The organism is Rhizobium sp. LARHSG275, from assembly GCF_052871115.1.
Window position 1 is genome coordinate 57,326 of record NZ_JBIXJN010000024.1, and the last position, 45,074, is coordinate 102,399.

The 45,074-nt window shown below is 57.8% G+C and carries 44 protein-coding genes and 2 pseudogenes (1 of these 46 cut by a window edge); 25 read left to right on the top strand and 21 right to left on the bottom strand.

Annotated features, from left to right (window positions below; all coding sequences use genetic code 11):
- The 7 genes in view from ACIPSK_RS27400 to ACIPSK_RS27430 are tightly spaced (at most 59 nt apart) and all read left to right on the top strand, a layout consistent with a single transcriptional unit that may run on beyond the window.
- Positions 1-933, top strand: the 3' portion of a protein-coding gene (locus ACIPSK_RS27400) for a type IV secretion system protein (protein ID WP_017969106.1). 141 nt of this gene lie to the left of the window's left edge; 933 of the gene's 1,074 nt are visible here — the last part of the coding sequence; its start codon lies beyond the left edge, outside the window; its stop codon occupies positions 931-933.
- A 28-nt stretch (positions 934-961) separates the two neighbouring features.
- Positions 962-1,696 carry a virB8 family protein gene (locus ACIPSK_RS27405; protein ID WP_026154668.1) on the top strand — a complete coding sequence of 245 codons (735 nt, stop codon included), beginning with the start codon at positions 962-964 and terminating at the stop codon, positions 1,694-1,696.
- A gap of 8 nt (positions 1,697-1,704) precedes the next feature.
- Positions 1,705-2,523: a TrbG/VirB9 family P-type conjugative transfer protein gene (locus ACIPSK_RS27410; protein WP_085991655.1), complete on the top strand. Its 819-nt coding sequence runs from the start codon at positions 1,705-1,707 to the stop codon at positions 2,521-2,523.
- An 11-nt stretch (positions 2,524-2,534) separates the two neighbouring features.
- The gene (gene virB10, locus ACIPSK_RS27415) at positions 2,535-3,872 is read left to right on the top strand and encodes a type IV secretion system protein VirB10 (protein ID WP_017969109.1); all 1,338 of its coding nucleotides are present in this window, start codon (positions 2,535-2,537) and stop codon (positions 3,870-3,872) included.
- Positions 3,869-4,918 carry a P-type DNA transfer ATPase VirB11 gene (gene virB11, locus ACIPSK_RS27420; RefSeq protein WP_029875121.1) on the top strand — a complete coding sequence of 350 codons (1,050 nt, stop codon included), beginning with the start codon at positions 3,869-3,871 and terminating at the stop codon, positions 4,916-4,918. The genes virB10 and virB11 overlap by 4 nt, the downstream gene beginning before the upstream one ends.
- The gene (locus ACIPSK_RS27425) at positions 4,887-7,610 is read left to right on the top strand and encodes a type IV secretory system conjugative DNA transfer family protein (protein WP_446533078.1); all 2,724 of its coding nucleotides are present in this window, start codon (positions 4,887-4,889) and stop codon (positions 7,608-7,610) included. The genes virB11 and ACIPSK_RS27425 overlap by 32 nt, the downstream gene beginning before the upstream one ends.
- A 59-nt stretch (positions 7,611-7,669) precedes the next feature.
- On the top strand, positions 7,670-8,002 hold the full coding sequence (locus ACIPSK_RS27430) for a hypothetical protein (protein ID WP_017969112.1): 333 nt from the start codon (positions 7,670-7,672) through the stop codon (positions 8,000-8,002).
- A 44-nt stretch (positions 8,003-8,046) separates the two neighbouring features.
- Here ACIPSK_RS27430 and ACIPSK_RS27435 read toward each other — a convergent pair whose 3' ends face one another.
- Both ACIPSK_RS27435 and ACIPSK_RS27440 read right to left on the bottom strand, forming a co-directional pair.
- The gene (locus ACIPSK_RS27435) at positions 8,047-9,435 is read right to left on the bottom strand and encodes a hypothetical protein (RefSeq protein WP_017969113.1); all 1,389 of its coding nucleotides are present in this window, start codon (positions 9,433-9,435) and stop codon (positions 8,047-8,049) included.
- A gap of 9 nt (positions 9,436-9,444) precedes the next feature.
- Entirely contained in the window at positions 9,445-9,738 is a 294-nt protein-coding gene (locus tag ACIPSK_RS27440) for a hypothetical protein (protein WP_017969114.1), read from the bottom strand.
- A 414-nt stretch (positions 9,739-10,152) separates the two neighbouring features.
- Between ACIPSK_RS27440 and ACIPSK_RS27445 the strand changes: the two genes are divergently transcribed.
- Positions 10,153-10,494, top strand: a complete 342-nt coding sequence (locus ACIPSK_RS27445) for a helix-turn-helix domain-containing protein (RefSeq protein ID WP_017969115.1) — start codon at positions 10,153-10,155, stop codon at positions 10,492-10,494.
- 32 nt (positions 10,495-10,526) lie between these two features.
- Here ACIPSK_RS27445 and ACIPSK_RS27450 read toward each other — a convergent pair whose 3' ends face one another.
- From ACIPSK_RS27450 to ACIPSK_RS27475, 6 genes are all read right to left on the bottom strand, one after another.
- On the bottom strand, positions 10,527-11,072 hold the full coding sequence (locus ACIPSK_RS27450) for a hypothetical protein (protein WP_017969116.1): 546 nt from the start codon (positions 11,070-11,072) through the stop codon (positions 10,527-10,529).
- A gap of 19 nt (positions 11,073-11,091) precedes the next feature.
- Positions 11,092-11,463 carry a hypothetical protein gene (locus ACIPSK_RS27455; RefSeq protein WP_017969117.1) on the bottom strand — a complete coding sequence of 124 codons (372 nt, stop codon included), beginning with the start codon at positions 11,461-11,463 and terminating at the stop codon, positions 11,092-11,094.
- 7 nt (positions 11,464-11,470) lie between these two features.
- Positions 11,471-11,785: a hypothetical protein gene (locus ACIPSK_RS27460; protein ID WP_017969118.1), complete on the bottom strand. Its 315-nt coding sequence runs from the start codon at positions 11,783-11,785 to the stop codon at positions 11,471-11,473.
- Positions 11,786-11,808: 23 nt separating this feature from the next.
- Positions 11,809-12,405: a thermonuclease family protein gene (locus ACIPSK_RS27465; protein WP_017969119.1), complete on the bottom strand. Its 597-nt coding sequence runs from the start codon at positions 12,403-12,405 to the stop codon at positions 11,809-11,811.
- Positions 12,402-12,983, bottom strand: a complete 582-nt coding sequence (locus ACIPSK_RS27470) for a thermonuclease family protein (protein WP_246733282.1) — start codon at positions 12,981-12,983, stop codon at positions 12,402-12,404. Before ACIPSK_RS27470 ends, ACIPSK_RS27465 begins: the two co-directional genes overlap by 4 nt.
- 68 nt (positions 12,984-13,051) lie before the next feature.
- Positions 13,052-13,723, bottom strand: coding sequence for a hypothetical protein (locus ACIPSK_RS27475; protein WP_017969121.1), 672 nt, complete (start codon positions 13,721-13,723; stop codon positions 13,052-13,054).
- A 128-nt stretch (positions 13,724-13,851) separates the two neighbouring features.
- Here ACIPSK_RS27475 and ACIPSK_RS27480 point away from each other — a divergent pair, with 128 nt between their 5' ends.
- The 5 genes from ACIPSK_RS27480 (at position 13,852) to ACIPSK_RS27500 (ending at position 17,928) form a co-directional block, all read left to right on the top strand.
- On the top strand, positions 13,852-14,250 hold the full coding sequence (locus tag ACIPSK_RS27480) for a hypothetical protein (RefSeq protein ID WP_017969122.1): 399 nt from the start codon (positions 13,852-13,854) through the stop codon (positions 14,248-14,250).
- A 139-nt stretch (positions 14,251-14,389) separates the two neighbouring features.
- Positions 14,390-15,139: a ParA family protein gene (locus tag ACIPSK_RS27485; protein ID WP_017969123.1), complete on the top strand. Its 750-nt coding sequence runs from the start codon at positions 14,390-14,392 to the stop codon at positions 15,137-15,139.
- Positions 15,140-15,143: 4 nt separating this feature from the next.
- Positions 15,144-15,545, top strand: a complete 402-nt coding sequence (locus tag ACIPSK_RS27490) for a hypothetical protein (protein ID WP_017969124.1) — start codon at positions 15,144-15,146, stop codon at positions 15,543-15,545.
- Between the two features lie 3 nt (positions 15,546-15,548).
- Positions 15,549-15,941, top strand: a complete 393-nt coding sequence (locus ACIPSK_RS27495) for a hypothetical protein (RefSeq protein ID WP_017969125.1) — start codon at positions 15,549-15,551, stop codon at positions 15,939-15,941.
- A complete protein-coding gene (locus ACIPSK_RS27500) occupies positions 15,907-17,928 on the top strand; it encodes a relaxase/mobilization nuclease domain-containing protein (RefSeq protein ID WP_446533079.1) in 2,022 nt (673 codons plus the stop codon). Before ACIPSK_RS27495 ends, ACIPSK_RS27500 begins: the two co-directional genes overlap by 35 nt.
- Here the strand turns inward: ACIPSK_RS27500 and ACIPSK_RS27505 are convergent.
- Positions 17,925-18,602, bottom strand: coding sequence for a hypothetical protein (locus tag ACIPSK_RS27505; protein ID WP_017969127.1), 678 nt, complete (start codon positions 18,600-18,602; stop codon positions 17,925-17,927). The two genes, ACIPSK_RS27500 and ACIPSK_RS27505, sit on opposite strands and share 4 nt — an antisense overlap.
- Before the next feature lie 346 nt (positions 18,603-18,948).
- Between ACIPSK_RS27505 and ACIPSK_RS27510 the strand changes: the two genes are divergently transcribed.
- From ACIPSK_RS27510 to ACIPSK_RS27530, 5 genes and pseudogenes are all read left to right on the top strand, one after another.
- The gene (locus ACIPSK_RS27510) at positions 18,949-20,559 is read left to right on the top strand and encodes an RcgA family putative transporter (protein WP_017969128.1); all 1,611 of its coding nucleotides are present in this window, start codon (positions 18,949-18,951) and stop codon (positions 20,557-20,559) included.
- Positions 20,549-21,586: an RcgR family putative quorum lactone hydrolase gene (locus tag ACIPSK_RS27515; RefSeq protein ID WP_017969129.1), complete on the top strand. Its 1,038-nt coding sequence runs from the start codon at positions 20,549-20,551 to the stop codon at positions 21,584-21,586. The genes ACIPSK_RS27510 and ACIPSK_RS27515 overlap by 11 nt, the downstream gene beginning before the upstream one ends.
- A gap of 368 nt (positions 21,587-21,954) precedes the next feature.
- Entirely contained in the window at positions 21,955-22,674 is a 720-nt protein-coding gene (locus tag ACIPSK_RS27520) for a Crp/Fnr family transcriptional regulator (protein ID WP_017969130.1), read from the top strand.
- 84 nt (positions 22,675-22,758) lie between these two features.
- Positions 22,759-23,036 (top strand): annotated as a pseudogene (locus ACIPSK_RS27525) (hypothetical protein); the annotation flags it as partial.
- A pseudogene (locus tag ACIPSK_RS27530) lies at positions 23,027-23,656 on the top strand (IS66 family transposase); the annotation flags it as partial. The pseudogenes ACIPSK_RS27525 and ACIPSK_RS27530, both read left to right, overlap by 10 nt.
- A gap of 146 nt (positions 23,657-23,802) precedes the next feature.
- Here ACIPSK_RS27530 and ACIPSK_RS27535 read toward each other — a convergent pair.
- The 12 genes from ACIPSK_RS27535 to ACIPSK_RS27590 all read right to left on the bottom strand — a co-directional run bounded on the left by ACIPSK_RS27535 (position 23,803) and on the right by ACIPSK_RS27590 (position 36,171).
- Entirely contained in the window at positions 23,803-24,477 is a 675-nt protein-coding gene (locus ACIPSK_RS27535; protein WP_017969133.1) for a Crp/Fnr family transcriptional regulator, read from the bottom strand.
- Between the two features lie 34 nt (positions 24,478-24,511).
- Positions 24,512-24,670 (bottom strand): cbb3-type cytochrome oxidase assembly protein CcoS, encoded by a 159-nt coding sequence (gene ccoS / locus ACIPSK_RS27540; RefSeq protein ID WP_003549679.1) that lies wholly within the window; start codon positions 24,668-24,670, stop codon positions 24,512-24,514.
- A complete protein-coding gene (locus ACIPSK_RS27545) occupies positions 24,667-26,952 on the bottom strand; it encodes a cation-translocating P-type ATPase (RefSeq protein ID WP_446533080.1) in 2,286 nt (761 codons plus the stop codon). Before ACIPSK_RS27545 ends, ccoS begins: the two co-directional genes overlap by 4 nt.
- Complete coding sequence (locus ACIPSK_RS27550) at positions 26,949-27,434, bottom strand: FixH family protein (RefSeq protein WP_024323142.1); 486 nt, start codon at positions 27,432-27,434, stop codon at positions 26,949-26,951. Before ACIPSK_RS27550 ends, ACIPSK_RS27545 begins: the two co-directional genes overlap by 4 nt.
- Entirely contained in the window at positions 27,431-28,999 is a 1,569-nt protein-coding gene (gene ccoG / locus ACIPSK_RS27555; RefSeq protein WP_446533081.1) for a cytochrome c oxidase accessory protein CcoG, read from the bottom strand. The genes ACIPSK_RS27550 and ccoG overlap by 4 nt, the downstream gene beginning before the upstream one ends.
- Positions 29,000-29,198: 199 nt before the next feature.
- Entirely contained in the window at positions 29,199-29,384 is a 186-nt protein-coding gene (locus ACIPSK_RS27560; protein ID WP_017969137.1) for a hypothetical protein, read from the bottom strand.
- Between the two features lie 11 nt (positions 29,385-29,395).
- On the bottom strand, positions 29,396-30,259 hold the full coding sequence (gene ccoP / locus ACIPSK_RS27565; protein ID WP_065277073.1) for a cytochrome-c oxidase, cbb3-type subunit III: 864 nt from the start codon (positions 30,257-30,259) through the stop codon (positions 29,396-29,398).
- Position 30,260: 1 nt separating this feature from the next.
- Positions 30,261-30,413, bottom strand: a complete 153-nt coding sequence (locus tag ACIPSK_RS27570; RefSeq protein WP_017969139.1) for a CcoQ/FixQ family Cbb3-type cytochrome c oxidase assembly chaperone — start codon at positions 30,411-30,413, stop codon at positions 30,261-30,263.
- A gap of 8 nt (positions 30,414-30,421) precedes the next feature.
- Positions 30,422-31,156, bottom strand: coding sequence for a cytochrome-c oxidase, cbb3-type subunit II (gene ccoO / locus ACIPSK_RS27575; RefSeq protein ID WP_003549661.1), 735 nt, complete (start codon positions 31,154-31,156; stop codon positions 30,422-30,424).
- An 8-nt stretch (positions 31,157-31,164) separates the two neighbouring features.
- Positions 31,165-32,787, bottom strand: a complete 1,623-nt coding sequence (ccoN, locus tag ACIPSK_RS27580; RefSeq protein WP_020486316.1) for a cytochrome-c oxidase, cbb3-type subunit I — start codon at positions 32,785-32,787, stop codon at positions 31,165-31,167.
- Positions 32,788-33,562: 775 nt separating this feature from the next.
- Positions 33,563-34,267 (bottom strand): GntR family transcriptional regulator, encoded by a 705-nt coding sequence (locus ACIPSK_RS27585; protein WP_017969142.1) that lies wholly within the window; start codon positions 34,265-34,267, stop codon positions 33,563-33,565.
- Positions 34,268-35,598: 1,331 nt separating this feature from the next.
- Positions 35,599-36,171: a hypothetical protein gene (locus ACIPSK_RS27590; protein WP_080635755.1), complete on the bottom strand. Its 573-nt coding sequence runs from the start codon at positions 36,169-36,171 to the stop codon at positions 35,599-35,601.
- A gap of 1,455 nt (positions 36,172-37,626) precedes the next feature.
- On the opposite strand from ACIPSK_RS27590, the gene ACIPSK_RS27595 reads away from it, so the two are divergent.
- The 7 genes from ACIPSK_RS27595 to ACIPSK_RS27625 all read left to right on the top strand — a co-directional run.
- Positions 37,627-38,043 (top strand): hypothetical protein, encoded by a 417-nt coding sequence (locus ACIPSK_RS27595; RefSeq protein WP_017968905.1) that lies wholly within the window; start codon positions 37,627-37,629, stop codon positions 38,041-38,043.
- Between the two features lie 21 nt (positions 38,044-38,064).
- Positions 38,065-39,180, top strand: a complete 1,116-nt coding sequence (locus ACIPSK_RS27600) for a nucleotidyltransferase family protein (RefSeq protein ID WP_017968906.1) — start codon at positions 38,065-38,067, stop codon at positions 39,178-39,180.
- Positions 39,181-39,296: 116 nt separating this feature from the next.
- A complete protein-coding gene (locus ACIPSK_RS27605; RefSeq protein WP_130806886.1) occupies positions 39,297-40,658 on the top strand; it encodes an NAD(P)-binding protein in 1,362 nt (453 codons plus the stop codon).
- A 92-nt stretch (positions 40,659-40,750) separates the two neighbouring features.
- Positions 40,751-41,455, top strand: a complete 705-nt coding sequence (locus ACIPSK_RS27610; protein ID WP_017968908.1) for a hypothetical protein — start codon at positions 40,751-40,753, stop codon at positions 41,453-41,455.
- A 1,108-nt stretch (positions 41,456-42,563) separates the two neighbouring features.
- Positions 42,564-43,277, top strand: coding sequence for an acyl-homoserine-lactone synthase (locus ACIPSK_RS27615; protein ID WP_168724885.1), 714 nt, complete (start codon positions 42,564-42,566; stop codon positions 43,275-43,277).
- A 152-nt stretch (positions 43,278-43,429) separates the two neighbouring features.
- A complete protein-coding gene (locus ACIPSK_RS27620; protein ID WP_017968911.1) occupies positions 43,430-44,173 on the top strand; it encodes a helix-turn-helix transcriptional regulator in 744 nt (247 codons plus the stop codon).
- Between the two features lie 260 nt (positions 44,174-44,433).
- Positions 44,434-45,074: acyl-homoserine-lactone synthase (locus ACIPSK_RS27625; protein WP_446533082.1), on the top strand; the 641-nt coding region annotated here is incomplete at its 3' end.

Here is a 45,074-nt window from a genome sequence, read left to right on the forward strand (position 1 = left end):
CTGATCCTCTACTTCCTTTGGGGCGCCCTCGGACTGTCGAGCGTATCCCTGCAGGACATGGCGGTTACGGCCTTTAAGATTGCGCTCGCCTATGCACTGATCATGTCCTGGGCCACTTTCTACGACAATATCGGCCAGTTCGTATTGTCGTCGCCACAGGATCTTGGCTCGGCTATTTCCTCGGCAATGGGCGGCCAGTCGGCCGGTTCCGATCTTGCCCAGCAAGTCGCCAGCATGGCACGCAAGGTCTACGATTTCGCCATGCAGCTCTTCAATTCCTACGAGTCGGGATGGCTGCCGAATGTCACTGGCGCCGTGGTCGTGTTCATCGTGCTGGTGTTCGGTCTACTGCCGATGCTGCTCATCCTCACCGGCGTGACCCTGTTTGCCAAGATGATCACCGCCGTCATGCTGGCGATCGGGCCGATCGCTATCCTCTGCTATTTCTTCGGCGTCACGCGGTTTGTCTTCGACGCCTGGGTGAGGGGCGTCGCCTATGGCATGTTCATGCTGCTCTTCACCTACATCATGGCCGGACTGTCTTTCGGTTTCCTGATCGGCATGATGGACACGATCAACGGCGACATGGCAACCAGGGAGAACGCGCTGGCGATCGTGCTCGCCATGGTGCTCTACCTGGCGCTGATCTCCTATTTCATTTTCCAGGTGCCGGATTTCGCCAGAACCTTTTCCTACGGCACCGCGATATCGGGTGTGCCGGGTGGGGGCGGTGTCGACACGGGTTACAGCGCCGCCCGCAGAGCACTTGCATCCAGCAATTCGAGGGCCGGGCAGGCGGGAGCCGTCGCGCTTGGCATGCTGACTGGTCCGAGAGGCGCCGTGACGGCGGCAGCACTTGCCGGCCGCGGCAGTGTGGTGGGCGTCGGCGCGCTCGGCAGGATGCTCACCAATCGCCGCCGCAACAGCGAGTGAACGAGACATCGATATTCGAGGGTAACACTTGGCATTGTTCAGAAGACGGATAACACCTGCGCCGACCGATCATGTCCCCGGGCCGCAGGAAATTTATGATCGGTACCTGTCCTGGGGCGAGAAGAACCGCTCCCTTCGGACCTTGATTGGTCTCATCCTGCTTGCCTTCGCGGTGGCCGGCTGGGCTATCGCCGGCATACTTTCGTTTTCGGTGGCGCAGCTTTTCCCGCTTGTCCGCACCGAGGTCGTGCCCCTGATCGTCGACAAGAATACCGGCTACATGGAGACCGTGACCACGCTCGACAAGGATCAGTCGAGCGTCTCGGAAATACAGGCCGTTCGCGCGTCGTTCGTCGGCAATTACGTCATCCGTCGCGAGACTTACGACCCCCGCTATCTCTCGGACAACTTCGACATGATCGCGCTCTGGTCGGAACCGAACTCCGAGGCCTTCAAGGAGTATGAGGCGTGGATGAACCCGAGCAATCCACGAGGGCCGGTGAAGACGCTCGGTGCCACCGGCGACATCCGGCCGGAGATCCTCTCGGTCAATCCTCTCAATGCCTCGACCATGGCCGTCCGTTTTGAGACACGGGAACGCCAGCGCGGTGGTGACGTCGTCAATCGCTGGTCTGCGACGGTGCGCTACCGGCAGATCAATCTTCCCGCCAGCAACCGGGTTCGTCTGTACAATCCGCTGGGCTTTGTCGTCACCGAATACGCAAGGGTTCCGGAAACCATGCCGTCGGGGCCGGCCCAATGATGAAACAGATGACCGCGCTTTCATTCTTACTGCTGCTGGGAACCACGGTCGGGCATGCTGAACTGGTCGCACGTCCGGGAAGGCTCGATCCTCGAGTTCGCTCGCTTCCCTATTCGGCCGAGCAGGTCTTCCTGGTGACCGGCACATACGGGATGGTGACGACGATCCTCTTCGGCGCTGACGAGGAGATCACCCAGGTCGTTGCGGGCGACACCGTCTCCTGGCAAATCCTCACCTCGGCCGACCGGCGTTCCCTGACCTTGAAGCCAATGGAAAAGGACGCGGCGACCAATCTCTCCGTCGTAACCACCAAACGGACCTATTCCTTCGACCTTCGCGTCAACGACAGCAAGGCGATCCAGAACCAGACCTTCAAGCTGCAGTTCACCTATCCCGAAGATGCCGGGCTGAAGGGGACTGCCGAGCTTTGGAAACAGGCGCAGGATGCTGCGCGCAATCCGAACCTCAGGAACATCCGTCGCGACAAGGTCAACTACGACTATGGCTTCAAGGGAAGCGATGCGGCAAAGCCGCTCTGGGTGTTTGACGACGGATTGAAGACCTTCATGAAATTCACCGGCGACATTCCGGCGATCTTCATCGTCGACCGGAAACGCCGCGAGAGCCTCGTGAACTACCGCCGCGAGGCCGATTACATCGTCATCGATACCGTCTCGCGGCAGTGGTCGCTGCGCTATGGCACCGAGGACGAGACCTGCCTGTTCAATCTGCGAACTGTTCCCGCCGATATTCCGGCGCCGATCGAAGGTGCGGTTGCGCCGAAGCGGATCGGTGCCGGCGGTCCCCCGCAACAAGCTCAACACTAGGAAAGCGCGCCATGTCGGATCCAAATTATCATTCGCTCGACACCGACAGCGCCATTGGCGGTCCGGTCCGGAGGAGCAGCGTTGGTCTCATGCGGCCGATCGCGGTTATCGCGGCCATCGCCGGCGTCGGCGTCGTCCTTTATTTTCTGCTTGCCGGCGGCGAGCAGCAGCCGGCGATCGACACGACGCCGCGCGAGGAGTTCCGTCCGGTCCAGACACCCAGGAACGAAGGGTTCAGAACGCCGGCCCCGCCTCCTTTGCCGACGGTCGTCGTTCCGGAAGCGCCGCCGCCACCCCCTCCGCCGCCGCCAGCGCCCGTCGTTCCGGCGGCTGCTCCCGTTTTGCCACCGGCCGAGGTCGACTGCACCAGAGGCAAGAACCCGGACAATCCCCGCTGCATCGAGCTCGCACGGCAAGCCAAGCTGCTGGAGCGTGTTCGCTCTTCCGCCATGGTCTTCGATCAATCGGATCAGAGGAACGGCGCGGCAGGGGCCTCGACCGACGTCACGGGTGCGGGACTGTTCGGCGCCAGTGATTCGTCCGGGGCGCAAACGGCAGCAGCGTCAAACGGCGGCGGCGCGGTCGACAATGATCGTGCTTTCCTGAAGGCGATGGGCGGGCAGGGTGTGGACGTTTCAGTCGCAACCGAGAACCGCCGCACGGACGCCTGGATCCCGCAGGGCACGATGATCCGCGGCACGCTGGAGACGGCGATCAATTCAGACCTCGCCGGCATGGTGAAGGGGATTGTACGGGAAGACGTCTATTCGTTCGACGGCCGGCGCATCCTCATACCGGCAGGCTCGTCCCTAATCGGCGATTATAAATCCGGGGTCGAGCGGGGGCAGGAGCGGATCCTGATTGTCTGGACACGGATGATCCGCGGAGACGGCGTTTCGGTGCAGCTCGGCTCCTATGGCACTGATCGGCTTGGGCGCTCGGGCATGACGGGTGTCGTCGACCGCAAGTATTGGGAACGGTTCGGGCCGCCGGCGATGATGACGTTGATTGGTGGCGCCACTCAGTACATCGCCCAGCTCGGCCAGAAGCAGGACCGCAATATCACGATCGTCAACACGGATGGAACGGTGACCAGCATTCCTCAGGATAATGGAAGCACGTCACAGGATCGTGCCCGCGAAATTGCTGCCGAGACGATTGCGTCCGGCATCCAGCAGCTGGCGTCAGAAGCTTTCCAGGACAGCCGCAACATCCGGCCGACGATCCACATTCCTCAGGGCTCCGACATCAATGTCTTCGTCACACGCGACCTCGACTTCGCCGGGCTTTATCCGGATCCGGTCCGCGAAGAGTTTGAGAGACTGCGCAGAAGGAAGCTTGGCAAATGAACGCGCGCCCGTCGATTTCTGCTGAGCAGCATTTTCTGTCTGAGGCCATCGAGCCGATCCGACCGTTTCTCGACGATCCCGGCGTGGTTGAGATTTCCTGCCAGCGCAGCAATGAGATCTGGCTCGAGCGTATCGGCCAGCTCAGCATGATGAGGCAGCAAGTCGACGGCCTCGACCAGGAATCAATCCGCCATATGGCATCGCGCGCCGCCTCGTTCACCAAGCAGACGGTCAACGCTGAACATCCGCTCCTATCGGCGACGCTCGTCAATGGCGAGCGCGTGCAGTTCGTGCTGAACCCGACTTCCGCGACGGGCCACGCCTTCTCCATCCGCAAGCAATTCATCCGCCGGTTCGATTTGAACGACTATGAGAAGGCTGGCGCGTTCCGCTTCACCAAGGTGACGGGAGACGACTATATCGACGACGTCGATATCGAGCTGTCGCGGCTGCTGCGGGCCGGCAAGGTTCGCGCCTTCCTGGAGCTCGCGGCAATCAATCACCGCAGCATGCTGATTTCGGGCGGCACCTCCACCGGCAAGACGACGTTTCTGAATACGATGCTCACCGCCATTCCGAACCATGAGCGGTTCATCCTCATGCAGGACACGGCTGAGCTGGAGCCGCTACAGGAAAACGTCGTCTCGCTGCTGGTCTCGAAGGGTGGCCAGGGCGAGGCAAGGGTGACGATGGGCGATCTGCTGGCCACGGCGCTCCGTCTCAGACCGGATCGGATCTTCATGGGCGAGCTGCGCGGCGACGAGGCCTTCGACTTCCTGAATGCGATCAATACCGGGCATCCCGGTTCAATGTCGACGATCCATGCAAACTCGCCGCACCACGCCTTCAACCGGCTGTCGACGCTGGTACTCAACAGCAATGTGCGCATGGAGCGCGACGACATCATTCGATACATCCGCTCGATCATCCCGATCGTGGTCCAGTTGAAGAAGAGTGATGCCGCCGGCGGCCGCGGCGTCAGCGAGATCTACTTTGCCGACGAGGTGGACGAAAATGGCAAGCGTATCCACGCACACCGAGACTGACCGCCCGAAATGGACGGGCCTGCAGCGGGCATCGTTGTTCACCTTGCCGATCGCACTGCTCGGAATCGTTCTCCTGTGGCTCGCCTTCTTCACGCTGATCTACGACGCCTACATCACCTCGTTCGGATCTTCGTCCTACTTCGACTATGTCGCACAAGCGCGCTGGATCGACGCCGTGCGCTATACCTGGTCTATCATCCATGTCCGCAACACGGTCGGACTTTCGCTGCTGGCCTTCGTGGTTGCCTTGCCGTTCCTGTTTTTCTTGGCTTGCCTCTGGATGCTGAAAGGCGGCAGGGCGTTGTCGCGCAAGATCCTCTACCTGCTGCATGTCCGGTCGATGTTCAGTCTGATCGCCCATACGGCTCTCATCTTCGCCGCCGCCTATGCCGGCGTCATCGTCTACGGCGTGGCCTTTTATCTCGTTGCCACAAAGGCCGGTGAGCATGCCGAGATTGCCAGCTACTACGGCAATCATCTGGCCGCGATGTATCAGGCTCCTTTCGGCGCAATCGATGCAGCCGGCGCCTATCAAAAACCATCCCGGCAGACGGTGCTCGCCGCGCTCGCCGGTCTCGCTGCCGCCGGTGCCATCGTCGGATTTCCGATCGGCGCGGCAATTCAGAAACGCCAGCGGATGATCATGGGAAAGGCACGCCTCGCCACCTTGAAGGACGCAGCCGATTTTCGGCTGCGCGACAAGCACGGCATCGTTCTCGGACTGAAGCAGGGATTGCTGCTGCGCAACGACGGCGATCAGCACGTCATGGTCATCGGTTCGCCGGGACAGGGCAAATCGCGCGGCTTCGTCATCCCGACGATGATGAGTTTTCAGGGATCGCAGGTCGTCCTCGACATGAGCGGCGAGCTCTTCGAGGAGACCTCCGGTTATCTCAAGGACAAGGGGTACGAGGTCTTCCTGCTCGCTCCGGGCTCGAAGTTCACCGACGGCTACAATCCCCTCGACCTGATCAGTGACGAGCCGAACCAGCGGATCACCGACCTGCAGAAGCTTACGCAAATGCTTCTGCCGGAACGTCTGCGATCGGATTCCTCCGACTTCTGGGAGGAAAGCGCCAGGATCCTTTTGACGGCCATGCTCGGCTTCGTGCTCGAATGCCCCGACACCCGCAAGTCGCTCAGCGAGCTCTATCGCATTCTCAATTCGATGTCGGACGAGCGCAAGGCGATCATCCAGCTATTGGAAAACTGTGAGCCGGTTCTCTCCGACCAGACCCGGATGCAGCTCACCAAATTCGCCGGGCGCCATGAAAAGCTCGGGGAGGGGATCGCCGCGGAGATCGTCGCCAAGCTCAATTTCCTGCAGAACCCGCTGGTGGAAGCGCTGACCTCGATCACCACGATCCCGATCGGCACCATCAGAAAACGGAAGATGGTGATCTACATCCAGGCCGACTGGAACGCCATGCAGATCTATGAGCGGCTGATCTCGATGTTCATCCAGCAGATGGCCGACAAGCTCGTGCAGATGGGACCGTTGCGCAACCGTGAGCATGAAGTGCTGATGATGCTCGACGAATTCGGCAATGGCGGCCGGATCGATACGGTGCTGACGCTCGCCCCGCTGATCCGCAAGAATGGCGTGCGGTTCGTCTTCATCCTCCAGGACGGCGCCCAATTGGAGCGGCTGTACCAGCGCTCCGGCCAAAGGATCCTGATGGGCGCTTCGACGATCAAGCTGTTCATGAATTTCCAGAACCAGGAAGATGCGACCGCTGTCTCGATGGCTGCTGGCAAAACGACGGAGTGGGTCGAACAATCGTCTTATTCGCATCGCCACGGCCGAAGACAGCGATCGATCTCGAAGGTGCCGGTCTCGGTCGATCTTCTTCCCGTCAACACGCTGATGATGATGAAGCCGGAAGAGGCGATCCTGCAGGTCACCGGTATGCCGCTGATGCGCATCATGAAGCTCGATTCCGGCGGCGAGCGGATGTTTTCGAAAGTGCGGAAGTTCAAGCCGGCGAAAAGGCCTTGCATTGAGCCGGTTGAATGGACGATCGACGACAGCAAGTCCGCTGCGGCGGCCCCGGCCTCGACAGGCACTGACAACGACGCCGTGCGCTTCGTCGTCAAGGATGGTGTCCGCCACGTCTACATTTCCTCGCTCGACGAGCTGCGTCATCGCCTGGATCTCGACGAGACGCGCGAGGCCGGTGTGGCGGAGGAGGAGGTACAGGCGGAAAAGAAGAAGCAGTCGGGAGACAAGCAAAAGGGGGATTCGGCGAGCGGGCAACGAAAGCGCGGCATACCCAAAACGCCTGGAGCCGCTCGCGAGAGTGACATCGGTCTCGATATCGACGAGGAGAAGCTCAGCCGCAATGTCTATTCGGGCTCACCGGCACATCGGAGCGTTCGAGCCAAACAGGCCAATGGTCCGTCGGATCAAAGCGGCCCTCGGCCTGCTGCAACTGTTCTTCGGCGGCAGGAGGTCAGAGACGTATTCGGGGCAGATCTTACCGCGTTGAACGAGGTGATCTTCCAGCAGGCCGAAGAGAACGCGCTTGAGCCGGTCGAGCTGAACGCGGATGTCGAGCTCTTGATAGAGAGCCTGTCGGATCGGCTCACGGAGGACAGCTCGAGAGCCTACCTGCGCCAGTTCGCTAGCTTGGTGCGGGATCCGCTGGGCGAGGATCGGGAGCAATCTGAGACCGAGGCGCATGCTGAGTAGATGCGACGTCGCCCGCAACGACGCAACACTGCGTCCCCATCCGCCAGGGAAAACGATACATGGGTGAGATCCGACATTTCTTACAAGGCGATATTTCAAATAATGGTCATCTCGAACGAATTGTCGCTGCCGCCAAGGCTGACGCCGGCTTTTGGCTGATGGTGAAGGAGCGCGAGATGGAAAGGCAAACGATCGGAGCCGAAGTTGACCTGGAGGGCGATGGTGAGGATGCGATCGACAAGTCGGCGCCGGCGAGGCTGACGCCCACGATCACAGAGCTGGCTGACGACCTCGTCTCGCGCATGTTCGGAACTTGCCCACCCGAGGTACTGGTGATCATCCAACAGGCGCTCCTCGATGCCGCGAGAGTCGAGCTGAGCGCTGTCCGGTGAAGGCCAATCAAACGCTGAGGAAAACGGCGATCATAAAATGATCTTCAGGTCAGGATGTCGTCATCGGATGTCGGGGAAGTGTCGTATCCAGGCCGACGAACCTGATCGATCACCCAGTCTTGTAGCCGCCTGGCGGTGTCTGCGGCCTTCGCCTCAGTGAGATCCTTGGGAGAAATCCCAAAGATCGGCCCGAGATGCTTCATGCGCGGCAAAGTCCTTTCCTTCGCCTCTCGATATTCGTCGGTCTCCATCCCAAAGGCTTCGATAATGAGGGTCACCGAGATGGATCCTCCATATGTTGCCTCTAACATGAAGTCCGGCCTGCACAGACCGGCGGGAGTCTCTGATGCGAACAGCGGCTTGGTGATCTTGATGCGAAGGTCCGGTACCGCGTCGAAAAGAGCTTGCTGCAGCCAGAACAACAGATGCGAAACATCTCTTTCGAATCCCGATTCCACCGGAAAGAGCGTGTCGCCGTTATAAACCGGCTGCGCATAGGCCTGGATCGCCCGCACGGGTCCCTCGTCGTCGTCCTGAAAATCGACGTTCAGCAAGGTCAGGAACGGACCTCTGAGTGTGGGATCGCCACGCAATGGATGGCGGACTTTACCGAGCACATCGATCTTTCTCAAGGACGATGCCGGCATGATCGCCTGCGCCGACACGGTTTTGACAAACAGCAACATAAAGCCGGTTCGCCGAAGGCTCTCCGGCCAGTCGGGACGAGAGGTCCAGAGCAATCGCTGCCAACGACTATCTGGATCCCAGTAATCCGCGGCCCATGTCGACATCAGCGCGTTGAGCGTCCAGGTCCGCAGCACCCTGAGCTCCCGCGCGGCGGAACGTATCCCTGAGAGCTGACCTCCTAGTGCAAGTTCGGGATTGTCCTGCAGCGCAGGGATAACATTCGTGCCTGCCTTGTCCAGCATCCGCCACAGGATGCTCGCAAGTCTGGAAGGACGGTCGTTTCGTTCCCTCGATCGGGTGGGATCATCCTCCGAGATATCAGCAAGACGGTTGGGAATGGCCGGAAGGGCGTCGATATAGCTGCGCTCGGATTTTGGCAGCGGGCGAATCTGATAGCGACCGTCGAACAGAGGCGGAGCAGCGTCCTTGTCCACATGGAACGGGCATGTCTGCGCATGGTTTGGACGCTCTTCATTTTGTTGGGGGTCCGCCTCCTTCGAGGTCAGTCGTCGCAGCGTAAATGTACGCTCCTGTTGGATCGGTGCGAGCAATGGCTGCAAGCCAGCGGCGAGGCAATCGCATTCAATCCAGCCGTCCATCACTTTGGCGCGTTTGATGACCGAAAGCGCAATAGCCTCATCTTCCTTGGATGCAGCGTTGCCATACCAGGCACGCAACGCGGTTGCCTCTCGGTCGGACAGGTCGGCAAGTGGATGCGCTGGACTGTTGCGAACGACGATCCGCATGCCAGACCTTCAATAGCCGAGGAGCCAGAGCCGATAGCCGAGGTATCCCACACCGGCGGCGGCGCTTGCGGCGATGATCGTCTCTCCCCAAGCTCGGATGTTCCAAGCCCTGCCTTTGTCGATGCGCAAACCTTCGAGCACAGCCGAAAGGAAGGCATAGATCGGGATCATCATCGCGTAGCCCACCGTGAGACTGTCTCGGATTACGATGCAGGCGAGGAGGAAAACAAATCCGAAAACCAGGGTCGCCAAACATAGCCGCTGCAAGTCAAATCGGTAGCCACGCTTTTTAAGCGACGTCATCGAGTGCCTCCTTCGAACTCAGTCTCGAAAAATATAACTGCAGTATAAGTGGCGGGCAAGCTACGGCAAGGGGTTCGGATCTATGGAGGGACCTATCCATGAGGATTCGTGCCAATTGAAGACGGTGCCCCAACTACGGGGCTCAGTGACCCGAGGAGGCTCTGCCATCCTCTTGCAGGGCGTGATCGTCGCGGTGTAAGACGTGTAACAAAGTTGTGAATGCTTGGATGCAAGAGATAGGCAACAAAGGGTTTACGCTTGGTCATCATGGTCTCTAGCCGGCGTCAGGCATTGGATGAGCAGTAGAATCCCGAACAAATCCCCGGCCAGCAGCTGTGGCAGTACCCTCTGTTGGCGGGATAATACGTTTGCTGGTCCCGTATCGAGCACATCTTCCGCCAGGGAAGGCGTTTCATGTCGCGTGTGAAAGACGATCAGTCCGGCAACGCAGTGGGCGTCTCGATGTTGAAGGCACTATCGTTTCAAGAAAGGCTGGCAATCGGCCTGCGCCGATTGAAGGCCGAGCGCGGCCTAACGAACAAGGATCTGGCCGAACAACTCGGCGTATCAGAGGCCTATATGTCGCAAGTGACCCGCTGCATGCGTGACGTCAAGCTGTCGACGCTCGACAAGATGCAGCGGGAGTGGAATGTCATTATCGAGGATTTGCTCAGAGTCACCGAAGACGATCTCTCTCTGATAGAAGCGTTGAAAGCCCGCCGTGGGAAGAAAAAAGCTCCCGAGACCGCGACCTGATTTTCTCCTTCATAGCGTGGGATCGGCCCGGACTAGTGATCGAGGTTAAACCAGAACCTTTCCTTCATGCCTTGGTCATTCGGGATATCAAAGAAATAGGGATCAGCGCGCCGCGGTCGCGGGGTGGCAACTTGCTGGATGCAGCCATCATGGCCGTTGCCGAAACTGCGCTCTATCGTCATACCTGACTGTCTCGTGTGGGCATTGCGCTCCATCGGTGATCGGCAGACATCGACTGTTTTGATGCACTGGTCGGGCTCGCCGCGCCAGCCACCGTCGCCTTGCGAGCTATAGCCGACCGTCGTTCCGGCCGGGCAATCCTCGTAGTTTTCCCGCCCCGGCTTGCCGGCCTTAGCCTCATGGCAAATCGGCCAGGAAAATCCCGGGTCCTTCATCGCGGCAATGAGCCTTGTCATAGGTGGAACGCAATAGGCAACGCCGTGCCATGACGGATTTTTTGATGCCGCACACAACAGAACCTGGCATCCCCACGAGGCGTCCTCGGCTTTTGCGCCGCCGACCGGGGTTCCAAGGGCTGTACCTATCAATGTTGCGACGAGAATCACCAACGGTCTCATAATTCGCCTCCGTTATCGACTACTGGATTTGCGCCCAGGCACCGTCGATCCTCGCAAAGGAAAGCACGCCCGGTTGCGCCACGCCGGCAAAGGAGCCTGACGTTGTTGTGATGATGCCGGTACACGTGACGCCAGGTATTGCCTCGCGCGGCTTGCACTCCGAGATCCTGATTGAACGGCCTGACTTCGCGATCGCAGCACTTGCCTCTTCGTCACTCGGAGCGTCGACAGGCGATGGTTGCTGCGTCGACTCCTTCAGTCGGACGATCTCTTTTTCCAGGTCTGCGATATAACCGGTTCGCGCCAGCTCACCGATCGCATATCCTCCCGCTGTTCCAGCAAGGAGGGCGATGGTGGCAGCAATAACCGCGGTATCGGGGCGCTTAGCCATCGGAACCTCAATACCCCTCGATGCCCAGTCGCTTGAGGACAGCAACCGGATCGGTCTCGCACACCGTCTTCCAGTCCGCATGCTTGGCGCAGGCGTAAGCGTATTGGCTAAGGTCTGCCGATGACAGGTCGGCAAGCCTGTTGCCAATTGCTTTCCATTGCTGCACGTCCGTCGGATCGCAGCCGGCGCCGCCCGCGCCGCAAAAGTCCGGATCACGCTGATCGGTCAGATTAGGAGTGGCGCTATCTTGCGCGCCGCTCGCGACCGGAGCGAGGACGAGCAGGATTGCCGCGGTAACGACGGAGCAATAGATGCGGTTCATTCAATCTCCTTACACGTTTGAGTTTACCGAGCCGCTTGGGTAACAGGCAAAGGCAGGGGCAGGCCCGTCTCGGCTTCTGGTGATTGGCCGTCCGACTTCTCTGCGGCCACAGTCGATGCGGTGTAAAGCCAAGGGGGAAGCAGGTCCGGTGACGACCAGACTCCAAAGCCCAGCCCCCTGGCTTTCCGCTCAATATCGAAATATGCAGGGACTTGTGGCTCGTTGCGGTAGTTGAATGCGTAACCGATACCCTCCGCAATTGCCGTTGCTGCCAGATTTGTTTCGCCGACAAAGCAATGAGCGATCAGGATCTTGTTGGTGTCGCGGCCAATTGGCGCGCAGTTGACGTTCTGCCCAAGTGTCCGGAGGATCATCCAGGCACGCGAAACCTGACCGGCGGGCCACTCCACGCCATCGCTCGTTGCGGTCTGCTCAAGGCGAGGGGCTTCATACCCAGCCAGGCGGACGATCTGTCGGCTCTTGACGAATTCGAACGTGGTCGCATCAACGACCTGAACCTTGCCGTAGATCTGACGCGGCACATCGGACGGGCGGCTTTGCGCAAGCAAAGCCGTCGGGACCATTACGAGCCATAGTATCGAGGCAGCCGCAACTCTCATTGTTGTGCCCCCGCCTGTTGTTGGAGAACGGAAACCGGATGCGGTAGGTCCGAATAGGCCCAGAGTCCGGCGCGCGCCGAACGTGCAGATTCCTCCGCAACCCGGTAACCTGGAACAATCAGTCGCCCCGCGCTGTCGACGGCGGCAAATCCCCAACCTTGGGCAATCATATAGGTTGCCAGGTCGTACCGATGCCGGCCTGTCGTCGTTTGGCATGCGACGACCGCGTTGTTCTGGTCGAGATTTTTGATGGTCGCGCAGACGGGCCTCGTGTCTCGGATCAACGCCTGCGCCATGACCAGATCGAGCTCTCCGCAATCCCGGACAACGCCGGCAGAGACGGTGACGTTGGTTCCCCGGAGACAGGCCTGCAGACCATAGAGGCGATAGCGTCGCCCGCCGGAGATCCAGGTGTCGCCCGTCTCGAATTGTGCCTCCGTCGGAAACGGAACGAATTCGGGTTGGACGCGACCAGCGTCAACGGCCGAGGGAATGTCGGTTTGCGATGCCTGAACAGGGACGACCGATGGCGAGAAATGCGGTTCGCGCGCGACATTGCCGTCGGCGAGCATCGGCATGATTGTCGTGGCAGCACAGACACCGGAAGCTGAGATCGTCGAAATGAACATAAGAAGCCCGATCCGCATCAATTGGTCGACGGATTGACCGGGTGGTAAGGATGGGTGAACTGGCCGTTTGCCCAGATTCCGGCCTGCTCACCGCGTGCGGTTTCCTCGGCTTGCAGGTATTCCGGGAAGACAGGCCGACCGGCGCGGTCACGGGCAGCGAACGCCAAGCCCTTGCAGATGAGCGCTTCGGAGAGCGATCGAACCGCGCCATTCTCGACGAAAAAACATTCAGCAAAACGCACGGTCGGTCTGCCGGGATTTTGCGCGAAAACGTGGCAAGGAAATGCGTCGCCGGCACCTGCCTTTGCCTCATCGAGCGTCGCAGTCATGCCGGCAAGCGAAATCATCGCACAGGTCGTCGGCATTCCGGCAAACTCCAGTGGCTCGGCCGAGAGGCAACCCTGGACGCCGGCTAGTTTGATCACGTCACCATCGGCGCCGAGAAAGGCGCTGCCGCTCAGCGCGGCCTTTGGGCTAACAGTTTGCAGATCAAGTCGGGACGCGATCGATGAGATGTCCAGCGGTATTTGTGGGCCAGGAATCAGATCCCGGCCCTCTGCGTAGGCGTTCTGATAATAGCCGACAAAATCCGAGACCGTGTCGGCCCGCGCGGCAGAGGGCAGGGCGATCAAGGCATTGAGAAGGGTGCAAAAGAGGAGGCGGTCGAACCGCCGAGCGCCATTGTTCATGCTCGCATCCGTCACCTGTTGACTGTTTCGAGCATGCACGAAATTATACTGCAGTGCAAGTCTGGAAAATGGCCTTGGATTGCAGTATGTGTTGTTGGACACTGGAAACGTGCAGATGGAGAAGGGTAATGTCCGCGGCAAGAAAGGCGCTCAGGGTTGTTGTCTTCCCGTTTCGGGCGGCATGGTTCTTAATATTGATCGCGAACTTTTTGGTCGTCTCGGCCGTCTGCCTTCTTGTCGCGTCCCTTCTTGCATACGGCGTTGCCCTGGCCTTTTCGTATGCCTTTCTGCCGGCAGAATGGACGCAAACGCTGTGGCGATGGGTGGTCGATCTTTATGTTCAGTCTTCCTGGTTCAAAGCTGCCACGATCGCTTTCTTCATATTCTTGCTCTTGCCCGTCCTCCGATTTTGGCTGGCGAGGGATCCGGTTGCGGATGTAGCCCGAGAACGCGAGATCACCAGGCTGAATGATGATCTGATTGCCGCGCGGCGGCAGGAACAGTTGCGAGCCAAATTTCGGGCCTAAAGGAGAGGCAGCTGGCACGTTTGCAGGGCGCCGGAGCCCACAACGTCCTTGTCTCCAAATTCTGAGGCTGTCGGCCGCCACTGCGATGGAAGATAGTTTGCAGCGGCGGTGACTTTTGTTGCAAAGGGCGAGGAATTCAATGGCAGCCAAACCACTTTCGCTTGCTATCTCGACGTTCAAAGGCGGTGCGGGAAAGTCGACGCTGAATGTCAATCTTGCAGCGGAATTCGCGCAACAGGGACACAGAACGCTGCTCATCGATTGCGATGAGCAGGAGTCGTCGACACGCTGGTACAATGTCTCGATGAAGCGCGGCTTGCTTCCGACCGACGGCACGTTGCTGCACCTGCGAGTGGCGCCCGGAGATCAGTTTCGGGGCCGGTTGGCCGACGCGCCCGAGGCGGATATTCGGATCTATGACGTTGGCGGCTATGTCCATCAACGCGCGATCGAGGTCTATCACGAGTGTGACGCCGTTCTCATTCCGATTATTCCCGAACCGACCGCCGCGACGTCAGCGATCAAGGTCGCAACCATTTTGAAAGAGATATCCAAAAAACGGCCCCAGGGACCGATCCCTTACGCGGCGATCTGGAATTATGTCGACATGATCGCTCTCAAACATAACAGGTCGCTTCCGGAAGTCCATGCGATCCTGACGAGCGGCAGGATTCCCATGGTGGAGACCGTCATCCGCAAGAGCAATCATTTCAGCGATGTCGGGGCAGGCTTCGGCTCGCTCTATTCCAAGCTGGCCAGCATTGAGAACAACCCGTCGTTGACCCCATCGGCCAAGCGCCGGGCAAGCGAGAGCGTGCTCGATGCGATCGATCTCGTCAAGAAGATCAACAACGAATTCATCGGCCTCCTGCAGGCGGAGGCGGCTTAGAGAGATGGCGGGGGAAAGAACACCGGCCGGCAACATTCTAGCCCTTGCCCGATCGAGAGAGGATCAGGCCAAGGAGGTGGAGGAAACTGCAACCTCCTATATGCCGACCAATATCGACCTTGAAATGCTAATGCCCGATGAGGCTCCTGAAGAGCAGGATGAGCGCGTCACGCCGAGCGTCAGTTCACCGGAAATACGCACTCCGGACAAAAAACGACGCCGTGAGCGACTGGCCTCCAAGGGCGCCACAGCGGCAGGCGAAGCCACGAAACGCAAGCGTATCTCGCTATATCTCGATGACGACGTGCTGACGAAGATCTTCCAAGTTTCGTTGGAGCGTCACGAGCAACTGTCCTCCGCGACGCACCGGCTGATTGTCGAGGCTCTGAAGGCGAGGGGGCTGTAGTCGATGCGCGAACCGGCCATCATGTTCCGGCTGCCTGCTCAGGTCTTAATCAACCTCGACGCCCTTGCCCGCAGGCTCGATGTCTCCGTCAACATCGTCGCCAAGCTCATTGTCACCAGGGAGATCATGCACATTCCGGCGATGCTCGAGGAGCACGACCGGCAGCTGGCAAACATGCACCAGTTTTTACGAGATCTCGCCTTCCGGAACGAGGAGTTCCTCTCGGAGGAGAGTGTGCATGCCGAAAGTACCAAAGCGATCGCGCATCAGCTCGAAGAAGTCATGAGAGCTCTTGATGCCATCCGCGACGCTGCCTTCATCCGGCCGTCCACATTTATCGCCGATCTGATCAGGAGCCACGATGAACGACCTGTCCAGAAGTCGCTCCGCATCTAGACCCGGAAGTCGTCGGCTGCCGAGCTATTTCGATCTCATCGAAGACGAGCTGCGGCGCCGCGGGGGTGGTGGCGGTGGATCGGCGAAGCGGTCGACGTTTACGAATTCCGGCTTGCCCTCCGCCAAGCATCCCGGAGCTGCTTCGGCGTTCAGCCGTGCGGCCGGCAACAATGCGGTCGTCGTCAAGGTCTTGTCTTACGGGGCCGGCGCGAGTTCGGCCCGCAACGTCCTCGCCTACCAAAGCAAGGAAGAGAAAGCGCGCGACCAGGACGGTCGCGAGGTCACCGATCTCAGTGCCGCCGTCCGGTCCTGGGAGAGGGAGTTTGGCAACCGGAAATGCAGCCAGGACATTCTCCGTCTGACCTACGAGCTTGAAAAAGCCAACCGCGAGCACTTAGGGCGCGCTCTCGCTTCGCTGGCGGAGGATGGGTTCCGTCAGCCGGGCGACGGCGATCGAACCTATGCCTTCAGCGTCAGCGAGGGTGTGAAGGGGCAGACCCGTCTGCAATTTGCTCTGGTAATTGCCCACGAGAAGAAGGACAGGTCGGATCGAAGCAGCGCCAATCGTATTCCTGCAGAAATCGATGATGTCCGCGCGATCGATGAGCGACTCGACAAGGTATTGCGCGGCGCCGGTATTACTCCGGTTTCGCGCTATCCCGCTGAATTCTCCTCCGGGCCCAAAGGCCTGACCGCCACCCTACATGCGATGCAACAGGCAGGGGCGGAGGTAACGCTGTCGACGAAAACACACCTTAGAGACCGCCCTGGCAAGAGCGGCCGTTACGAGCGCGACGGAGAACGGCGCGAAGTCACGACCAAAGACCACAAGGAATTGACGGCCGAGGGCAAGGTCGTCGGTGCTCTCATGCAGACCCGCCAGCCGCGGGACTTCATGCACCTGTTGCTCTCGGCGCCGGCCAACGTTGATCGCGACCGGTTCATCCTGGCGGGCCGAGATTTCCTGAGGGAGCAGTTTGAGGGCCACCGCTACGCCTATGCCGTCCATAATCGCAATGATCTTGAAAAGCATCCGCACCTGCATGTCATCGTTGCGCTGCGCAACGCGAGCGGAAAGATGCTCAACCCCAATATCCGCGACTTCACCGAATGGCGGGTCCGTTTTGCTGACAAGGCGCGGGAGCGCGGCATCCCGATCGATCGGCAGAAGCGCCTCGAACGTGCTGGCCCGCCGCCCGTCAAACGATGGGAGTGGGAAATGTTTCGCCGGATGGGAGCAACGGCGCCGTCGAACATCGTCGAAAAGGTAATGTCCAAGCTCCGCGACACGCCGACGGCGCCGAAGCGTGAGGAGGCCAGGACGCGGTTCGACCAGAGCCGGCGTTCGGTCGGGCACGTCATTCGCATGCTGGATGGTATTGCCAAGGACCGCGGTGCACCGAGCACCGCACGAGAACTCAGCCAGGATCTGTCCATCGGGCTTCGGCGCGAATATGGGCGGCTTAAAACAGCGGTCCGCGAAGGCCGTGATCCCACACGAGAGAAAGGCGAGGACCACATGCTGCGATCCACACCCATTAGTGCCGCGCAAGCAAAGGCGGCGAAGGAAACGCTGGCGAACACCGCGCTCACGGTTGCCGCGAAGATTGCCAATCCATCTGATCGGCTGATCTTCGAGCAGGCGACGAAGATCATCGGCAAAGTCGTCGGGCTGCAGCTCGACTCACGCGTTGACAAGAATCGAGACCGAACGGAGTCTGGCAGGGATAAGCGGAGTTCGGACAGCCTCGAAACCAAGTCGGCTGCCGGTCGCGATCATATTGCGGAGCAGGGCGTGGTTAATAGGAGTTCGAACAACCGTTCTCTCGACGCATCGCGCATCGCCCGGTCTAATGCGGAGCATGACGCGCCGGAAACAGATCGTTCGAATCGGGAGCGCCCGAAACCCCAGCAGCGGGATCGCGACATACCAAAATCGATCAAGCTTCGCCCGCCTCAGGAGAAGGACAGGGACCGCACCCGCTAACCCTGCGAACCGCACTGTTGGCCACAGTTAAGCTCTCCAGCGATGGACCAGCCCAACGTCGCCTGGATCTTGGCGCGGAGTCGCTGGACCTCCGTGGCTTCAGGCGGAGACAAATTGGGGACACGCTTTAGGGCCGCACCCTGAGCGGTTCCCTCGCTTCGGTTGTTGAAGTAGTCGATTACCGAGACACCCGCATCGTCGGCAGCGAGGCTACCAGCGGTCGAGCTGCCGATGAAAACGGTTTCCTTCCTGCCGATCCCATACCGCTCCATAACTTGGAAGATCGCTCCGGCGCCAGCCTCCTGTTGCCGATCCGCTTGGCGCTGAGGGCCGGTTCCGCTTGCATGTGGGACGTCACTCCATGTCACCCAGAAATCCGGTATGGCACATCTGATGCTCAGTAATGCGTCAAGCAATTCGGTCAGGGTTGCGAATTCTGATCTTCCATAGGCACCCGCGTCCATCCCACGCTCGTCCGAAATAAAGCCGAAACGAGCATTGAGGTGTCGCAGATGCCTTAACATTTCAACGAATTCTTCGTTGATATCTCCGAGCATGTAATCCCCGGAGGGACTAGTCTTTCTCAGGAGGGTGCCATCTCTCTCAAAAATGACGAGGCCGGTTGAACCGATCCTCCTAAAGATCCTGTCTGCATATTTTGCATGATTGTTCATTGGCTAAATTCCAAACCTTGAAGCCAGCTTCGCCATCACACGACTTCGAAATGACGCGCAGCTTCCTCTTGGGGCCAGTCGGTGGCGATTGTCGTCGTTACCCGGTTATCGGATGGGAAATCAGCGCGTTTCGGTGAGGAATCTCCGGCGTTCCTACAAGCGAGCGGCAAAATGGCTTCCTCCTCTCACTCGCTGCTCATCTGTTCTGAAATCAACATCCCAAACTTCAAAATTTTGCTCCTGATAGTAGAATCGCTATGCAGTTGCGTGTAGTTGCGATACCCGTTGATCGGGCACAAACGCACGAAATCTACCGAAACGAAACGAAACCAGAGCCGGTAAGCCATTGCCAAAGAATGGAAAGTTATTTCTCCCTCCGCCGAAAGACGGAAGTGATTTCAAAGAACTCTTCAAACAATTGGCCGCGGCAGGAGCGGGCCGGCCGTTGGGAAGTGATGGCTTTCCCGCAGGCCCGTGGACGCCGGAACTTCTCGCTGAGGCGATTTCACACATCGATTCCAACCGGACCGGGGTCGATCTACGAACGGTCCAGCTTTGGTTTCAAGAAAATGAGAAGGGTATCAGCACCACCAATATTCGTTGGCTGGCAAGGGTCTTCGGGTGTGATGATCCGGTAGCAACAAGCGAATGGCAGATGGAGCTAAGTGCGGCGCAATCTCGCTTAACGGCGAAGAGGCGAGGTTTGAAGAAAGCGGGAAGCAGCCCCGCGGCAGAGGTTCCAAATCTGGCCCGGAATGTCGTCGATGAGGAGATGGAGTCGCCGGCAAAGCTGGAAAGGGATACTGAGGCTAATCAGCCGAGCCGACGTTTTAATTTGGCGAGGAGGTCGGAGGCGCTATTTAGCCGCGGATCTACCTTAGATCTACCAGCGTCGGTGTTTGCGGGTGCCACCGCCCTTGGGTTTCTCTCGTATATTGTGGGGATCCACAACGCGACTTACAATCGGGCGGATGGTCTCGTCAAACAGGTAGGTTTCCTCTGGGCGCCCAATTGGACGTTCCTCTTTATGGTGTTCTTGCCACTGTTTTTTGCGTTCGTCATAGAGTTGCTGTTGTTTTGGAAAAATGAAGGACGCTTACGGATTATAGCGGCGGGCAATCGTGTGGAAAGCGACGCCGCCTGGGCCCGAAACGTAGATGCTTCTTCGTATACATATTGGGCGGTCTTTATCGTCTGCGTGTTGTTCGCCGGTGTGTTTCAATGGATCGGTGTGTGCTTGGTCCCGTTGGTAAAAGGCGGTGGCAACTATGCGATAGATTGGGGCAAGTTAGCGCTCGTGCGGCCCGAAGTCATATCGGTGCCGATGGAGATTGTATTCACGGCGTTCGCTTATCTCTACATGTGCTTGTGCTTCTATCTCTTCTTCGTAGGTCTCATTTTGCTTCATACGATGATTAATGACCTTTGGAAAATCGGGGGAGCATCGAGGAGCCGGCCGCGAATTGATTGTCAATACCATGTCCATGAAATCGGCTTACGGGTGATGCGCGGAATTTTTCGGTGCACTGTTTTAGGTCTTCTGATCGCCGTATGCATGAAGGCCCAAAGCTCCTACTTGGCGTCGAATGGAAAGAACATCGTGGCTTGGCTGCTTGCCGATATGTCGTCAGCTTTGTATGAGGGCAAAGACATGGGCAAAGGATTCAGCTACAGGATGCCGACCCACTACAGCAGCCTTCTTATCGCTATTTCGACGATTATCGTTTTTCTTTACGGTTCTATCCGTCTAGGTGCCGGAAGCCGATTTCATTTTCCCATGTGGAAGATGTCAGCGGCAGTAGGGTTACTTTTTACCAGCTACCTGCTGATCGACGCATTTACAGGCTTTTCGATCCTTCTGTGCCTTGCAGTGCTGCTCGCGATGTACGGCCTCATTGATCCAGAGCTTGGGCGATGGAGAGCGAGCGACTGGGGAAGCAATCAGAATGTATCATAGTTGGCTTGATCGTTGGGATGAGCGGCGGGCAAGGCGCGGTGAGGAATCCAAGGAAATAAGCGATTTCGTCCTTGATGCCAACCTCGCCTTCCCACGCGCCAAGAACATAGGAAGTATCGGCGAGTTTTGTGTCCTCGCGGACCAGGCCGCGGCTGATCCAGCCTTTTTCGATGAACCGAGCGGGGACGATCAGCATTTTCAACGGCAAGACGGGTGGATCAAATTTCCGTCGGACATGTCCACTGGCGTCGAAGAGAACAATGTAGTCTGGGCAAAAATCACAGAAAGCGGATCCTTCGATCAGGCGTTGGTGATTTTTCATCACTGGAATGCGAGTGCACGCAATCCTCAGATCGCCAACTTTTTCTCACAGCGTGGAATCACGGTTGTCGAGATCGCTATGCCTTATCATTTCGAGCGCAGCCGTTCCGGGTCCGTGTACGCCGATTTTATGCTTAGCCCTAATCTCGGTCGAACCATCCAGTCTGTACGGCAGGCGGTATGGGACGGGCGAAAACTCATTCGTTGGTTGAAAAGCGAAGGCTATCGAGAGATTTCTGTTCTCGGTATGAGCTTAGGTTCCTGGGTCGCAGGCTTAATCGCTGCGCGCGACTTGGCTGTGTCAAAAGCCTCGTTGTTTCTTACAGCGGGAAGTCTCGCGGATATGGTTTGGACAGGGCGCGCGACACGATCGATACGTGAAAGCCTTGAACCCGTTATTGAGCTGACCGATCTCAGAAGGGCGTGGGGTCCGCTTAACCTAGAGAATTACGCGCACAATTTGGCAAGGACCGATCTCGAACTTCACGTTGTGTTGGCTAAGAGGGACAAGGTCGTTCTGCCAGAGATATCACAAGGGTTCATGCAGAGGCTGAAGGCCGCCGGAGCTAGGCCAAACATTTTGGAGCTAAACTGTGGTCACTATTCGCTCGGCATGCCGCCTTACATATTGTTGGCTGGTTTGAGCCTGAAACGGTTTCTGTCGTTCCGCCAGACTCAGGGCTCATTGACCAAACCCAGAAGATGACGTTGTTGCGATGCAGATTTCCGAGAAGAGGAGTTCCACACGAAACTGACCTCGCTCGGTTCCATGCGGAAATCAATAATGTTTTGCCTTTCGACCTCAAACCTTTCCCCGTCGCGAGCGACCGTCGTGCAATTTGGGAAATGCTCGTGCGCAAAGACGACCACGGCCTCGCGTCTAGGCAGCCGCTTCCAATAGCAGCTATGGCAGGGAAACTTGATCTGGATCAAAGCGCGGTCCCGGCGAAATTGATAATCCTCAAGCCGCGCCGGAAAAATCGGGATAGCCGAGCTGGCAATCGCCGCGTAATCGTTTGGGGCACGCGCCGCATGCACAGCCACGCCACACGCGGATTTCGAGGGGATCAGGACATGGACGCACCCAGTGGAGTTTCCGACGCCGGCACTCCCGTCGCTTGCGCTTCCTGTAAGGCACGGCACGGCGTCGTCTGCGGCGCACTGTCGAGCGGTCAGCTCCGGGAGCTCGGCCGCCAGTCGCTGCGCCGCAAGGTCGAAGCCGGCAACGAGATTATTGCTCAGGGCTCGGAAAGCTCTGTGCATTCGAACATCATGCGCGGGGTGGTAAAGCTCTGCAAGTTGATGCCGGACGGGCGCCAGCAGATCGTCGGCCTGCAATTCGCCCCCGATTTCGTCGGCAGGCCTTTCGTGCGCGAAAGTACGCTGTCGGCCGAGGCTGCGACCGACGCGGAAATCTGCGTCTTCCCCCGCAACCTGCTCGACCGGATGATATCGGCGACGCCGAAGCTGCAGCGCAGCCTGTACGATCAGGCGCTAAAGGAGCTGGATGCCGCACGCGAATGGATGCTGACGCTCGGCCGGCGCACTGCAGGCGAGAAAGTCGCAAGCCTCCTTTACCTGATCGCCACCCGCGCCGAACCGCAGACGGCCACGATCACCGCTTTCGACCTGCCGCTGTCCCGCGCCGAGATCGCCGATTTTCTCGGTCTTACCATTGAAACCGTCAGCCGTCAGATGACCACGCTGCGCAAGAGCGGCGTTATTCGCATCGAGAACTTCAGGCATATCATCGTCCCCCACATGGATCAGCTGGAGCGGATGACCAGCGCATAGAACGGGATCAGACGTCGAATTCGGGATCAACGCGTGATCACGACGCGAGTATTGGCGAGGCCAGCCTGTGCGCCAGCGAGAAGAACTCAGAACCGCCGCCGCCGTTACAAGGATATATCGGTTGCCGGGAACATCGTCGATCACATCGTCGAACAGGCGAGCGGCCACGGGCTGGTCGACGCCCCCATCTGAAGGCCAATACCAACAAGGGCAAATACGATCTTGGGACGGTCGAGAAGTCGCGCGCCGACTACAGGGCCGATCTTGATGTAGGCGCGGACGGCCTGGATGCCGGCTATGCCACACCGAGCATCGCCCAGGGCCTGGAAGACCGGCAGATCCTTGGCGTCACCGCGATCCGGGGCCGCTGACGCAGGTGCTCTGCTGGTCTCACGTGAAGCGCAAGTTCTTCGTGCTGGCGGACATCGCCACAAATGCCAAACGCGGCAGCCGCGCCGCGCTGATCTCGCCTATGGCGCTCGAAGCCGTCAAACGGATCGATGCGCCGTTCGACATCGAGCGTGAGATCAACGGGCTTGCCGCAGCGGAACGTCTGGAGCGCCGTGCGGAAGCACGCCTGCCGCTTGTCGGCGAACTGCACCGCAGGCTTCAAACCGAGCGGGCAAAACTGTCGCGCAGTTCTCCGGTCGCAGAGCCGATCGACTACATAATGAAGCGATGGAACGGCTTCGTGTCTTTCCTCGACGACGGCCGGATTTGTCTCACGAACAATGCCGCCGAGCGCGCGCTCAGGGGTTTTGCACTTGGGACGAAGTCGTGGCTCTTCGCCGGATCCGATCGCGGCGCTGATCGTACTGCCTTGATAGTGACGCTGATCATGAGTGCCAAGCTCAACGACATCGATCCGCAGGCTTGGCTTGCTGACGTCCTGGCCCGCATCGCCGACACGCCAATCAGTAAGCTGGAGCAAGTACTTCCGTGGAATTGGCAGCCACACGAACTGAGCGCTCAAGCAGCCTAACCTACGGCCCTCACCGGATGCATACAGAACTGTTGTTGATCGCTGAGATGTGTCGGAGGCGGGATTGATCGAAATCAAATCAGCCATCCGACTGTCGTGAGGCGCTTCTGCTCCAGCCTCATTTCGGATCTGTAGGTTAGTGAAGGTTAGCACGCCTCGCGAAGCAGGTCGACGCTATCGACCAGAACGACCTTGCCTCTGACTTCGACCCCCGACGGGGCGAGCGCCGCAAACGCGCGGGAAAGGGCTTCCGGCGCCAGTCCCAGTTTGCCGGCCAGGATTCGCTTTCGGTAAGGAAGGCGGAACGTAACCCGCGAGGTGGCCGCCACCGAGGCGGGGCAGCGGCTCATAAGGTAGTTTGCCACCCGTTGCGCGGCTGTGAGCAAGCGGTCTCCCGCAATACAATCCATCGCGCCGAGCAGGTGCCTGCCCATGATGCGCATGACGTTCCTGTGTACGACCGGATGTTGGTCGGCGAACGCCTGCAACTCCGCAAGCGCAAACAGCGCGACCTCGGCCCCGTCGGCGGACCGCGCGCTATAAGCGTAGGAGCCGCCACCTGCGAGTAGATATTCTCCAAAGGTGTCGCCCGGCTCGCACACGCAGATATCCGCTTCGCGCCCGGCGGATTCCGATTTTGAAAGTCGCACAAACCCGTTCATGACGCAGTAAACGAACAATGCCTGCTGGCCCTCGGCTACGATCTTCTCGTCAGCGGCGAAGGTTCGAAACTCAGCCGTTGCGGTGAATTGCTCCACAGTCGCCTGATCCAAACCAGCAAACAGGTCAGACTGCAGAAGCATAGAATTTTTCGCAAGCATCCATCTTCCTTTCGTGTTTGGACCCACTGTGCGGTCAGGGTTCTCGTTGATCGGTTTCGTCCTCGGCGAGGATCCGCCAGGCGGCGCCTTGAAGGTCGTCATACTGGCCGCTCTTCAGCGACCAAAGGAATGCCAGGAGCCCTATTCCTCCCATCAACAGCGCGATCGGTATGAGATAGATCAACATGTTCATGCGGCTTTGACCTCCGCACTCCTGCCGATCCGCCCTCGAATGTGCATATCCCGACGCTTGCCGAAGGCGTTCAGGCGCAGGGCGTTCGTCACGACGATGATCGAGGATGTCGACATTGCCACCGCCGCTATCAGCGGCGTCGCCAATCCGGCGATGGCGATCGGCACTGCTAGAACGTTGTAACCGATGGCGAGAGCGAAGTTCTGCCGGATGAGGCTGGCGGATCGTCGCGCAACGGCGATCGCTTCCGGAACAGCGTCAAGGCGATCGTTGAAGAAAACCAGGTCGGCCGCCTGTCTGCCGATATCGGAGGCTGTGGCCGGCGCCATCGAGACATGCGCGGCTGCAAGTGCCGGGGCGTCGTTGATCCCGTCGCCAACCATGAGCACGCGACGACCTTCGCCATTCAGCCTCTGGCATTCCTCGACCTTCTGTTTCGGCGTCAGAGAGCCCAAAGCCCTGTCGATACCCAGGGCATGTGCCGTATTGTCGACGACGGTCTGCCTGTCTCCGGACACGATCAGCGTTTCAAGGCCGGCTGCATCGAGCCGGTCAATGGCCTCGCAAGCACCCGGACGAAGCGTGTCATCGAAGAAGAAGCGGGCAAGATCGACGCCATTCTTCGACAGGACCACTTCCGAGAACGGACTGTCGGCGGTGCGGGGCACGACGCTGGTTCCGCAGGCAAACGCCGCGTTGCCCAATCGATAGACATCTGCTCCGTTCCTGGCTTCCAGTCCCCCGCCGGGGATTTCCGTGACGATGTCGAAGGACATGAGGTCGGTCTCGGTGTCCCGTACCAGGGCCCGAGAAAGGGGATGCCGTGAATGCGCCGCCAATCCACGGGCGATCGCGGGGGCGCTCTCGTCCATGGCGTCCACTCTGACAAGGCGCGAACTGCCGATCGTCAAGGTGCCCGTCTTGTCAAAGGCCACGGTGTCGGTCTCGGCCAGTCTTTCGAGTGCTGAGCCGTCCTTCACCATGATGCCCTTCCGGAAAAGTTCGCCCGCGGCGACGACCTGGACCACGGGTACGGCAAGACCCAATGCGCACGGGCAGGTAATGATCAGCACCGCTACGGCGACCAGCATGGCCTGTTTCCAGTCTCCGCCCAGGAGGCCCCAGGCAAGGAAGGAGACCAGCGCCAGCAGATGCACGACCGGGGAATAGAGTGTCGCAGCGCGATCGGCGATCCTGCGATAGCGAGCTCTTCCGCCCTCGGCGGCTTCCATGAGGCCGATGATCTCCGAGAGAAGCGAATTCTTGGCAATTCTCGTCGCCCGCAACACGAGGGAGCCGGTCAGGTTCATCGCCCCGGAACTCACTTCGCTGTTGCTGGCGACGGCGACCGGGCTGCTCTCGCCGGTGACGATGGAGAGGTCCAGGTCGCTCTCTCCGCTGACGACTATGCCATCGACGGGAACCCGTTCGCCTGCGGCTATCGAGATTTCATCCCCCGCCGCGATCTCATCTACCGCAATGTAGCGTCGCGACCCGTCCGGATTGATCAGCAATGCTCCGCGCGGGGCCAGTCTAGCGAGTCCGTTGATCGCCGCCCGAGCCTTTTCCCGCATGACATGATCGAGGGTTCTGCCGATCAGCAGGAAGAAGAGCAGCGAGACCGAAGCGTCGAACCACGCATGCTCGCCGTGATGGACGGTCTCCCACAATGAAACGGCATAGGACAGCGTCACGGCGAGCGAAATCGGAACGTCCATGTTGGTGCGCCCATGCCGCAGCGCATTCGAGGCCGATTTGAAGAAGAAGCGCCCCGCATAAACCAGCGCGGGCGCTGCTATCATCGCCGAGATCCAATGAAACATGTCGCGCGTCGCAGCATCTGCGCCCGACCAGACCGATACCGAGAGCAACATGATGTTGGCGGCGGCAAAACCGGACACGCCGATCGCGAGGAGAAGTTGATTTCTAGTCTTGTCGTTCTCGGGAGCTGAGGGGGTGAAGAGATGTGCGCGATATCCGGCCGCGTTGATCGCTGCGAGGATCTTGGACGGATCGGTTGCGCCCGTCTCGATCTCCTCCTGGTAGACGCAGGTCACCCTTCGCGCCGTGAGATTGACTCGCGCTGTCTTGACGAAGGGAAGCGTCAACAACGCCCTTTCGATGGTCGAAATGCAGCCACCGCAGTGGGCGTCGGGAACGCTCAGGTCCAGCTGGCGCAATCCTTCGCCGAGCGGCTGGCTGGCAAGGCGGACCTCTTCGGCACTGAATGATGTCGTGCTGAGGGCAAGTACGCTTTCCGCGTCCATGGTACAGCAGGTCATTGGTCTAACTCCGCGGTATGGATGCGTTTTGCCTCATGCATGACGACCACGCCGCCGTTTCGCGAGATGGCCTCGACGATCCAGTCACCTTCGGCTAGATCATGCTCCGCTTCGAATCGCCCCGCGGCTGTCTTCCTGAGCGTAAGGAGGAAGTCCTCGTGGTCTCCGACGGGCCGTTTGAAATTCAGAACGACGTCGTCGACGATCGCAGGAGATCCGCTCTTGTCGTGAATGTCGTAGCGGATCTCGTGCCCCTTTATGGAGAGGTTGCCCTCGATGCCGGAAGCGGCCATTGCCTTCATCGCCGCCGCTTTGCGGTTGAACTCCTGACTGGCGACATAGGTGTTTTCCACGACCAGACCGCTCCAGCTGGAGGAGGCATAGAAGGCCATGGTGACGTTCACCGCGATCACCACGCCAAAGAATGCCGAGGTCGCAAGCAGCATGTGCAGGCCTGTAAAACCTTGAGCGGAGGTCTTCATTTGATGTCTCCCGGTGCATTGAACGCCGCGCGGTAGGTTGCCCGATCGGCATGATCGGTATCTTCGATAACGAACAGAAATTCGTTGATCGCAGCTCCGGTAGGCTTGCGCGTAACGAAGACCTTGAGCGTCGTGGCCGCGTCGGGTTCGGCGTGGACTGTAAAGCTGCGAGCGTCTTCCTTGCCGAACTCGGGAATGCGCATCGTCGCCCCCTCCAGCCCGACCAGGCTTATGTTCACATCCCTCGGCGTCGGCACCATGTTCAGAACACGAAGCGTGTAGCCATTCCGCAGAGAGCCGTCGCTTTCCAGAACATATTGGGGGTTTCGGTCGTGAACGACGTTGAGTTCAAGGCGCTCCCGAAAGGTGAGATGGACGAGCATGGCCACGCCGACCGACGTCCAGGCGACTGCGTAAAACACGGTTCTCGGACGAAAGATGATACGCCAGTTGAAGTGCCGGATCGCCGGAACGAAGGTTCCATCCTCGTTTCGAACCCTGGATGGCTGGACGGCCGTTCGTCCTTCATCCGTAGCAAGCGACATGTTGCCCGAGTATTCGCTCAGCGTGGCGTAGGCGATCAGGCCGCGAGGCTTTCCGAGCTTGTCCATGACACCGTCGCAGGCGTCGATGCAGAGCGCACATGTGATGCACTCCATCTGCTGTCCGTCGCGAATGTCTATTCCCATCGGACACACCGCCACACAGGCATTGCAATCCACGCAATCCCCGACCGATAGGCCATTGACTAAAGCCTTCTTGGCGTGACGCGACCGCTGCTCGCCCCGCCAGTCATTGTAGGTGACGACGAGAGAATTTTCGTCGAGCATCGCACCCTGGATGCGTGGCCACGGGCACATATAGGTGCACACCTGCTCTCGCATGAGACCGCCGAGCACATAGGTCGTCGCAGTAAGGATGGCGACGGTGGTGTAGGCGGCTGCAGGAGCGCGGCCGGTGAACAGCGAAACAAGCAGGCTCGGCGCGTCGGCAAAATAAAAGATCCACGCTCCGCCCGTGACGACGCCGATCAGCAGCCAAATCGAATGTTTGACGACGCGCTTCCTCAGCTTGGCAAAGCTCATGGGACCAGCGTCAAGCTTCATTCGCGCGTTTCGATCGCCTTCGATCGCACGTTCGACGACGAGAAAAAGATCAACCCAGACGGTCTGCGGACAAGCGTAGCCGCACCATGCGCGGCCAACCGCGGAAGTGACGAGAAACAGGCCGAATCCCGCCATGACGAGGAGACCCGCTACATAATAAAATTCCTGAGGCCAGATTTCGATGAAGAAAAAGAAGAAGCGCCGTGAAGAAAGGTCGATGAGGATTGCCTGGTCAGGCGCGTAGGGACCGCGATCCCAGCGAATCCATGGCGCGAGATAGTAGATGCCAAGCGTAATCAGCATGACGATCCACTTGAACCGACGGAATCGTCCCTCTGCACGCTTGGGAAAAACCTTCTTCCGAGGTGTGTAGAGAGGCTGCCGGTTGCGACGGGCATTGACCGGCTCGACATTGAGCCGCTCGATGTTATCGGGATCTGGTGCAGTGTAGAGGTTCATGGGACCTATCCGATTTCACCCGCCCTTGTCCCATCTGCCGCGCATCCGTTCCTTGATGCAGATCAAGAAATGCCCAAATGCAATCTCGTGGGAAAGTGATCTTCCCGAAAAGGAACAGGCCACGCCCTGGACAGAGGGCGCGGCCCGCAGGAGCTGCCGAGGAAAGGCACGATTGGGACATCCTCGACGAGGCTAGGGACTAACGGCGAGTCTGCTTGTGGTCCTTGACCCAGGTCAAACTTACGATCGAATTGCCGATCTTTGCCGGGTCGTCCTGATCGGACGGTGGCGGTGTGGCCTTGGCGCGCGCCGACACACGTGATCGTATGGTAGCGCGCGGCGTGCCATAGAGATCGAGGATCGGGTTGTGGCCGTGAGCTGCCATGGCTTTTCTCCTCACGTCCCGCCGCCAAGCGAATGCACGAAAATGGTAAGTTCCTTGACCGCCGTGTCGCCGAGACGCCCTGCCCAGGCAGGCATGACGCCATGCTTGGGAGCGGCCACCTGACGGATGATCGCATCCTCGCCGCGTGCCTTCAGCCAGATCGCATCGGCGAGATCCGGCGCGCCCATGTCGGCCTTTCCTTTGGCGTCGTCGCCGTGACATGCGGCACAGTTATCGAGGAAGACCTGCTTTCCGGCCTCTGCGAGACCGGGGTCCGACGGTGTATTGGTCAGTCCCCAGACGTAAGCCGCGACCTGCCTTGTCTGGACGGGATCCAGAACATCGGCAAAGGGCGGCATCTCGGAAGTATGAGTGTCCGTATCCCCATCGAAGCGAATCCCATGCGCGATCGTCGCCTGGATGGCATCCAGGTCTCCGCCCCACAGCCAATCGTCGTCGTTGAGGTTCGGAAATCCCGGCCCGCCGCTTGCTCCCGAGCCATGGCACGGCGCGCAGTTCACCTTGAATGCAGACGCGCCGCCGGCGACCGCGAATTCGCGAAGGGCAGAATCGGAATCGATCTCGTGCACCGTCTTGGCGGCGATCAGATCATGCAGTGTCGTCTGCGATGCTTTGGCCTGATCCAGGTTCTGCTGCAACTCGGCGCGGCTGGAGAAACCCAGCATGCCCTTCGTGGCGTCGGTAACCATCGGGATCGCGGGATACGCGATCGCATAGCCCAAGGCCCAGACGATAGTGGCGTAGAAGGTCCACACCCACCAGCGGGGCATCGGATTGTTGAGTTCGCGGATGCCGTCCCATTCATGTCCGGTCGTTTCGACGCCGCTAAATTCATCGATATGTTTTTCCGACATCTCAATCATCCTTCAAGGGAATATCGGCGGCCTCTTTCGCCGTTTGCTTGCTGCCTGGGCGAAGGGTGAACACAACGACGCCGACGAAGAATGCCGCCATTGCCAGAAGGCCCCAGCTGTCGGCGAAGTGTCTCATTGCAGTGTAGGTTTCCATGGATCACCTCATCGGTAGCCGGTCGCGTCGTCGTAGGTCGAGAAATCGACCAACGTTCCGAGCATCTGCAGGTAGGACACCAGGGCATCCATTTCGGTCAGCGCAGCAGGATCGCCGTCGAAATCGCCGGTCTTCGCCTTCGGATAGCGGGCAAGCAGGGCCGTCGTATCTGCGTTCGGATCGGCTTGGGCCTTCATGTCGGCCTCCGCATTCGCCAGCATGTCGTCGTTGTATGGCACGCCCACGTCCTCATTGGCCTTCAGGTCCATTCCCACGTCCTTGACCGTCACCCTCTGCTCTTTGAGGAAGGCGTAACTCGGCATGATCGACTCCGGCACGACCGCCCGTGGATCCGCGAGATGCTGGACATGCCATTCGTTGGAGTAACGTGCCCCGACACGGGCCAGATCCGGCCCGGTTCGCTTGGATCCCCATTGGAAAGGATGATCGTACATCGACTCGGCCGCGAGCGAATAATGGCCGTAGCGTTCGACCTCGTCGCGGAACGGCCTGATCATCTGGCTGTGGCAGAGGTAGCAGCCTTCGCGGATGTAGATGTTCCGGCCGGCCAATTCGAGCGGCGTATACGGCCGCATGCCTTCCACCTTTTCAATCGTGTTCTGCAGGTAGAACAGCGGTGCGATTTCGACGATGCCGCCGATGCTCACGACGAGCAGCGAGCCGACGAGAAGAAGCGTCGCGTTCTTCTCGAGGATCTGATGTTTATCTAGTATCGATGCCATGTCTCACCTCATTCGGCAGGTTGTGGTTGGGGCACGAAAGTGGTTGGGATTGCAGCTTCGTCGCGCAGGTGGCCGCGGATCGTCATGAACACGTTCCAGGCCATGACGAGACCACCCGCCAGGTAAAGCGTTCCGCCGACCGCGCGCAGCACGTAGTAGGGGAACATCGCCGCGACCGTCTCCGCGAAGGAATAGACGAGGAAGCCCTGGGAATTGTACTCGCGCCACATGAGCCCCTGCTGGATGCCGGCAACCCAAAGCACGGCGGCGTAGACGACGATCCCGAGGGTTGCGAGCCAGAAGTGCCAGTTGACCATCCGCAGGCTGTAGAGACGCTCGCGTCCCCATAGCTTCGGCGTCAGGTAGTAGATCGCCCCGAAGGTGATCATTCCCACCCAGCCGAGAGCGCCGGAATGCACGTGACCGATCGTCCATTCGGTATAGTGGCTGAGCGAATTGACGGTTTTCACCGACATCATCGGGCCTTCGAAGGTCGACATCCCGTAAAAGGCGATCGCGACGATCATCATACGGATGATCGGATCGGTGCGGATCTTGTCCCAGGCGCCTGAAAGGGTCATGAGACCGTTGATCATTCCGCCCCAGGAGGGCATCCAGAGCATGATCGAGAAAACCATGCCGAGCGTCTGGGCCCAATCGGGCAATGCCGTGTAGTGCAGATGATGCGGGCCGGCCCAGATGTACATGAAGATCAGCGCCCAGAAGTGGATGATCGAGAGCCGGTATGAATAAACCGGTCGGTTGGCCTGCTTCGGCACGAAGTAGTACATCATGCCCAGGAAGCCGGCGGTGAGGAAAAAGCCGACGGCGTTGTGGCCGTACCACCATTGGGTCAGCGCGTCCTGGACGCCCGAGAAGACAGAATAGCTCTTGGAGCCAAGGAACGAGGCCGGAACCGCAAGGTTGTTGACCACGTGCAGCATGGCGATGGTGACGATGAAGCCGAGATAGAACCAGTTTGCCACGTAGATGTGCGGCTCTTTGCGCTTCAGGATCGTTCCAAGATACACGGCGAGATAGGCGACCCAGACGATGGTCAGCCAGAGGTCGACATACCACTCAGGTTCGGCATATTCACGGGCCTGGGTGATTCCGAGAACATATCCGGTCGCAGCCATCACGATGAAAAGCTGGTAGCCCCAGAATACGAACCAGGCCAGGCTGCCGCCGAAAAGACGTGCGCGACAGGTGCGTTGCACCACGTAGAACGACGTCATGATCAGCGCGTTGCCGCCAAAGGCGAAGATGACCGCCGATGTGTGAACGGGCCGCAGCCTTCCGAAATTGAGATAAGGGGCGATGTTGAGGTCGGGATAGGCCAGTTGCAGCGCGATGACCACGCCAATGAGGAAGCCGACCACGCCCCAGAATACCGTGGCGATCAGGCCATACCGGATCACCTCGTCGAAATAGCCTGATATATCGACTTTCCGCCGTTGGCCTGCCGGCGAAAAATCAACGTTCCTGACCAGCAGGGCAGCACCCGCGAGCAGGCAGAAGCAGAGAATACCCATGTGGACTGCAAAGAGGTGGTCATGTGCGAATGCAGCTCCTAGCAGCGCCAGAAACGCCGCGACCGTAATCACCATCGTTTCCGTTGTGTAATTCATGATATCGTCCTCAGTGCACAGACGGCCGCTTTCCGGCCGGCTTTTTGGTACTTGCGCCAGGACTGTCATGAAGACGGTGCTGGCGTCTTGATCCAAGTCAAACTAGGCCAGCGTTTTCCCACTATGTGCGGGGTTGCTTCATTCGTGAAAGGGCTTGGACGCCAGTCTGATAGCTACGCTGAAACGACAAACACGAAGATGCAGATCAGCACTTTTCGGAGGAACTGCACGCCGCAGCCGAGCGACCCAGATGCTTTTCTCGCTTGCGCAATCTCTGCATGTCAGGGGGTGTAGGCCGGCGAGAGGACATGCGTGAAGTACGACGTCGAGCCGTCGCCAATGGAGCGATGCGCGGCCCATCTCTGACTTTGTTTAGGCGGAGAGCAGGTGGGGCGTGCCCTTCAACGTCAGGGCGGTGCTGTGATCATGTTCGCCTTCAGCCGGCGAGAGATGATGGCCGATCTGGTGAAGACACGCGGCCGCGGAAAACCCGCATCGGCTCTGTGGCTGCAGCTTATTTGTGAGGCGAATAGGGTCCTCGTCGACGGCTGTGCGGAGCCGTGCATTGAGCGGGAAAAAGATTGGGACCACACAAGCAGTGAAGGCCCCGCCAAGATGATCTCGAACTGTCGCAGGATCTAACGCTCTTATTCTGCGAGCATTGCAGAGGTGAGCTTTTCTCTCCGCCGGTTCGTTCATTGCGAGGTCTTTCGAACGCAGAGCGGCGTCGAGTGAATTCGAGCCTTAGGGCTTCAGTTATGCGATATCACAAGATTCACGCCGGCCGAGAAAACCCTGTTAATCCACGTTCGTTCACCTCGTGTACGACCCTTGAGACGGCACCCTGTTCTAGATCAAGGTGGTTCATCAACGCGGACTGCGCCCGGTCCGTTGCCACGCCTAATTCAGACATTGCGGCACTTAGTCTTCCGAGGCTTTTGACAAACGCGGGCCGAAGATCCGACGCGGTTATTTCCATTCGTAAAGGGTGAGTACAAAAACAAAATCGGTGGACGATTTTGCAAGCCTCACAATTGGCCGCTTCCTCGGCGATTTTTGCGAATATCGCTTCTGTCCTTAAGGCGAGTTCGTCAGGGGACAATTTGTCCGACACGCTCCAGCTCTCTGGCGCCTGCGGCCGCATTCGATTTAAGGCCGAAATGAGGGTCTCGCGTCCAACAACATAAAAATCCAACAGTGTATTTTCTGACATCGGTCTCGTGAAAAAACCTCTCTGAGGGATGTATTGGATCTTCCCTTCCGCCGCCAGCCGCTGAAGTGCTTCGCGTACTGGGGTTCGACCAATATCGAGCTTAGACGCCAGATCCTGTTCCCTGAGATGTTGGTCCGGCACACGGCCGTAACTGTGCAGCAATCGCCGAATAGCATCGTAGGCAATATCGGCCTTTGCAGGTTCTGGTTCAATGTCAAAATTTAAATCGACCCCGCGACGTGGAGGCGCGTTCTTGCAACACCGCATTTGATAGTTTTCCTCTGTCGATGTCCTTTAAGGACTCTACAGGATCTTATTCGTTGATATCGGGCGTCGTTCCGAATTCAAGGCTGAAAATATTTTGGCCTCCCTATACCGGCACGAGTTTTGGCCCGAGCGAGATTCGCCGGCCTGTATTACAGCCGCGGTTGGCTTTTATCACTTTCTCTCGCAGTTGAGTTCAATGCCATGCGCAAGAGGTCGCGGTCACGTTCTCCAGCTACAAGGCTGACCTTCATCTCTGGCCTGTCAATTCTGGCTTTGTATGTGTGCATGTTGTCACGTCGGTTCATCTAAGCCTCCCTTCGCTGACCGGGGTAGGCCCCCGTGCCGCGTGTTGAGCAGATCTAGACGGCGGCTCGCCACAGATCAATATATAAGGATAATATATTTTTTGATATTTTGGGGTTATCGCTCGAGCGTAAGTTTTTGTATTTTAGCTTTCTGCGGATGACTAAGTAAACGTATAATGCTGTACGTATTAATCAAACAACTGCGCATGTTCGGTCACACGATTCTCAGTTGGCGAGTCGCAAAATCTTTAACTGGCCATGTTCGCTTACCAATCGCTCAAGCAGCCGGATAAGTTCCCCGTCTTGCTAGACAATTCCAACATTTTAGGTGGCTCGATTAGTTCCTCACCTCGGAGCCGATGGCCACGGGAGTGAATTTCTTCGAGAAAATCAAATAACATAGGAAACGCAATGGAAGTGTATCATCGCCGTTGTCAGGGTAGGGGATCAGGCACTTTCAAGCGCGTGGGTAACGACGACTTTGGCTTAACGCCTTGGATCTCATGTATTTATCAACCTGTAGGTGGAGTTAATGCGCAAGACCGACAAGCTGACGCTGGTGATGCTTGATCGATCGGTGTCGCAAGCCATGCAGCGGCGGCGAATTCGCTGTTTGCCTTCTAGACGGCTCTCTTTAGCACGGAGATCGAAGGTAGAATTCCGACGTGCAGTTGGACAGAGCCGAAATTTCACAATCGCTGCGAGGTCGCGCGCCAACAGCCCGACCGCGGGGAACACCATATGAGTCGGTTCAAATCAGTCCCGCACGCCAGCAGTTCCTCATCACTTAATCTTGGCCGCAACCGAACGAGCACTGCTGAACATCGCAAACTGCGAAACGCCGCCATAAATACGTGGCAGGAAATCACACTCTCGACCGCCGCATGGCATCCTATGCTCGACCCAAGCTAAGGCGAGCTACCGTATGGAGAGAGCTTGCCCATCTGTAGGCCGCTTGAGGGACCTCGCGCCTTAACTTGACACGAGGCCAGTAACGGTACAACGCTGGATGGATGAATTTGAAGCTCAGTTTCTGATTTTCACTACCTGCCAAGAGCCGCTTCCGCCGTCACGATTGAGCAGACGCGCACCCGTGACGCTGTATTTGAAGCCGCCTGCACCTACGCCGTTGGTATCCAAAGCGCCTGCCAGCGTACCAAAGGTAGCTACCAAATATATGTCGTTTGTGTCGCTCAGATTTGGATCATTGCGTTTATTTTGGCTACTAATGAGGACGTACCAAGCGGCCGCAATCGTATCATCATTCAAAGTGGTGGTGGTTGCCACGGGATAACCGCTATCACCCGGCGGATTGCTGCTGAATAATGCCAAATAACTTTCATCTTGGTAATTTTGAAGGCGAATCTGATCACCGCTGCAAACGTTTTGTCCAGGGGTTTTAGAGGAGCCCGGCGCCGCCATTATTGTCCATTGCGTAGCAAGTTCTTGTCCTGATAGGCTTGCATATGTTCCGACATTATCCACGGCACTGGGTACCTTTGATTCCCCGCCAACACCGAGGTAGCCGCCAAGCCCGACTCCTCCGTATGCGTTGATGATGCGCAATCTATCGCCGTATTTGAGATAATCGTCTGCCATTTTACGCTCCCGGTAGCGATGTGACGATCGAAAGGATCGTTCCATCGTAGGTTTAATAATGCGTCTCACTTGAACCTGGGTTCGTGGCGCTAGTAAATGAGTAAAATTACTTAATTGAGCGGCCTTGTTGCGGATTTCAGACGTGAACCCGGCCACCGTTCCAATCAAAGACCGGCCAGTTTTCGGCACTGAAGATTACCTCCTGGGTCAGCAACGTTTGGCATCGATACCTCGTGATGATCGAGGACATTTTGAGCCGGCAAAGAGAAGACTGAGCATGAGACATTACGATAAATGCTGCGACTTGCCGGAAGCGGGACCAGCTCCCGCGAGATTGTAGTCGTATTGGGAATAGCGCGCAGTACGCCCATTACAGACTTCCGATATTCGCATCAACCTCGCAAGGCGGCCCCACCGGGAGCTTACCGAGCGATGTGACAAGCGGAGGCTTCAGTTTCTCACCAGGCCCGAGATTGAAGCGATTCTGGACTGTACGGATCGAAGCACATGGCTGGAACGCGGCGATCACACTCTTCTACTGCTGGCCGCGCGAACGGGGTGGCGGGGCTCTCCGAGGTCATCGATCTCGACCGAGACGCGGTAATGTTCGGCCGCGGTGGATAGGTGCAATACATCGGAAGAGGCCGCAAAGAGCGAGGTACGCCACTCACAAAGGACGCACAGCAAGCCCTTCGTTGCTGGCTCAAGAAGCCCAGGAAACGAGGCGCAGCGGCCCTCTTTCCGAACATGCACGGCGGCAAGCTCAGCGTGCAGGCGCTGCTGAACAGTTTCGCCCAGGCGCGCGTGCACTGCGTCTCCGAGAGTGGCTCGGGAAAACCGTCAAATGACATCAGCGGCCGTGAGTTGTTGCTCAGCACGTCGGCAAAGCTAAGTAATAGTACCTATTTAAGTGAATCGTTTTTTAGCTCACAGTGGTTATCACAACATACGAAAAATACCTTTATACGACCACTACACCCAAAAGAATGATCGGCTATCGGCAACTACAGATTGCGTATAGCGGGACGCATGACTTCAAAAGAGGAGAATGGAAATGGCTTATGCAAGAAATCCCTTTCTTCAAGCATCGCGTGCAGCAACATCTTCGACAAAACCTAGCCGCGGTTTTTGGACTTCGCCAGCTGGAAAACACCTACGTCTAGCCAAGAACTGCTTCGCATTGGCGAAACAGCACAGGGCGGCAGGCAACAAGAAGAAGTATTGGAGCCTGCTGAATGCCGGCCGCAGTGCTTTGGCCCTTTCCCGGCACGAGGTGTCCCTTTGGAAGCGCGGGCAGAGTGTCCGGCGCAGGTCTTACGCGATCCATCGCGCCGTCTAGGTGTGTCCCTCCGGCGCGGAATGTATTCTCGCGAGTGCATTCCGCGGCAATTGTTTCTGCGCAGCCCGAGGCAACGGTCTTTTGGCTGCATTTCGGTCTAGGGAGGAATAACTGAGATGAGCGACTCGTTGCTTTTTGGATATTCGGTAGAAGAGAACGACGGCAAGTTCGTCATCACGTTGGCGGGGAAGCTGGCTGTTCTGATTATGCAAGATATTGGGGCAAACATCGAACCCGAAGCTTCTGGCACTGCCTGCTTGCCCATGATGTTTCCCTATAGCCTGCTTGCATCCCATGCCGTCCGGATGAGCTCTCAGGCCGCTGTCGAGGGGGGACAGAAGAGCGAGTCCACGCTCTCCGACATCTTTGCACAGGGCTTTGACAAGGATTTAGGAGAATTCGATCGCCAACTCGAACGTTATCAGGCTCTGCTATCGCCAGCTGGATCGAACGGGCGCGGGCACGAGACGCCGGTTGCCGTGAATGAAGCCGCCGATGTCGCTAAAACAAAAACGGTCGTCTCCAAAAATTAAGAGGATAGAAGGAGAGCAACAATGGTTCAGCTGTCCCGAGAGGAGACTTTTCTCCTACTGACTTGTAGACCGGACCTGACGCCCTCCGATGACGTGCGCCTGCAGCGGATTGTCGATTCGGATCTGGATTGGTCATTCGTCCTTTGGCGTGCCGAGAGCTATCAGACATTGCCGTTGTGCGGTTTCCACCTCAATAGACTAGCCTTGCTTCCCCGGACACCAGAATGGGTCGTCCACTACATACATATGTGGTCGCAGTTGTCGAAGGCGCGGAGCGAGGTACAATTCCGTCGCCTTGGTGAACTTCTAGGACATTTTCGTGCGTGCGATCTGGAACACTATTTGTTCAAGGGTCCTCTATTGGCAGCTCTGCTATATTCCGACCCGGCACTGCGCCCGATGCAGGATTTGGACATTATGGTGCGCAAAGCAGATGTCTGGCGAGTGCAGAAAGAGCTTTACCGATTGGGTTATCAGCACGGAGTATTCAATCCGGCGGATGGTGTCTTCACACACATGTTCCGCAAGATCACACACCAGACGCTCGAGCATAAGTACGCGCTACATTCAGTCACTATGGTCGAGGAGATTCGGCCGAAGTTCGATACGACCCTAATCGCGCCAGAATGGCGAACGCGGCAGATCAAATCCTTCGTCCAAGACGATGGCTCGGTGCGGATGCCGGTGTTCGTCGACATCCACTTCAGTCTTGGAGCTGGCATGGAGGAGGTAGACGTCTGGCGCGGCGCCGGTCCCCGCAGGTTGCTCGGTCGAGAAGTGCATTGTCAGTCGCTGACTAGCGTTCTGTGGTTCAGCGCTGCCCGCATCTATTTTGAAGCCTACCAACATGGCACCCTGAAATTGCAGATGCTGGGCGACATCGACGCGCTGTTGCGCCTTCATGCCGAGGACATCGACTGGCCCGAGTTGCTTGCGGTTGCCGGCAAGTACGGCTTTTCAGCTGCAATCTTCTACGTCCTTGAACAGGTTCGTCGCCTCTTTGATGCGCCGGTTCCTTTGAAGGTGTTGGCGCTTCTGATGCCAGATCAGCAAGGACGGCCGGATGAAGCGGACTTCGGAGACATTGTCCCTAAGCTGTTATCGCGTACAGTCATCAGTGATCTTCAGCTCGCTTGAGGCGGGACCCGCGGCCGGCCTTGCGGCACGGCAATTACAACATGGCTAAGCTATTGCAGCTAGCGATCAAAGGTGGTCGCCGCCTGGCAAGCCGATCCTTATATGAGGAGCAAACGGTGGAACGCGTAGCAATAATCGGTGGAGGGCCGGCCGGCCTGGCAGTTGGCCAGGCTCTTGCCAAACAGCGTATTAAATTCCTCTTGTTCGAGGCTGGCCGTACGCTTGCAGAACGTAAGCATGACGTGGCAGACCATCTAGGAAGCGGAATTGGTGGTGCCGGCCTTTTCTCCGACGGCAAGTTCAGCTTTTTTCCATCCGGCACACATCTTTACACGCTAGAGGGCCGTTGCCGTCTTGAGGATGCCTATGGCGCAATCGAACGCCAGCTGGCGGAGGTGGGCATTCCGGCGCCCCCTTTTGATCCGGACACCGAAACCAGCTTTCTCGGCACGGGCCAGCCCATGATATGCAAGGACTATCCGTCGACCTACGGCTCGTTGGCGCAGCGAAACGCGCTGATAGCCGCCATGATGCATGAGTTCAGCAACCTCATCTTGGCCAACACGCGCGTGGAAATGATCATTCCCTCGCCACAAGGCTACCTCGTGCAAAGTCGTGGAGCGGACGGCGATCTGAGAGAGGAGTTTTTCACCCATCTTGCGATCGCAACTGGGCGCTTCGGTCCGCAGGCACTACGGTCCATGATGACGGCGCCGATCGCCATGACCGACCTGCGATACGAGTTTGGTATCCGTATCGAACATCCTAACGGAGTTGGGTTCCTTAACGCCGTTAAACGCCCAGACGTGAAATACATTCTCGATGCGGCGTGTACGGAAGTGCGAACCTTTTGCACTTGTCGCGACGGGGAGGTTTGGATGATCCCCTATGGTGGCACTGCTGCTCTTTCCGGTCGGTCGGACGGACCCCCGACCGGCTACTCCAATTTCGGTTTACTGGCGCGCTTCGGCGGGAATAATCTCGACAGAGGTCGACAGATTTGGGCCGATTTGCAACAGCGGTTGGGGAGCGATACGACGGCGACATGGCAGCCACTCACCGAATTCCTAGATCGCCCTTCCATATCCCAAGCGCTTGAATTCGGAAAGGCTGATCGTCCCTGGTTCCCGCGGCAGAAGTTCAGCAGGGGCGACGTGGCCGCTCTATTACATCCCGAACTCTATAGGATCCTCGCCGAAAGCGCGCGTATGCTCATCACGCAGTTTCCGGACATGGCGACGCCAGAGACTGTCTGCATTTTCCCATCAGTCGAGGGTGTTGGTGCCTTCCCGACCGTTGATGCCGCCTTGCAGAATCATAGTGGGCGGATCTGGTATTGCGGCGATGTCGTCGGCCGGTTTCGCGGCCTCGTCCCCGCCCTTGTCAGCGGACATTATGTCGGGGCCTCCATCGCGGCATGTCTTCGCGAAACTGCGGCCGAGGAGTTACATGGTGTGCAGACAATTGCCGCACAATAAACTGGCGCGGAAGTACACATCCGAAAATCCGAGCCGATCAACGGGCGGCAATACTGCGATAAGCGCAGACCATTTGCGGGAGGTAGTGGAGCATGCTTATAGCAATCGAAGGAATTGATGGAGCGGGCAAGACTCATATTGCCCGAAAGTTGGCTCATAACCTGCGTGATGGGGGGTATCTGGCCCGTTATTTGAATAAGAGCGACATAGAGTTCGGAGACGCTTTCACTGATAGTCGGCTTCGCCTGCTAAAGGAAATCATTTGGCCTGAACAGGGCGAACCGAAGATTGACCTGCTCGGAACCCATTTTTATTTGTTTTTGCTCGCATCCTGGTTTTCTGCCGTGGGCCAAATGCTTCGCAGAGAGCCCAGGTTTGGCAATCTCATCACCGTTATGGACGGTTCGCAGTTCAGAGTGGTCGCCAAAGCGCATTGCCGAGCGAAGATCGACAGAGCCCAGCTTCTCGATTATTTCGATCGGGCTGCCGAGCCTGATCTCGTCGTCCTGTTGGAGATAGAGCCGCATGTATCTTGGCACCGGCGCACGGTCTTCAAAGAGACCGAGATGGGGCGTTGGGACGGTTATCGCGGCGATCCGCGCGACGCTTACTGCGCCTATCAGACAAAGATTCAGAACGTCTTGCAGGAGATGGCTTGCGAACGTGGTTGGCTTGTCGTTCCTCAGAATGAGGATACACGCGATACCGATGTCGTTGATTGCATTTTGCAGCACATTGCCGCGCAACACGACGTCGAGGAATACCACCTGGCTAGGAAAGCTACACCGTGTGAATAAAATTACTGCAAATCGCCAACCCACTTTACATCGGCAGCTGCCATTGGCGGCCCTTCTGCAGTGTCACAGCATAAATAATTGGTCTCCGAAGGCACAAGAAACGAAAACTTCGTAAGAAAACATACAGACGCCCGCCGGGGCGGCGCCCTTTAAGCCCAGCCGTTCACGCAGCTTAAGCCCCACGGTGCGTAGCGGCAAACAAGGTGAGATTCGTATTGCCTCATTGGAGAATGCTCCTGAATGAACTGCCTATTGCCTCACCAAAATGCTCCTTTCGCGTTAGGGCAGCTCCGTTGTTCTGCTGGGGTCGATTCCGAAGATCATCGTATGCGCACCATCCCGACGCCAGTCTTTCACTCGCCGCTGCACGTCCTTATTAGGCCATCCAGATATTCACCTGGATAAATGGACTGAAGCCTCTCCAATAGTTCCCGGCCGGTTCTCCATGGTTCCTCCTGGAACCATGCACGGAGATCTTCCGTAACGCTAACGAGCGGGTCGGGTCGCCGCCGCTCACCCTTGAGTTTCGGCTTCGCTTTCGCCGTCGGACGAACCTTCCCGTCTGTCCAAGCGACACGCAAGCTTTGTAGAAAGCTCTCGATATCAGGAGCGTCGGTTGATGGTGCGCCCTGGTGAGCGATGTCAACGAGGCGCTGTTGTCCCGCACGAATGCCGCGGAGAAGCTTTACGGAGTCGAGTTGCTCGCTCATGTGCAATAGGCGATTGCGAACCTCGGTCGACGTTCTTGGATCCGTCATCAGCCGCTGATGCGGTGTCGCGGGAGAAGCGTATCTTTTCTTGACCAATGTGCCATCACGCCGCTTTTCCAGGAGTTTGAACGACGGTTGAAAGAAGTTTACGAACAAACGCATTGAACGGTATAGGTCCGCGAGCGTCGCCGCAGCTTCAACGCCTTCGTGGCGATGATAGCCGGCAATCCCCGCCGGACGACCGATCCGTTCTTCTGCTCGACACCTTTAGGCACTCCTTATCACTTCGCAGGACGATCGACGACGGCGTTGGCCGGCGAACGCGTGAAAACTAGGTAATTTCACTCATTTAAACGACCGGGAGTCTAATGCATTCTTGCACTATGATGGGGGGCAGAATGATAAGACTTTACGTCGGTCGCCACGAATCACGCGGGCAAGCAATGGAGAAAATTTGGCGCTTTCGGCACGAGCAATTCGTGGAAAGGCTTGGCTGGGAGGCGCTTCGTAGAAATGACGGATTAGAAATCGACCAGTTCGATCACGACCGTGCGCTGCACCTTGCATTGTTCTTCGAAGATACTGTCGTGGGATATACGCGATTGCTCCCGACGACTGAACCTCATCTCTTATCGGATGTTTATCCGCAGATCATGAAAGGGCAAGCATGGCCGCGTTCGCCCGAGATATTCGAGTGGACCCGATGTATTGTCGCGGAAGGTCAAATTCTAATAAATGGGGTATCGGCGTCACATGTCTTGATGACCGGCGTGATGGAATTTTGCCTTGTTGCCGGCATAACCTCGGTGATCGTCGAAACGCACCCGAAGCTCGTGCAACTCTTAGTCTCAACCGGTTGGAACGTAACCGAGCTTGGTCCGCCTTCGCTGCTCAATGGCGTATTAATCGTACCAATCCAGGCAAAGCCTTCCATGTCTGGCTTGAGGAAGCATCATCAACTCTATTCTATCCAAGGAAGCACCCTCTTGCTCGAGCCGGAGGCTCGAAATCCGCTGAAGCCCGATGCTACTTTGCACCAGGTCAAGCCAGCTCTGACATCAGGTCCGGGCCATTTGCAAGTACATTGTCATAAGCAAAGGCGGAGCTGTTGACCTGGTTTCGTTGTCTGGGCAACTTTGCCAAAGATACAGACAAGGCTCCTCTTCGCTGGGTTTTTCGTCTACAGTGGCTACTCGGAGAGTTAGCTCCTACCGGAAGCGACCATGAAAAATGCTGCCTTGAGTAGCATGTCCTGGAGGGAAGAGTGGACAGCGAGGCGTTGGCAACGGCAAATGTAATGTTCGACTTTATATCAGACGCTGCACTAGCGAAGAGCAGTGAGGATATACTGAAGTCATTGAACAGAACAGCGTGCCACTTTGGTTTTAGTTGCTTTGCAATGTCCGGCATACCCTTGCCTACGGAGCGCATCGATCCGTATTTCTTGTTGAACGCATGGCCCTACGAGTGGTTTGAACGTTATTCAACGGGCAATTACGTCCATGCCGATCCCGTGATCCATTTGAGTAAAATGCAAGACGGTGCCTTTGTGTGGTCGGAAGCACTGCAGGGTCAAGAGCTCGGCCGTCATGCGCGCCGGATTATGATGGAGGCCCGAGAGTTCAAAATGAAGGATGGTTACAGTGTGCCACTGCATACCGCCGACGGCTTTCAAGCAATTATCACTTTCGGGGCAGAGAAGGTGGATCTGTCGCGAGCTGCCAGAGGAGCGCTACATATCATATCAATTTACGCCCATAACACAGTGCGCAGCCTGTTAACGAAAAACGTGAGCTCCCAAGACAGGCGCCTTTTAAGAATAACTGCGCGTGAACGCGAGATCATTCAGTGGTGCGCTGCGGGCAAGACAGCGGTGGAGATCGCGGCAATTCTAGGCCGCTCGCATAGAACCATCCAAAATGAGATACTCAATGTTCAACGCAAACTCGATGTCGTCAATTCGGCGCAGATGATAGCGGAGAGTTTTCGTTACGGAATCCTTCGGTAAAGTAACGCCCTCCTGGGTGAGGGCCGCAATTTCGATGACGTCTGATCACGATTGTCCGATAAGGCGCGCGTGAACCCCAAACCTTAGCCAATCTCAACACTATGGACCGCGGTCCGTTCGCCATGTCACCTTTAGGCACTCCTTATCACTGCAGGACGATCGACGACGGCGTTGGCCGGCGAACGCGTGAAAACTAGGTAATTTCACTCATTTAAACGACCGGGAGTCTAATGCATTCTTGCACTATGATGGGGGGCAGAATGATAAGACTTTACGTCGGTCGCCACGAATCACGCGGGCAAGCAATGGAGAAAATTTGGCGCTTTCGGCACGAGCAATTCGTGGAAAGGCTTGGCTGGGAGGCGCTTCGTAGAAATGACGGATTAGAAATCGACCAGTTCGATCACGACCGTGCGCTGCACCTTGCATTGTTCTTCGAAGATACTGTCGTGGGATATACGCGATTGCTCCCGACGACTGAACCTCATCTCTTATCGGATGTTTATCCGCAGATCATGAAAGGGCAAGCATGGCCGCGTTCGCCCGAGATATTCGAGTGGACCCGATGTATTGTCGCGGAAGGTCAAATTCTAATAAATGGGGTATCGGCGTCACATGTCTTGATGACCGGCGTGATGGAATTTTGCCTTGTTGCCGGCATAACCTCGGTGATCGTCGAAACGCACCCGAAGCTCGTGCAACTCTTAGTCTCAACCGGTTGGAACGTAACCGAGCTTGGTCCGCCTTCGCTGCTCAATGGCGTATTAATCGTACCAATCCAGGCAAAGCCTTCCATGTCTGGCTTGAGGAAGCATCATCAACTCTATTCTATCCAAGGAAGCACCCTCTTGCTCGAGCCGGAGGCTCGAAATCCGCTGAAGCCCGATGCTACTTTGCACCA

What these genes read in the sequence shown, in the direction of transcription:
- ccoN (WP_020486316.1), bottom strand. Translation starts at nt 32,787, where the DNA reads ATGAATTACACAACGGAAACGATGGTGATTACGGTCGCGGCGTTTCTG.
- ACIPSK_RS27550 (WP_024323142.1), bottom strand. Translation starts at nt 27,434, where the DNA reads ATGAAGACCTCCGCTCAAGGTTTTACAGGCCTGCACATGCTGCTTGCG.
- ACIPSK_RS27595 (WP_017968905.1), top strand. Translation starts at nt 37,627, where the DNA reads ATGAGCGACTCGTTGCTTTTTGGATATTCGGTAGAAGAGAACGACGGC.
- ACIPSK_RS27445 (WP_017969115.1), top strand. Translation starts at nt 10,153, where the DNA reads ATGTCGCGTGTGAAAGACGATCAGTCCGGCAACGCAGTGGGCGTCTCG.
- virB11 (WP_029875121.1), top strand. Translation starts at nt 3,869, where the DNA reads ATGAACGCGCGCCCGTCGATTTCTGCTGAGCAGCATTTTCTGTCTGAG.
- ACIPSK_RS27545 (WP_446533080.1), bottom strand. Translation starts at nt 26,952, where the DNA reads ATGACCTGCTGTACCATGGACGCGGAAAGCGTACTTGCCCTCAGCACG.
- ACIPSK_RS27505 (WP_017969127.1), bottom strand. Translation starts at nt 18,602, where the DNA reads ATGAACAATCATGCAAAATATGCAGACAGGATCTTTAGGAGGATCGGT.
- ACIPSK_RS27430 (WP_017969112.1), top strand. Translation starts at nt 7,670, where the DNA reads ATGGGTGAGATCCGACATTTCTTACAAGGCGATATTTCAAATAATGGT.
- ACIPSK_RS27480 (WP_017969122.1), top strand. Translation starts at nt 13,852, where the DNA reads ATGTCCGCGGCAAGAAAGGCGCTCAGGGTTGTTGTCTTCCCGTTTCGG.
- ACIPSK_RS27475 (WP_017969121.1), bottom strand. Translation starts at nt 13,723, where the DNA reads ATGAACAATGGCGCTCGGCGGTTCGACCGCCTCCTCTTTTGCACCCTT.
- ccoG (WP_446533081.1), bottom strand. Translation starts at nt 28,999, where the DNA reads ATGAACCTCTACACTGCACCAGATCCCGATAACATCGAGCGGCTCAAT.
- ACIPSK_RS27560 (WP_017969137.1), bottom strand. Translation starts at nt 29,384, where the DNA reads ATGGCAGCTCACGGCCACAACCCGATCCTCGATCTCTATGGCACGCCG.
- ACIPSK_RS27410 (WP_085991655.1), top strand. Translation starts at nt 1,705, where the DNA reads ATGACCGCGCTTTCATTCTTACTGCTGCTGGGAACCACGGTCGGGCAT.
- ACIPSK_RS27460 (WP_017969118.1), bottom strand. Translation starts at nt 11,785, where the DNA reads ATGAACCGCATCTATTGCTCCGTCGTTACCGCGGCAATCCTGCTCGTC.
- ACIPSK_RS27570 (WP_017969139.1), bottom strand. Translation starts at nt 30,413, where the DNA reads ATGGAAACCTACACTGCAATGAGACACTTCGCCGACAGCTGGGGCCTT.
- ccoP (WP_065277073.1), bottom strand. Translation starts at nt 30,259, where the DNA reads ATGTCGGAAAAACATATCGATGAATTTAGCGGCGTCGAAACGACCGGA.
- ACIPSK_RS27455 (WP_017969117.1), bottom strand. Translation starts at nt 11,463, where the DNA reads ATGGCTAAGCGCCCCGATACCGCGGTTATTGCTGCCACCATCGCCCTC.
- ACIPSK_RS27490 (WP_017969124.1), top strand. Translation starts at nt 15,144, where the DNA reads ATGGCGGGGGAAAGAACACCGGCCGGCAACATTCTAGCCCTTGCCCGA.
- ACIPSK_RS27465 (WP_017969119.1), bottom strand. Translation starts at nt 12,405, where the DNA reads ATGAGAGTTGCGGCTGCCTCGATACTATGGCTCGTAATGGTCCCGACG.
- ccoS (WP_003549679.1), bottom strand. Translation starts at nt 24,670, where the DNA reads ATGAACATGTTGATCTATCTCATACCGATCGCGCTGTTGATGGGAGGA.
- ACIPSK_RS27600 (WP_017968906.1), top strand. Translation starts at nt 38,065, where the DNA reads ATGGTTCAGCTGTCCCGAGAGGAGACTTTTCTCCTACTGACTTGTAGA.
- ACIPSK_RS27495 (WP_017969125.1), top strand. Translation starts at nt 15,549, where the DNA reads ATGCGCGAACCGGCCATCATGTTCCGGCTGCCTGCTCAGGTCTTAATC.
- ccoO (WP_003549661.1), bottom strand. Translation starts at nt 31,156, where the DNA reads ATGGCATCGATACTAGATAAACATCAGATCCTCGAGAAGAACGCGACG.
- ACIPSK_RS27470 (WP_246733282.1), bottom strand. Translation starts at nt 12,983, where the DNA reads ATGCCGATGCTCGCCGACGGCAATGTCGCGCGCGAACCGCATTTCTCG.
- ACIPSK_RS27590 (WP_080635755.1), bottom strand. Translation starts at nt 36,171, where the DNA reads ATGGCAGACGATTATCTCAAATACGGCGATAGATTGCGCATCATCAAC.
- ACIPSK_RS27440 (WP_017969114.1), bottom strand. Translation starts at nt 9,738, where the DNA reads ATGACGTCGCTTAAAAAGCGTGGCTACCGATTTGACTTGCAGCGGCTA.
- ACIPSK_RS27615 (WP_168724885.1), top strand. Translation starts at nt 42,564, where the DNA reads ATGATAAGACTTTACGTCGGTCGCCACGAATCACGCGGGCAAGCAATG.
- ACIPSK_RS27535 (WP_017969133.1), bottom strand. Translation starts at nt 24,477, where the DNA reads ATGCTTGCGAAAAATTCTATGCTTCTGCAGTCTGACCTGTTTGCTGGT.
- ACIPSK_RS27425 (WP_446533078.1), top strand. Translation starts at nt 4,887, where the DNA reads ATGGCAAGCGTATCCACGCACACCGAGACTGACCGCCCGAAATGGACG.
- ACIPSK_RS27610 (WP_017968908.1), top strand. Translation starts at nt 40,751, where the DNA reads ATGCTTATAGCAATCGAAGGAATTGATGGAGCGGGCAAGACTCATATT.
- ACIPSK_RS27485 (WP_017969123.1), top strand. Translation starts at nt 14,390, where the DNA reads ATGGCAGCCAAACCACTTTCGCTTGCTATCTCGACGTTCAAAGGCGGT.
- ACIPSK_RS27435 (WP_017969113.1), bottom strand. Translation starts at nt 9,435, where the DNA reads ATGCGGATCGTCGTTCGCAACAGTCCAGCGCATCCACTTGCCGACCTG.
- ACIPSK_RS27500 (WP_446533079.1), top strand. Translation starts at nt 15,907, where the DNA reads ATGAACGACCTGTCCAGAAGTCGCTCCGCATCTAGACCCGGAAGTCGT.
- ACIPSK_RS27515 (WP_017969129.1), top strand. Translation starts at nt 20,549, where the DNA reads ATGTATCATAGTTGGCTTGATCGTTGGGATGAGCGGCGGGCAAGGCGC.
- ACIPSK_RS27520 (WP_017969130.1), top strand. Translation starts at nt 21,955, where the DNA reads ATGGACGCACCCAGTGGAGTTTCCGACGCCGGCACTCCCGTCGCTTGC.
- ACIPSK_RS27450 (WP_017969116.1), bottom strand. Translation starts at nt 11,072, where the DNA reads ATGAGACCGTTGGTGATTCTCGTCGCAACATTGATAGGTACAGCCCTT.
- ACIPSK_RS27585 (WP_017969142.1), bottom strand. Translation starts at nt 34,267, where the DNA reads ATGCGGTGTTGCAAGAACGCGCCTCCACGTCGCGGGGTCGATTTAAAT.
- virB10 (WP_017969109.1), top strand. Translation starts at nt 2,535, where the DNA reads ATGTCGGATCCAAATTATCATTCGCTCGACACCGACAGCGCCATTGGC.